General features: G+C 67.0%; 53 protein-coding genes (1 of these 53 running past the window's edge). 27 read left to right on the top strand and 26 right to left on the bottom strand.

Annotated features, from left to right (window positions below):
- The 3 genes in view from RTY46_RS11955 to RTY46_RS11945 are tightly spaced (at most 2 nt apart) and all read left to right on the top strand, a layout consistent with a single transcriptional unit that may run on beyond the window.
- Positions 1-143, top strand: the 3' portion of a protein-coding gene (locus tag RTY46_RS11955) for a carbohydrate ABC transporter permease (protein WP_108750092.1). It extends 694 nt beyond the left edge of the window; only the last 143 of its 837 coding nucleotides appear in the window; its start codon lies beyond the left edge, outside the window; it ends in the stop codon at positions 141-143.
- Positions 140-3,307, top strand: a complete 3,168-nt coding sequence (locus RTY46_RS11950; protein WP_312708589.1) for a discoidin domain-containing protein — start codon at positions 140-142, stop codon at positions 3,305-3,307. The genes RTY46_RS11955 and RTY46_RS11950 overlap by 4 nt, the downstream gene beginning before the upstream one ends.
- Positions 3,308-3,309: 2 nt before the next feature.
- Positions 3,310-4,194 carry an endonuclease/exonuclease/phosphatase family protein gene (locus RTY46_RS11945; protein WP_312708587.1) on the top strand — a complete coding sequence of 295 codons (885 nt, stop codon included), beginning with the start codon at positions 3,310-3,312 and terminating at the stop codon, positions 4,192-4,194.
- 315 nt (positions 4,195-4,509) lie between these two features.
- Here the strand turns inward: RTY46_RS11945 and RTY46_RS11940 are convergent, their stop codons facing one another.
- Positions 4,510-7,743 (bottom strand): Rne/Rng family ribonuclease, encoded by a 3,234-nt coding sequence (locus RTY46_RS11940; protein ID WP_312708586.1) that lies wholly within the window; start codon positions 7,741-7,743, stop codon positions 4,510-4,512.
- 407 nt (positions 7,744-8,150) lie between these two features.
- On the opposite strand from RTY46_RS11940, the gene RTY46_RS11935 reads away from it, so the two are divergent.
- Positions 8,151-9,125, top strand: a complete 975-nt coding sequence (locus RTY46_RS11935; protein WP_312708584.1) for an RluA family pseudouridine synthase — start codon at positions 8,151-8,153, stop codon at positions 9,123-9,125.
- A 128-nt stretch (positions 9,126-9,253) separates the two neighbouring features.
- Here RTY46_RS11935 and zupT read toward each other — a convergent pair whose 3' ends face one another.
- From zupT to RTY46_RS11920, 3 genes are all read right to left on the bottom strand, one after another.
- A complete protein-coding gene (zupT, locus tag RTY46_RS11930) occupies positions 9,254-10,063 on the bottom strand; it encodes a zinc transporter ZupT (RefSeq protein ID WP_312708583.1) in 810 nt (269 codons plus the stop codon).
- 99 nt (positions 10,064-10,162) lie between these two features.
- Positions 10,163-10,579, bottom strand: a complete 417-nt coding sequence (locus tag RTY46_RS11925; RefSeq protein ID WP_312708582.1) for an energy transducer TonB — start codon at positions 10,577-10,579, stop codon at positions 10,163-10,165.
- Complete coding sequence (locus RTY46_RS11920) at positions 10,579-10,926, bottom strand: 4a-hydroxytetrahydrobiopterin dehydratase (RefSeq protein ID WP_312708580.1); 348 nt, start codon at positions 10,924-10,926, stop codon at positions 10,579-10,581. Before RTY46_RS11920 ends, RTY46_RS11925 begins: the two co-directional genes overlap by 1 nt.
- Before the next feature lie 90 nt (positions 10,927-11,016).
- Between RTY46_RS11920 and RTY46_RS11915 the strand changes: the two genes are divergently transcribed.
- Positions 11,017-11,616: an NfuA family Fe-S biogenesis protein gene (locus tag RTY46_RS11915; protein WP_312708578.1), complete on the top strand. Its 600-nt coding sequence runs from the start codon at positions 11,017-11,019 to the stop codon at positions 11,614-11,616.
- A gap of 10 nt (positions 11,617-11,626) precedes the next feature.
- A complete protein-coding gene (locus tag RTY46_RS11910; RefSeq protein ID WP_312708577.1) occupies positions 11,627-13,390 on the top strand; it encodes a hypothetical protein in 1,764 nt (587 codons plus the stop codon).
- Positions 13,391-13,452: 62 nt separating this feature from the next.
- On the opposite strand, the gene RTY46_RS11905 is transcribed toward RTY46_RS11910, so the two are convergent.
- On the bottom strand, positions 13,453-13,866 hold the full coding sequence (locus RTY46_RS11905; protein ID WP_312708576.1) for a barstar family protein: 414 nt from the start codon (positions 13,864-13,866) through the stop codon (positions 13,453-13,455).
- Positions 13,863-14,321, bottom strand: a complete 459-nt coding sequence (locus RTY46_RS11900; RefSeq protein WP_312708575.1) for a ribonuclease domain-containing protein — start codon at positions 14,319-14,321, stop codon at positions 13,863-13,865. The genes RTY46_RS11905 and RTY46_RS11900 overlap by 4 nt, the downstream gene beginning before the upstream one ends.
- A 222-nt stretch (positions 14,322-14,543) precedes the next feature.
- Here RTY46_RS11900 and RTY46_RS11895 point away from each other — a divergent pair, with 222 nt between their 5' ends.
- The gene (locus tag RTY46_RS11895) at positions 14,544-15,155 is read left to right on the top strand and encodes a superoxide dismutase (RefSeq protein ID WP_108750080.1); all 612 of its coding nucleotides are present in this window, start codon (positions 14,544-14,546) and stop codon (positions 15,153-15,155) included.
- A gap of 141 nt (positions 15,156-15,296) precedes the next feature.
- Here the strand turns inward: RTY46_RS11895 and RTY46_RS11890 are convergent, their stop codons facing one another.
- Positions 15,297-16,145 carry an endonuclease/exonuclease/phosphatase family protein gene (locus RTY46_RS11890; protein WP_312708574.1) on the bottom strand — a complete coding sequence of 283 codons (849 nt, stop codon included), beginning with the start codon at positions 16,143-16,145 and terminating at the stop codon, positions 15,297-15,299.
- A 162-nt stretch (positions 16,146-16,307) separates the two neighbouring features.
- On the opposite strand from RTY46_RS11890, the gene RTY46_RS11885 reads away from it, so the two are divergent.
- Both RTY46_RS11885 and RTY46_RS11880 read left to right on the top strand, forming a co-directional pair.
- Positions 16,308-17,873 (top strand): oligopeptide:H+ symporter, encoded by a 1,566-nt coding sequence (locus RTY46_RS11885; protein ID WP_312708573.1) that lies wholly within the window; start codon positions 16,308-16,310, stop codon positions 17,871-17,873.
- 12 nt (positions 17,874-17,885) lie between these two features.
- Positions 17,886-18,509: a rhomboid family intramembrane serine protease gene (locus tag RTY46_RS11880; protein WP_312708572.1), complete on the top strand. Its 624-nt coding sequence runs from the start codon at positions 17,886-17,888 to the stop codon at positions 18,507-18,509.
- 48 nt (positions 18,510-18,557) lie between these two features.
- On the opposite strand, the gene RTY46_RS11875 is transcribed toward RTY46_RS11880, so the two are convergent.
- Entirely contained in the window at positions 18,558-18,719 is a 162-nt protein-coding gene (locus RTY46_RS11875; protein WP_312708570.1) for a hypothetical protein, read from the bottom strand.
- A gap of 209 nt (positions 18,720-18,928) precedes the next feature.
- Between RTY46_RS11875 and RTY46_RS11870 the strand changes: the two genes are divergently transcribed.
- From RTY46_RS11870 to cfa, 3 genes are read left to right on the top strand one after another with little or no spacing between them, the layout of a single operon-like run.
- Positions 18,929-19,231, top strand: a complete 303-nt coding sequence (locus RTY46_RS11870) for a GNAT family N-acetyltransferase (protein WP_312708568.1) — start codon at positions 18,929-18,931, stop codon at positions 19,229-19,231.
- Between the two features lie 36 nt (positions 19,232-19,267).
- Positions 19,268-20,155 carry a DUF4163 domain-containing protein gene (locus tag RTY46_RS11865; protein WP_312708567.1) on the top strand — a complete coding sequence of 296 codons (888 nt, stop codon included), beginning with the start codon at positions 19,268-19,270 and terminating at the stop codon, positions 20,153-20,155.
- Positions 20,156-20,174: 19 nt separating this feature from the next.
- On the top strand, positions 20,175-21,293 hold the full coding sequence (gene cfa / locus RTY46_RS11860) for a cyclopropane fatty acyl phospholipid synthase (RefSeq protein ID WP_312708566.1): 1,119 nt from the start codon (positions 20,175-20,177) through the stop codon (positions 21,291-21,293).
- A 111-nt stretch (positions 21,294-21,404) separates the two neighbouring features.
- Here cfa and RTY46_RS11855 read toward each other — a convergent pair whose 3' ends face one another.
- A complete protein-coding gene (locus tag RTY46_RS11855) occupies positions 21,405-23,573 on the bottom strand; it encodes a M3 family metallopeptidase (protein ID WP_312708564.1) in 2,169 nt (722 codons plus the stop codon).
- Positions 23,574-23,714: 141 nt separating this feature from the next.
- On the opposite strand from RTY46_RS11855, the gene RTY46_RS11850 reads away from it, so the two are divergent.
- The gene (locus RTY46_RS11850; protein ID WP_312708563.1) at positions 23,715-24,194 is read left to right on the top strand and encodes a glutathione peroxidase; all 480 of its coding nucleotides are present in this window, start codon (positions 23,715-23,717) and stop codon (positions 24,192-24,194) included.
- Between the two features lie 67 nt (positions 24,195-24,261).
- Here the strand turns inward: RTY46_RS11850 and RTY46_RS11845 are convergent, their stop codons facing one another.
- The 4 genes from RTY46_RS11845 to RTY46_RS11830 form a co-directional block, all read right to left on the bottom strand.
- Positions 24,262-25,041: a ferredoxin--NADP reductase gene (locus tag RTY46_RS11845; RefSeq protein ID WP_014037801.1), complete on the bottom strand. Its 780-nt coding sequence runs from the start codon at positions 25,039-25,041 to the stop codon at positions 24,262-24,264.
- 99 nt (positions 25,042-25,140) lie between these two features.
- A complete protein-coding gene (locus RTY46_RS11840) occupies positions 25,141-26,994 on the bottom strand; it encodes an ABC transporter ATP-binding protein (protein WP_312708562.1) in 1,854 nt (617 codons plus the stop codon).
- A 131-nt stretch (positions 26,995-27,125) separates the two neighbouring features.
- Entirely contained in the window at positions 27,126-27,575 is a 450-nt protein-coding gene (locus tag RTY46_RS11835; RefSeq protein ID WP_312708561.1) for a carboxymuconolactone decarboxylase family protein, read from the bottom strand.
- Between the two features lie 36 nt (positions 27,576-27,611).
- The gene (locus RTY46_RS11830) at positions 27,612-28,508 is read right to left on the bottom strand and encodes an RNA polymerase sigma-70 factor (RefSeq protein ID WP_312708559.1); all 897 of its coding nucleotides are present in this window, start codon (positions 28,506-28,508) and stop codon (positions 27,612-27,614) included.
- 158 nt (positions 28,509-28,666) lie between these two features.
- Here RTY46_RS11830 and RTY46_RS11825 point away from each other — a divergent pair, with 158 nt between their 5' ends.
- Together RTY46_RS11825 and RTY46_RS11820 are read left to right on the top strand one after the other, a co-directional pair.
- Complete coding sequence (locus RTY46_RS11825) at positions 28,667-30,184, top strand: fumarate hydratase (RefSeq protein WP_108753578.1); 1,518 nt, start codon at positions 28,667-28,669, stop codon at positions 30,182-30,184.
- A gap of 123 nt (positions 30,185-30,307) precedes the next feature.
- Positions 30,308-30,640, top strand: coding sequence for a hypothetical protein (locus RTY46_RS11820; RefSeq protein WP_312708558.1), 333 nt, complete (start codon positions 30,308-30,310; stop codon positions 30,638-30,640).
- 110 nt (positions 30,641-30,750) lie between these two features.
- Here RTY46_RS11820 and arsC read toward each other — a convergent pair whose 3' ends face one another.
- From arsC to RTY46_RS11805, 3 genes are all read right to left on the bottom strand, one after another.
- Positions 30,751-31,092, bottom strand: a complete 342-nt coding sequence (arsC, locus tag RTY46_RS11815) for an arsenate reductase (glutaredoxin) (protein ID WP_312708557.1) — start codon at positions 31,090-31,092, stop codon at positions 30,751-30,753.
- Entirely contained in the window at positions 31,092-32,246 is a 1,155-nt protein-coding gene (locus RTY46_RS11810; protein WP_312708556.1) for a phospholipase A, read from the bottom strand. The genes arsC and RTY46_RS11810 overlap by 1 nt, the downstream gene beginning before the upstream one ends.
- A gap of 121 nt (positions 32,247-32,367) precedes the next feature.
- On the bottom strand, positions 32,368-32,853 hold the full coding sequence (locus tag RTY46_RS11805; RefSeq protein ID WP_312708555.1) for a DUF456 domain-containing protein: 486 nt from the start codon (positions 32,851-32,853) through the stop codon (positions 32,368-32,370).
- Positions 32,854-33,090: 237 nt separating this feature from the next.
- On the opposite strand from RTY46_RS11805, the gene RTY46_RS11800 reads away from it, so the two are divergent.
- Positions 33,091-33,300, top strand: a complete 210-nt coding sequence (locus RTY46_RS11800; RefSeq protein WP_108765608.1) for a cold-shock protein — start codon at positions 33,091-33,093, stop codon at positions 33,298-33,300.
- 73 nt (positions 33,301-33,373) lie between these two features.
- Here the strand turns inward: RTY46_RS11800 and RTY46_RS11795 are convergent, their stop codons facing one another.
- On the bottom strand, positions 33,374-33,868 hold the full coding sequence (locus RTY46_RS11795) for a glycine zipper 2TM domain-containing protein (protein ID WP_108750065.1): 495 nt from the start codon (positions 33,866-33,868) through the stop codon (positions 33,374-33,376).
- Between the two features lie 128 nt (positions 33,869-33,996).
- Positions 33,997-34,431 (bottom strand): hypothetical protein, encoded by a 435-nt coding sequence (locus RTY46_RS11790; RefSeq protein WP_312708554.1) that lies wholly within the window; start codon positions 34,429-34,431, stop codon positions 33,997-33,999.
- 79 nt (positions 34,432-34,510) lie between these two features.
- On the opposite strand from RTY46_RS11790, the gene RTY46_RS11785 reads away from it, so the two are divergent.
- The gene (locus tag RTY46_RS11785) at positions 34,511-35,335 is read left to right on the top strand and encodes a tRNA threonylcarbamoyladenosine dehydratase (RefSeq protein ID WP_312708553.1); all 825 of its coding nucleotides are present in this window, start codon (positions 34,511-34,513) and stop codon (positions 35,333-35,335) included.
- Between the two features lie 24 nt (positions 35,336-35,359).
- Here RTY46_RS11785 and RTY46_RS11780 read toward each other — a convergent pair whose 3' ends face one another.
- Together RTY46_RS11780 and RTY46_RS11775 are read right to left on the bottom strand one after the other, a co-directional pair.
- A complete protein-coding gene (locus RTY46_RS11780) occupies positions 35,360-36,133 on the bottom strand; it encodes a TatD family hydrolase (RefSeq protein WP_312708552.1) in 774 nt (257 codons plus the stop codon).
- The gene (locus RTY46_RS11775; RefSeq protein ID WP_108750061.1) at positions 36,130-36,345 is read right to left on the bottom strand and encodes a DUF6116 family protein; all 216 of its coding nucleotides are present in this window, start codon (positions 36,343-36,345) and stop codon (positions 36,130-36,132) included. Before RTY46_RS11775 ends, RTY46_RS11780 begins: the two co-directional genes overlap by 4 nt.
- A gap of 163 nt (positions 36,346-36,508) precedes the next feature.
- Here RTY46_RS11775 and RTY46_RS11770 point away from each other — a divergent pair, with 163 nt between their 5' ends.
- From RTY46_RS11770 to RTY46_RS11730, 9 genes are all read left to right on the top strand, one after another.
- Positions 36,509-37,348, top strand: coding sequence for a glycine zipper 2TM domain-containing protein (locus RTY46_RS11770; RefSeq protein ID WP_312708550.1), 840 nt, complete (start codon positions 36,509-36,511; stop codon positions 37,346-37,348).
- A 120-nt stretch (positions 37,349-37,468) separates the two neighbouring features.
- On the top strand, positions 37,469-38,011 hold the full coding sequence (locus RTY46_RS11765) for a GNAT family N-acetyltransferase (RefSeq protein WP_312708549.1): 543 nt from the start codon (positions 37,469-37,471) through the stop codon (positions 38,009-38,011).
- 107 nt (positions 38,012-38,118) lie between these two features.
- A complete protein-coding gene (locus RTY46_RS11760) occupies positions 38,119-38,778 on the top strand; it encodes a glutathione S-transferase family protein (RefSeq protein WP_312708547.1) in 660 nt (219 codons plus the stop codon).
- A 74-nt stretch (positions 38,779-38,852) separates the two neighbouring features.
- Positions 38,853-41,132, top strand: a complete 2,280-nt coding sequence (locus RTY46_RS11755; protein ID WP_312708545.1) for a thiamine pyrophosphate-dependent enzyme — start codon at positions 38,853-38,855, stop codon at positions 41,130-41,132.
- Positions 41,133-41,135: 3 nt separating this feature from the next.
- On the top strand, positions 41,136-43,079 hold the full coding sequence (gene asnB / locus RTY46_RS11750) for an asparagine synthase (glutamine-hydrolyzing) (protein ID WP_312708543.1): 1,944 nt from the start codon (positions 41,136-41,138) through the stop codon (positions 43,077-43,079).
- Between the two features lie 64 nt (positions 43,080-43,143).
- A complete protein-coding gene (locus RTY46_RS11745) occupies positions 43,144-43,704 on the top strand; it encodes an NAD(P)H-dependent oxidoreductase (protein ID WP_312708542.1) in 561 nt (186 codons plus the stop codon).
- 229 nt (positions 43,705-43,933) lie between these two features.
- Positions 43,934-45,364, top strand: coding sequence for a replicative DNA helicase (locus RTY46_RS11740; protein ID WP_312708541.1), 1,431 nt, complete (start codon positions 43,934-43,936; stop codon positions 45,362-45,364).
- A gap of 154 nt (positions 45,365-45,518) precedes the next feature.
- Positions 45,519-45,731 carry a hypothetical protein gene (locus RTY46_RS11735; protein WP_312708539.1) on the top strand — a complete coding sequence of 71 codons (213 nt, stop codon included), beginning with the start codon at positions 45,519-45,521 and terminating at the stop codon, positions 45,729-45,731.
- Complete coding sequence (locus tag RTY46_RS11730; protein ID WP_312708538.1) at positions 45,728-46,003, top strand: hypothetical protein; 276 nt, start codon at positions 45,728-45,730, stop codon at positions 46,001-46,003. Before RTY46_RS11735 ends, RTY46_RS11730 begins: the two co-directional genes overlap by 4 nt.
- A gap of 23 nt (positions 46,004-46,026) precedes the next feature.
- Here RTY46_RS11730 and RTY46_RS11725 read toward each other — a convergent pair whose 3' ends face one another.
- Entirely contained in the window at positions 46,027-46,443 is a 417-nt protein-coding gene (locus RTY46_RS11725) for a hypothetical protein (RefSeq protein ID WP_312708537.1), read from the bottom strand.
- A gap of 377 nt (positions 46,444-46,820) precedes the next feature.
- Here RTY46_RS11725 and RTY46_RS11720 point away from each other — a divergent pair, with 377 nt between their 5' ends.
- Positions 46,821-47,204, top strand: a complete 384-nt coding sequence (locus RTY46_RS11720; protein ID WP_312708536.1) for a DUF1963 domain-containing protein — start codon at positions 46,821-46,823, stop codon at positions 47,202-47,204.
- Between the two features lie 100 nt (positions 47,205-47,304).
- On the opposite strand, the gene lpdA is transcribed toward RTY46_RS11720, so the two are convergent.
- The 5 genes from lpdA to RTY46_RS11695 form a co-directional block, all read right to left on the bottom strand.
- Positions 47,305-48,741, bottom strand: coding sequence for a dihydrolipoyl dehydrogenase (gene lpdA, locus RTY46_RS11715; RefSeq protein ID WP_108753561.1), 1,437 nt, complete (start codon positions 48,739-48,741; stop codon positions 47,305-47,307).
- Positions 48,742-48,804: 63 nt separating this feature from the next.
- Entirely contained in the window at positions 48,805-50,007 is a 1,203-nt protein-coding gene (gene sucB, locus RTY46_RS11710) for a dihydrolipoyllysine-residue succinyltransferase (protein WP_108750050.1), read from the bottom strand.
- A 41-nt stretch (positions 50,008-50,048) separates the two neighbouring features.
- Positions 50,049-52,880 (bottom strand): 2-oxoglutarate dehydrogenase E1 component, encoded by a 2,832-nt coding sequence (locus RTY46_RS11705; protein WP_312708535.1) that lies wholly within the window; start codon positions 52,878-52,880, stop codon positions 50,049-50,051.
- Positions 52,881-53,066: 186 nt separating this feature from the next.
- On the bottom strand, positions 53,067-53,963 hold the full coding sequence (locus tag RTY46_RS11700; RefSeq protein WP_312708534.1) for a GNAT family N-acetyltransferase: 897 nt from the start codon (positions 53,961-53,963) through the stop codon (positions 53,067-53,069).
- A 9-nt stretch (positions 53,964-53,972) separates the two neighbouring features.
- On the bottom strand, positions 53,973-55,373 hold the full coding sequence (locus RTY46_RS11695; protein WP_312708532.1) for a cupin domain-containing protein: 1,401 nt from the start codon (positions 55,371-55,373) through the stop codon (positions 53,973-53,975).
- Positions 55,374-55,634: the final 261 nt, after the last annotated feature.

Below are 55,634 nucleotides of genomic sequence, written 5' to 3'. Positions count from 1 at the left end.
CCACCCTCTCGCGCGAACACATCATGGACGTGGAAATGATGATGGCCGGCGCGGTGGTCACCGTGGTTCCGGTGCTGGCGCTGTTCCTGGTGCTGCAGCGGTACTACATCCAAGGTCTGTTGCTGGGGAGTGTGAAGGGATGAAGCGTGCGATCGCCGTTGGATTGGGCCTGCTGTGGTCTTCCCTGGCGATCGCCGCACCACCGGCGCTGCCCGCGCCGAAGGTGATTGATGACTTCGACGAGGTCGGCGCCTGGAAACTGGTGCTGTCCGACCAGGTCAGTGGTTCGCTGCGCCCGGTCACCGTGCCGGGCGGCGGCCGCGCGTTGTGCCTGGACTACGATTTCCACAAGGTGTCCGGCTATGTCGGCCTGCGTCGTGCGCTGAACATCGAGTACCCGGTCAACTACCGCTTCGGTTTCCAGCTGCGCGGCGATTCACCGGGCAACGATCTGCAGTTCAAGCTGATCGATGCCAGCGGTGACAACGTCTGGTGGGTCAACCGCCCCGGTTACAGCTTCCCCAAGGCGTGGACGCCGGTGGAATACCGCCGCCGGCAGATCGACAAGGCCTGGGGCCCGTCGGCCGAGAAGGAGATGGCCCGCAGTGCGGCGATCGAGTTCACCATCTACAGCAAGGTAGGCGGGCGTGGAACGGTGTGCTTTGACAAGCTCACCCTGCAGGGCCTGCCCGCGCCGGATACCTCGCCGCTGCAACCGGCTGTGATTGCCGATACCGCCCCTGCGCTGCAGGACCGCATGGTCGACGGCAAGAGCGACACCTTCTGGATCAGTGGCGGGGTCAAACAGCAGACCATCAGCCTGGACCTGCACGACACGCGCGAGATCGGCGGTGCCGTGATCGACTGGCTGCCCAGCCTGGAAGCGAACCGCTACACCGTTCGTACCTCGCAGGACGGCCGCGACTGGCGCACCGTGCGCGAAGTGACCAGCGGCGGCGGCGGCCGGGACTGGCTGGCGCTGCCCGACACCGACGCGCGCTACGTGCGCTTCGATCTGCAGGGCGGCCCGAACTGGCGCTACGGCATTCGTGACATCGCGCTGAAGCCGCTGGCCTTCGCGGCCACCCCCAACGCCTTCCTGTCGTCAGTCGCGGCAGATCTGCCGCGCGGTGCGCTGCCGCGTGCGTTCGTTGGCGAACAGCCCTACTGGACCCTGCTCGGTCTGGATGGTGGCCAGGAACAGGCGCTGATCAGCGAAGACGGTGCGCTGGAGCCGGCCAAGGGCAGCTTCAGCATCGAGCCGTTCGTCCGCCTGGATGGAAAGCTGCTGGACTGGTCCAACGTGGCCATCACCCAATCGCTGCAGGATCGCTACCTGCCCATCGCCAACGTCGATTGGGTGCATGAGAAGGCCGGGCTGTCGGTGACCGGTTTCGTGCAGGGCACGCCCGAGCGCGCGCAGCTGATTGGCCGCTACCGCTTGAGCAACCCGGACAAGGTGGCGCACGAATACACCCTGGCCCTGGCGATCCGGCCGTGGCAGGTGAACCCGCCCACGCAGTTCCTGAACACCACCGGCGGCTTCAGCCGCATCGAAAGCCTGGACGTGGGCGACCAGCTGGTCCGCATCAACGGCGAGCCGCGCGTGTATCCGCTGCAGGTGCCTGATGCGCGGTTTGCCAGCACGTTCGATGGCAAGCTGGATGCGATGCACCTGGCCTCGGGGAAGATACCGGCGACCACGGCCGTGAAGGACTCCACCGGCCTGGCCTCCGGCGCCCTGCTGTACACCATCAAGCTCGAGCCTGGGCAGAGCCGCGAGGTGGCCGTGGTGCTGCCGCAGACCGGCGGCTGGAAGCCGCAGGCGCTGGACGTGGCCAAGGCCCAGCAGCAGGTCGCGGCGATGTGGCGTGAGAAGCTGGGCGTGGTGTCGCTGCAGGTGCCGGCCGCCGGCCAGCCGCTGGTGGAAACCCTGCGCACCGCTGTCGCCCATATGCTGATTTCGCGGGTGGGGCCGCGCCTGCAGCCGGGCACGCGTTCGTATGCACGCAGCTGGATCCGCGACGGCGCAATGATTTCCGAAGGGCTGCTGCGCATGGGCCGCAGCGACGCGGTGCGTGACTACGTAAACTGGTATGCGCCCTTCCAGTTCGAGAACGGCAAGGTGCCGTGCTGCGTGGATGCGCGCGGCAGCGACCCGGTGCCGGAGAACGACAGTCACGGCGAGCTGATCTACAACATCGCCGAATACTGGCGCTACACCGGCGATGGCACCTTCCTGGAACTGATGTGGCCGCACGTTCAGGGCGCCTACCAGTACATGGAACAGCTGCGTGCCAGCGAACGCACCGAAGAGAACCGTGCGCGCAACCCCGCCTTCTACGGCATGATGCCAGCCTCGATCAGCCACGAGGGCTATTCGGCCAAGCCGATGCATTCGTACTGGGACAACTTCTGGGCGCTGCGTGGCTACAAGGACGCGGCGATCATCGCCGCCCAGCTGGGCAAGCTTGAGGCCATGCAGATCAGTGAATCGCGCGACCAGTTCCGTGATGACCTGCAGGCGTCGCTGCAATCGGCCATGCACCAGCATCGCATCAACTTCCTGCCGGGCTCGGCCGAGCTGGGCGATTTCGATGCCACCTCCACCACCATCGCCCTGGCGCCGGGCGGCGAGCAGGGGCGCTTGCCGCAGCAGGCGCTGGATGCCACGTTCGAGCGCTATTGGAGCGAGTTCGTGGCGCGCCGCGACGGCAAGCGCGAATGGAAGGATTACACCCCCTACGAGTGGCGCAACGTGGCCGCGTTCGTGCGCCTGGGCTGGCGTGACCGTGCCTGGCAGGCCACCCAGTTCTTCTTCAAGGACCGCGCGCCGCAGGCCTGGAACCAGTGGGCCGAGGTGGTCTCGCGCACGCCACGCAAACCGTTCTTCGTCGGCGATCTGCCGCATGCCTGGGTCGCTTCGGATTTCGTGCGCTCGGCGCTGGACATGTTCGCCTACAACCGCGATGTGGATGACGCGCTGGTACTGGCGGCGGGTGTGCCCACGGCCTGGCTGCAGGGCGAGGGCATTGCCGTGCAGGGCCTGCGTACGCCGCAGGGCCAGTTGAACTACCGCCTGCAGCGCAACGACAAGCAGCTGGTGCTGGAAGTGCAGCCGGGCCTGCTGCCGCCGGTGGGGGGCGTGGTGCTGCCGTGGCCCTACAGCGGCGAACCCGGCGCGGCCACGGTCAATGGCGAGCCGGCCGAATGGGTGGACAACGAGCTGCACGTGCACGCGCTGCCTGCGCGTGTGGAAATTGAAGTGCCAAGCGCGGTGCGCCGCGCCGAACGCAAGGGGCAGTAAACATGGCGTTGAAGCAGGGGAGGGCGCGCGTGGCGTTGCGCGCCCTGGGGCTGGCGATGGCACTGGCATTGCCCGCGTTGGCGGTGGCGCAGCAGGCAGGTGAGCCTGTCGTTGCGCAGGCATCGACCGCGCCCGGCATGGGCATGGTCACCTTCAACCTGCACCATGACCGCGAAGACTGGCCGACCCGGCGGCGCACGATCGTGGCCGAGCTCAAGCGCCTGCAGCCCGATGCCATTGCCCTGCAGGAAGTGATCCAGCGCCGCAACGTACGCAATCAGGCACAGTGGCTGGCCAGCCAGCTCGGTTACAAGTACGTCTTCGTATCCACCGATCCGGTGGGTGCGCCCAAGCGCTATGGCAACGCGCTGCTGACCCGGCGCCCGATCCTGGCCCACGGCGAGCACCTGCTGCAGCCGCTGGATGACTACCGCACCGTGGCCCACCTGCGCATCGACGTGGACGGGCAGCCGGTGAACGTCTATGCCACGCATCTGAACGAGCGCAGTGACGAGCGCGGCCAGGGCATCCGCCGCAGCCAGGTGGAAGACCTGCTGCGCTTCATCACAGAAACCTCGGCCGGTGCGCCGGTGGTGATCGCCGGTGACTTCAACGCGCTGGTGGATGCCGGCGACCTGAGCGAACTGCGCAGCCACTACGGTGACAGCTACGGCAGTGTGCACGTGAACACCGACCTGTCGGCGGTCAGTACCTTGAACCGGCACTATTACCAGGCGCCCTCGCGCATCGACCACATCTTCTTCCAGCAGGACCGGATGGTCGCGCGCGAAGCCAGGATCCTGTTCGACCAGCCCGACGACAGCGGTCGCTGGGCGTCGGACCATTACGGGGTGTGGACCCGCCTGCAGTTCGCCCCGGCCCGCTGACGCCGCGGGGCTTCATGCTCTGGTAGGTGCCGATCTTGGTTGGCACGGACGCATCCGCGTGCGGTGAATCAAAGTGCCAACCAAGGTTGGCACCTACGAAGCAAGTCCCTCTCAGCGCGAGTTGAATTCGTGGCAGTGCCACACCCGCTCTTGCTCTGGTAGGTGCCGACCTTGGTCGGCACGGACGCATCCGTGTGCGGTGAATCAAAGTGCCAACCAAGGTTGGCAGCGACCAAGGCCGTGTGGGCCGCAGAAACAAAAACGGCGGGGATCATCGATCCCCGCCGTTTCGTTTTCACGCGATCTGGAAAACGATCAGTTCGCCGGCGGCGTGCGCTTGGCGGCTTCTTCGTCTTCGTCCGACGCCTGTGCTTCTGCCGCCTGGCTGGCTGCATCGGCGTGGCCGTCGGCCACCGGGTCGATCGACGGCGTCACCACGGCTTCGGCCACCGGTGCGGCGGCTTCGACCGGAGCGGCTTCCACCGCGACCGGGGCGACCGGCTGTTCAACAACCGGCTGAACGTCCACGACCGGTGCAGCTTCAACGACCGGTGCAGCGATCGGGGCGGTTTCGACCACCGGAGCAGCGTCAACCACGACCGGCTTTGCTTCGACCACCGGCGCAGCGTCGCTCACGACCGGAGTGGCTTCAACCACCGGAGTGGCTTCCGCCGCCGGGGCTGCCGGCACGACCGGCTGCACCGGGGTGGCCGCATCGATGGCCTCCAGCATGCTGGTCTGCACCGGGGTCGGCTTCGGCTGTTCCGGCTGCGGGGCGGCTTCGCGGGCCACCGGTACGTCCACGGACTGCACTTCGGCAACGGCTTCCAGCACGACGCTGCTGACCGCCGCCACCGGCGCGGCAGCGGCAACAGCGGCCGGTGCGCGCGCGGGCTTGTCGGCCCCTACGTGGACCGGTTCAATTTCGTCGTCGAAATCGAACTCCGGCTGCGAACGTGCCGGCTGCTGCGCGGCGACCGGGGCGGGAGCGGTGCTCTCGCGGTTCGGTTCGGCCACGTCCTGCTCTTCGCTGTCATCACCGTCATCCTGGTCATCGCCCAGCACATCGGAACCGCTGGCGTTCTCGGCGCCACCGCGACGACGACGACGGCCGCCACGACGGCCGCGCCGGCGGCGGGTCGCCCCTTCGCCAGCCTGCTCGCCGTTGGCCGAATCTGCCACGGTGTCTTCATCGCCGGCCACCACGCCTTCGACCTCAGCGGTCGCGGGCGGGGTCGTATCAGCGGGGGCCTCGACCTGCGCTGCCGGAGCGGCAACCGGGGTGGCTACCGGTGCGGTGGCTTCCTGCGCGGTGACCACGTTGGCGGCCACGGCAGTGGCGGCGACCGCGGCGGCCGGTGCTGCTTCGATGGCCTCTTCGGCCACGCTGCGCTGCGGCTTGTCGGTCGGCTTTTCGCCATCCTGCGGACGCGGCTGGCGCGGCTGCTTCAGCTTCGGCTGCTGCTGACCCTGACCCTGACCCTGACCCTGGTTCTGGTTCGGGTTCTGGTTCTGGTTCTGGCCCTGCTGCTCGTTGCGCGGCTTGTTCTGCTGCGGCTGCTGGGCAGCGTCCTTCTGCTGCTTGCCCTGCTGCGGCTGCTGCTGCGCATTGCCGTTGTTGTTGCGGCCGTCCTTGCGCTGTTCGTTGCGGTCCTTGCGGTTGCCGCCGTCCTTCTGCGCGTTGCCGTTGCCACCATTACCGCGGTTTTCGTCGCGGCGGTCCTTGTTGCGGTCCTTGTTGCGATCCTTGTTACGGTCCTTGCGCTGGCCGCCGTCCTGCTGCGGTTGGCGTGCGACCGGGGCCGGCGCGGCGGCCGGGGCCGGTTCGCCGCCAAAGATGCGCTTCAGCCAGCCGACCACGCCGCCGCTGCTGGCAGCGGCCGGGGCAGCTGCAGCCACCGGGGCCGGGGCCGGGGCGGCCGCCGGTTCGGCTTCCGCACGCACCGGGGCCGGCGCGGTGTGCTTGACCTGGGTGACCGCCGGCGGCGGGATGTTCAGCTGGCCCTTGGTCAGGGCATGCACCGGCAGCTTGCGCGGGGTGCCGCGCTGGTAGCTGGGCTTGTTGCTCTCTTCACCCAGCTCGTTCTCGCGCAGGCGGGTCACGGTGTAGTGCGGGGTGTGCAGCTGCTCGTCGGCGACGATCACGATCGGCGCTTCGTGGCGGCGTTCGATCTCGCGCAGGGCGCTGCGCTTTTCGTTCAGCAGGTAATTGGCGATCTCCACCGGGGCCTGTACCAGCACCTGCCCGGTGTTTTCCTTCATCGCATGCTCTTCGGCCACGCGGATGATCGACAGCGACAGCGACTCGACGCTGCGCATGCGGCCATGGCCATCGCAGCGCGGGCAGACGATCTGGCTGGATTCGCCCAGGCTCGGGCGCAGGCGCTGGCGGCTCATCTCCAGCAGGCCGAAGCGCGAGATGCGGCCGACCTGCACGCGTGCGCGGTCGTACTTCAGCGCGTTGGCCAGGCGGTTCTCGACCTCGCGCTGGTGCTTGTTGGAGGCCATGTCGATGAAATCGATGACCACCAGGCCGCCCAGGTCGCGCAGGCGCAGCTGGCGGGCCACTTCCTCTGCCGCTTCCAGATTGGTCTGGAAGGCGGTGTCTTCGATATCGCTGCCCTTGGTGGCGCGCGAGGAGTTGACGTCCACGGCGGTCAGCGCTTCGGTCTGGTCGACCACGATCGAGCCACCCGACGGCAGGCGCACGTTGCGCTCGTAGGCACCTTCGATCTGCGATTCGATCTGGAAGCGGTTGAACAGCGGGATATCGTCCTTGTAATGCTTGAGCTTGCGCAGGGTCTGCGGCATCACCTGCTGCATGAACTCCTTGGCGTGCTCGTACATCTCCTCGGTGTCCACCAGGATCTCGCCGATGTCGGCGCGCAGGTAGTCACGCAGGGCGCGCACGATCAGGCGCGATTCCTGGTAGATCAGGAACGGCGCCGGCTTGCTCAGGGCAGCTTCGGCGATGGCGCGCCAGACGTTCAGCAGGTAATCCAGATCCCACTGCAGTTCTTCGGCATCGCGGCCGACGCCGGCGGTGCGGATGATCACGCCCATGTCGTCGGGGATGTTCAGCTTGTCCAGGGCGTCCTTCAGGGCGGCCCGGTCTTCGCCTTCGATGCGACGCGAGACACCGCCCGCGCTCGGCGAGTTCGGCATCAGCACCATGTAACGGCCGGCCAGGGAGATGAACGTGGTCAGGGCGGCGCCCTTGTTGCCACGCTCTTCCTTGTCCACCTGGACGACGATTTCCTGGCCTTCCTTCAGCAGCTCGCGGATGCCGGCCTTGTTGTGGTCGACGCCGGCCTGGAAGTAGTCGCGGGAAATTTCCTTCAGCGGCAGGAAGCCATGGCGGCCACCACCGTATTCCACGAAGGCCGCTTCCAGCGAGGGCTCGATGCGGAAGATCCGGCCCTTGTAGATGTTGGACTTCTTCTGTTCCTTCGACGGCTGCTCGATATCGATGTCATACAACGATTGGCCATCGACGATGGCAACACGCAGCTCTTCGGCCTGCGTGGCGTTGATCAGCATTCGCTTCATTGTTGCGTTCCTCGCAAGCGGCTACCGCGCGGAACGCCATGGGGTTTCGCCTCTGGACACGGTTCGCCGCCCATTCGCGCATGCGCGGGGAGGGCGGCTTCGGTTTCCAGCGCTACGACACCACGGCAGGCCGCGGGAGCGCTTCACTTTTCTGGTTTTGGGGTGTTGCAGGGCCGGAGGCAGCTGTCAGCCAGGCTGGAGCGCCACACGGGACATGTTCAGCTCGGTTGCGTGTCAGGCATCCGGCGATGGCCGGGAAGGCCGGTGAGCCGCTAACATGGCCGCCCCGCGGGCGGTGGTCGCGCACTGTGCCGGATTCGTCGGAAGCTGGGCTTCTGGCCCTGAGTAACTTCCAACAAAATCAATCCCTTATCTCGCCCCCCGAGTGTAACAGAATAAACAGCCCGATGACTGCCTCAGACCCCACCAAGCCCGCTGGCGACAAGCCTTCCGTGCGCATGATCACCGTTCCCGAGGACCGTGCAGGTCAGCGCCTGGACAACTTCCTGCTGGGCCAGCTCAAAGGGGCCCCGCGCAGCCTGGTCTACAAGCTGGTGCGCAGCGGCCAGGTGCGTGTGAACGGCGGCCGCGCGAAGGCCGAACGCAAGCTGGAGGCGGGCGACGAGGTGCGTGTGCCGCCGGTTCGTCTCACCGAGGAAGGAGACAGGGCCGGCCCGCCCGAGGCGTTCATGCGCCGGCTGGAGCAGGCGATCGTGTTCGAGGACGCGCGCCTGCTGGCCCTGAACAAACCCACCGGCGTGGCCAGCCACGGCGGCAGCGGCATCAGCTTCGGCGCCATCGAGACCCTGCGTGCGCTGCGCCCGGGGCAGACCCTGGAGTTGGTCCACCGGTTGGATCGCGACACCTCGGGCCTGCTGATCGTCGCCAAGAAGCGTTCGGCGCTGAGCGAGCTGCAGGCGCTGCTGCGTGAAGACCACGGTGCCGGCATCCGCAAGCGCTACCTGACCCTGCTGGCCGGCCGCATGCCCGACGGCGTGATGACGGTTGACGCGCCGCTGCACGTGGGCCTGCGCCAGGGCGGCGAGCGCCATGTGCAGGTGAACGCGATCGGCAAGGAATCGATCAGTCACTTCCGCGTGCTGGAGCGGCGCGGTGGGCATTCCTACTGCGAGGTGCGCATCGAGACCGGGCGTACCCACCAGATCCGTGTGCACGCCCAGCACCTGGGGCATCCGGTCGCCGGTGATGACAAGTACGGCGATCCTGCCGTCAACAAGCGGCTTCGCGAGCAGATCGGGCTGAAGCGCCTGTTCCTGCATGCCGCGTCGCTGGAGTTTTCGCTGGACGCGGGCAAGACTCCGTACGTGCTGAACGCGCCGCTGGCCGAGGAGCTGGTGGAAGCGCTGGATCGCCTGAAATAACCCGTGTAGCGTCGAGCCATGCTCGACGGCTGTTCGGCCGGGTCGCGGAAAGCCAGTCGAGCATGGCTCGACGCTACAAGGCCGGGGCGGTAGATCCACGCCATGCGTGGATGTGCGTTACAAGGTCATCACCACTTGAACAGCACCAGGCTGATCGCCAGGGTGCCCATGCCGGCCACCAGCCCGTATACGGTCTCGTGGCCCTTGGCGTAACGCTTGGCCGCCGGCAGCAGCTCGTCCAGCGCCAGGAACACCATCACACCGGCAATCAGGCCGAACACCCAGCCGAACGTGGCATGCGACAGCGAGCCCTTCAGCAGGAAATAGCCGATCACCGCGCCGACCGGTTCGGCCAGACCTGACAGCAGGCTCGCCGCGAAGGCGTGCAGCTTGTTCTGCGTGGCGAAATACACCGGCACCGCGATCGCAATGCCCTCGGGAATGTTGTGGATGGCAATGGCAAACGCCAGCGGCATGCCGACTGACGGGCTTTCCAGGGTAGCGAAGAAGGTGGCCAGGCCTTCCGGGAAGTTGTGCGCGGTGATGGCGATGGCCGTCAGCAGTCCCACCCGCTTGATGTAGGCCTTGTTGTTGTCGCGGAACGACGGGTCCTGCTTGTCCAGCGTCTCATGCGGGTTGGGAATCAAATGGTCGATGACCACGATTGCCAGCATGCCCAGCAGGAAGGCCACCGTGCCGTAGGTGAAGCCGCTGCGCTCACCGTAGGCCAGTGAGAACGAATCGATCGCCTTGTTCAGGATCTCCGACAGCGAGACATAGACCATTGCGCCGCCGGCGAAGGCCAGGCCAAACGCCAGCAGGCGCGGGCTCGGCCGCCGCGAGAACAGGACCAGCAGGCTGCCAATGGCGGTGGCCAAGCCAGCGGCGAGGGTGACCGCAAGCGCGATCCAGAAATTTTCCGGGGAGATCTGCAACATTTACCGACGCGTTCCTGGTCGTTCAGCAGCCGCCCGGAGAGGCCCTGGGCGGCGGGGAGGCGAGGCGGGCGTCGGCTGGCCTGGTTGCTGCGTGGGCCGTCAGCCGCCGCGGCGCATCCGCTCTTCAATGGCAAAGCACTGGTCCGGCTTCGGCTGCGGCGGGTTGAAGCTGACCGGCACCTGGATCGTGGCCGGTACCGCGGCACCATTGCGGGTGGCGGCCTTGAACTGCCAGCCCTGCACGGCGGTGCGGGCCAGCTCGTCCAGCTGCGGGTTGCCCGCGCCGGTCAGCAGGGTTACTTCGCTGGGCTTGCCGTCGGTGCCGATCACCACCTTGAAGGTGCTGGTGCCGCCCACGCCCAGGCAGGCCAGTTCCAGCGGGTACTGCGGCGGCGGGGTCTTCACCGCGGCCACTTCGGTGGGCGGGGTGGCCGGCGCTGCCGGGGGCTCTGCGCCGCCGCAGCCGGCCAGGCCGGTGGCAGCCAACAGGGAAAGGCTCAGCAGTCGCACGTTCATCACAGTTGCTCCGTCAGGGCCGAAGTCTTGGCCGCGCAGATGAAGTCGTTCTCGCTCAGACCGCCCACGTCGTGGGTCGAATAGCGCACGACCGCGCGGTCGTAGTGCACGCCCAGGTCCGGGTGGTGGTCCTCGTGGTGGGCGATCCAGGCCAGCGCGTTCACGAAGGCCATGGTTTCGTAATAGTTCTTGAAGCGGAAGGTGCGCACCAGCGCCTGGCCGGCCTCGGCCAGCTCCCAGCCCGGCAACTGCGGCAGCAGCTCGGCCAGGCGGGCCTCGCCCAGCTTGTGGTCGCTGCCCTTTCGCGGCACGCAGTGCGCCTGTGCCAGCGGAATCAGGTCGGACATGGGTTCCTCCACCTCGTGTTGACTGAACAATGCGCCGGACGGTGTATAAATCGAATGAGCGGCCGACGCTGACTTGGCTAGAATAGCCTGATGATCCAGATCTCCGACACTGCCCAGACCCATTTCCGCAAGCTGATCGAACGTGAGGGCGTGCCCGGCATGGGCGTGCGCCTGAGCGCGGTCGACCCTGGCACGCCGCGCGCCGATGCGCGCCTGGAGTTCGCCGAGCCGAGCGATCTGCTGGGCGACGAATGGGCCGTGGATTGCGACGGCTTCACCCTGTACGTCGACGCTACCAGCGTCGGCTGGCTCGATGGCGCGGAAATCGACATCGTGGCTGGCACCGCCGGCACCCAGCAGCTCACCATCAAGGCGCCGCGCATCAAGGGCGAAGCGCCCGGTGAAGCGGCCTCGCTGGTGGAGCGCGTGCATTGGGTGGTGGAAAACGAGGTGAACCCGCAGCTGGCGTCGCACGGTGGCAAGGTGGCCGTGCAGGAAGTCTCGGCCGACGGCGTGGTGCTGCTGCGCTTTGGCGGTGGCTGCCAGGGCTGCGGCATGGCCGATGTCACCCTGAAGCAGGGCATTGAAAAGACCCTGATGGGCCGGGTGCCGGGCGTGACGGCGGTGCGTGACGCCACCGACCACGACAGCGGCCACGCGCCGTACATTCCCCGCGGCAACGCCGCCTGACCGGCACCGCGTGCCTCTGCCCAGGGCTGAGCAACTTGTCGATGTGCTGCTGGCACGCCAGCAGCAGCGTCTCATTCTCGAAAAGCACACTCGCCTGCCGTATGGCTGGGCGATCTGGCTGCGCGCGCTGAAGCCACTGCCACGGCTGTTCCATGCCCGCGATGTGATTGCGGTGCTGCTGCCTCGCCCGTTGCCGGGGCGCCCGGGCCGGCTGCCGGCGCTGTCGCCCTGGAATGCCGCGCGCCGCTTGTTCTGGCAGGACTGGGAGCCGGCGCCGCGTGACCAGCGCTGGATGCGCTGGACCTCGGCCGTGCTCAGTGCCTTGCTGCACCTGCTGTTCTTCCTGCTGCTGCTGTGGGTGGCGGTGATCCGCACCACCGAGCCTGATGCAGACGGGGCCGAAGGCGAGCGGGTGCAGATTGAATTCATTGGTGCCGGCGCGCAGGAAGGCGGCGGTGAGCAGGCCGGTGCCGAAGCCGCGACCGCCGCAGCGTCCGCCGGTTCCAGTGCCGCCAGCGGTGAGCCCGGCGGTGCGGCGACCGCGCCGCAGCCGCAGCCGCAGCCCGTTGCAGCTGCGCCGGCGGCGGCGCCACCGGCCGAGGCCAGTGCACCGCCGGTGGCAGAGCCAACCCCCGTTGTGGAGACCGCGCCGCCTCCTATCCCGGTGCAGGCCACCGAGGTTGCCCAGGCAACCTCCGATTTCGTGGTGCCGCCGGTTGTGGTGCCGCGTACCGAGGTGAGTGTGGTGCCGCGCAGTGTCACTCCCAACGTGGCCGAACGCAGCGTGCCGCTGCTGCAGGCGCCGGCCACTCCGGCACCGATGGCTGCGCCGCAGGTGGTCGTGCAGACCCGTGCGCCGCGCGACATCCAGGTGCGCGAGCGCGAAGTGGCCGTGGTGGAGGCTCCCGTAGTGGCGCCCCAGCCGGTGCGCAGCGCGGAGGAGCCGATGTCGTTGCCGCAGCGCGAGGTGCTGGTGCGCGAACGCGAGGTGCAGGCCGTGGTGGATCCGCAGGTGCGCATGGCGACCGTGGACGGCCGCGAGCGGGCCGTGCGTGCGCCGCAGGGCCGGGACGTGCAGGTGCGTGAGCGTGCAGTGGCGGCTGTACCGTCTACTGCGTCTGCGACGGCCACTGCCAGTGCGTCTGCCCAATCCCAGGCCCCGGCGGCGGCGGTCGCGGCGGCACAGAGCACGGCCACTTCGGCTGCCCCTGCGGCAGCGAAACCGGCACAGGCCGGCGCGCGGCCGGCGCCGACGCCGGGCAACTGGGCCACCCCGGTGCGCGGCGACGATTGGGGTGCCTCCACGCGCAACCGTGACGGCGCCACGCAAGGCAGCAGCCAGGCCAGCCGCACGGGCCAGGGTGAGGGCTTGTTCAACGCCGACGGCAGCGTGCGCGTGCCGGGCCAGGACGGCGCCGGTGCTGGCGAGCGCGGCGCCCCGGGCGGCGCCAACGATGGCTGGAGCAAGGAGCGCATTGCCCAGTCCGGCACCTGGCTCAAGCGCCCGCCCTACGACTACACGCCCACCTCGTTCGACAAGTACTGGGTGCCGCAGGAATCGCTGCTGGCAGAGTGGGTGCGCAAGGGCATCAAGGCGATGGAGATTCCGTTGCCGGGAACCAGCACAAAGATTTCCTGCGTGATCTCGATCCTGCAGGCCGGTGGCGGCTGCGGTCTGAGCGACCCGAACATGCAGGACCAGCCGGCGATCGCGCGACCGCCGCCGGACATCCCGTTCAAGAAAGAGCTGCAGGAAGATAACGGCAGCCGGTAACGGGGCTGCCGCGCTGGTAGATCCACGCCATGCGTGGATGAACCGCCGACGCTGCCTGTTCCTCACTCGCTCTGCGACAGAAACACCCAGAACGGCACATCACGCCCGACCCAGTCGCTGCAGGCTTCATCCATCACGTCCAGCAGCGTGTCGAAGTCCTTGCCGGCTTCGGCACGCAGGGTATCCACGTCGGCCAGGAACAGTGCATAGCCCGGCGCCGGCAGCCACTGCAGATCGCGCAGATTGTCTGACAGGGCATCCCAGTTGCCACCGAAACCGGCGGGGAAGTCCAGCTGCGCCGACAGCCGAGCCAGCAGCGTGCGCTTGTCGGCCACACCCTGCAGGTCGATGCGGATCACCTTCAATTGCGCATCGCGCATGGCGGCTGACAGTGCGGCGATATCGCCGGTGTCGATGGCATAGACGCCAGCATTGTTGATGTCGTGCAGGCCGAGGCCGAAATCATCGTGGCTCATGGGCGGTCTCCGGAAGCGGGTACGGTGAAACTGCGGAACGATTCGTAGTGGTCATCGGTGTAGTACCAGGCCTGGGCCGGGTCGCCGCCGGTGACGATGCGGCGCGCGCCGCGGTTGCGGGCGCCCGGGGTGTCGACGGTGTATTCGCGGTAATAGCCGCGGTCACGCGGCGGCAGCCGCTGTTCGCGGTTGCCGAAGGTGCTGCCATCCTGGCGGTGCGGGAACGGGCCGCCGCGCTGGATGAGGGCGATGGTCTGCCGCGCCTCGGCGGGCAGGAACGCGGGCAGGGTGTCCTTGTTGCCGCTGCCAGGGGGGATGGCTGTGGCCGGTGCCGCCGCTTGACCGGCAACGCTTGGCGCGAACTGCGGCGGCGCCGGCCGCTGCAGGAAGTGGTTGGCCAGCAGGCCCAGCAACAGCAGGGCGATGGCGGTGATCAGCAGCCGGGGATTGCGCATGGGTGGGCGGGGCAGGGAAGGTGCATGCACTGTAGCGCCTGCGCGCTGCATCGCGCATGAGGGCAGCGGCAGCGTCACCGCTGCGTAACAATTGCCGAAGGGCTCACCCGCAGGACGCAATTTCCTTTACATCCCCCTTGGTAATCTGCGCGTCTGTCCCCATCATTCAACGCGCACTGCCCGGCGACACCGCCGGGTGCCCTCGCTATCAGGAGATGCATCATGGCCTACACCCTGCCCAAGCTGTCCTACGCCTACGACGCTCTGGAACCGCATATCGATGCGGCGACGATGGAAATCCATCACACCAAGCACCACCAGACCTACATCAACAACGTCAACGCGGCGCTGGAAGGCACTGAGTACGCCGACCTGCCTGTGGACGAACTGGTGAAGAAGCTGAAGTCGCTGCCGGAAAACCTGCAGGGCCCGGTGCGCAACAACGGTGGCGGCCATGCCAACCACTCGCTGTTCTGGACCGTGATGGCCCCCAACGCCGGTGGCAACCCGGTGGGCGACGTGGCCAAGGCCATCGACAAGGACCTGGGCGGCTTCGACAAGTTCAAGGATGCCTTCACCAAGGCCGCACTGACCCGCTTCGGCAGCGGCTGGGCCTGGCTGAGCGTCACCCCGGACAAGAAGGTCGTGGTTGAAAGCACCGGCAACCAGGACAGCCCGCTGATGGAAGGCAACACGCCGATCCTGGGCCTGGACGTGTGGGAACATGCGTACTACCTGAAGTACCAGAACCGCCGTCCGGAATACATCGGCGCGTTCTTCAACGTGATCGACTGGAACGAAGTCGAGCGTCGTTACCAGGAAGCGATCGCCTGATCGCGGCACTGGGATGAAACGAAGAGGCCGGGGCAAACCCCGGCCTTTTTGTTTGTGCGCGATGGCATCCGCCGGGCATGGCCCGGCGCTACCGGGAGTCGGCGCGGCGCGTCGGCATGCCCGGCCGGCAGGGCGAGGCGATCATTCGCTGGACGCGGGCATGCCCTGCAGGCGCAGCGTGGCCATCACCCCCAGCCGCACGCCGGGTGCATCCCCTGCGGCAGGCAGGTCGATGGCCTGCTGGCGGATACCGCCGAAATGCTTGACCTGGAACAGCACGTCCAGGCCGTGCCCGCTGGCACCGCCACCATTGGCGGCTGCCGTGTCCGGGCGTCCGCCGGGATTGCGCCGGGCCGGCTGGAACCCGGGGGTGCTGCGCACCAGTTCGGTGGTGGGCGCGGCGAAGTCGCCGGCAATCAGGCTGGGCAGGCCTTCGGCGGTGGCGCCGATCCAGGCCATCAGGTCGCTGGTCTGGTGCTGGCGCGCGCTGGCCTCGTCCGCCTCCGGGCGCAGGCGCGCCACATAGACGTTCAGCAGCGCCTCCCCCAGCCGCAGCCGCAGCATGCCCGCCGCACTGAAAGTGCCTGGCGGATGCAGCAGCGTGACCCCGTCTTCGCTTACCGGCAGTCGGGTCAGCATGGCGTTGCCGTGGCGAAGCGGCTGGCTCGGCGGGTCGGCGGTGACGAAGTCGCAGCTGTAACGCAGGCGGCTGGCCAGCCAGCACGCCGGGTTGCGGCCCTGTTCCTGCAGCACCTGCTGCACGGAAATGACATCGGGCTGCAGCTCGGTCAGCAGTTGCAGCACCTGTTCGCGCCGCTGCTTCCATTGCGCGTCATCGCGGCTGGGCAGTTCCAGCGCCGCGACGGTCAGCTGCCGCACGTCTCCGGCCGCGCCGGGCGCCGGCGGCAGCTGCGGGCGCGCCAAGGCAGGCAGGACCAGCAGCAGCGCAAGGCTGCCGAGCAGGAGGCGGGCGGGGGCGAGGGGACGCATAACGATAAGTTTACGCTTTTGCCGTGCAGGTGCCGTGACTTCCGGCAGGGTGCGGCGCGCCTGCCATGGAATGCGGGCGCTGTCATGCAGCCCTGCAGCGTGCTTCGCGGGCGCAGGTTCCGGTAACCTTCACCCTTTCGTTTTGCAGGAATGCCTTACAGGATGAGCCACGACGCAGTCGCCCCCATCGCCGGCCAGGGAAAGATGCCGCGCCAGATTCCGTACATCATCGGCAATGAGGCCTGCGAACGGTTCAGTTTCTACGGGATGCGCAACATCCTGGTGCAGTTCCTGATCACCTCGCTGCTGCTGCAGGAAATCACTGCAGAAGGCCGTGCCGGTGAAGCCAAGGACATCATGCACAGCTTCATGATCGGCGTGTACTTCTTCCCGCTGCTCGGTGGCTGGCTGGCTGACAGGTTCTTCGGCAAGTACCACACCATTCTGTGGTTCAGCCTGGTCTACTGCGCCGGCCACCTGTGCCTGGCGCTGTTCGAGAACAGCCGCGAAGGCTTCTTCCTGGGCCTGGGCCTGATCGCGCTGGGCGCTGGTGGCATCAAGCCGCTGGTGGCCTCGTTCATGGGCGACCAGTTCGACCAGAGCAACAAGCACCTGGCCAAGATCGTCTTCGACGCCTTCTACTGGATCATCAACTTCGGCTCGCTGTTCGCCTCGCTGCTGATTCCGCTGGTGCTGAAGAACTGGGGCCCGCAGTGGGCGTTCGGTATTCCCGGCATCCTGATGTTCATCGCCACCTTCGTGTTCTGGCTGGGCCGCAAGCGCTACGTGCTGGTGCCGCTGCCGCCGAAGGATCCGCATTCGTTCGCCAACGTGGTGCGCACCGCGCTGACCGCGCGCGTGGCCGGCCAGGGCCGTCCGGGCCTGGTGATGGCCATTGCCGGTCTGGTGCTGGCCGCCGCCTCGTTCGGCCTGGTCGGTTCGCTGGGCATCGTGATCTGCCTGTGCCTGGCGCTGGTGGCCATCCTGGCCGGCATCGGCGGCGGCACCTGGCTGCAGCTGGACCGCGCCCGCGCCCAGCATCCGGCCGAAGCCGTGGAAGGCGTGCGCGCCGTGCTGCGCGTGCTGGTCATCTTCGCCCTGACCACGCCATTCTTCTCGCTGTTCGACCAGAAGGCCTCCACCTGGGTGCTGCAGGGCCAGCAGATGCAGATGCCCAGCTGGTTCACCGCTTCGCAGATGCAGGCACTGAACCCGCTGCTGGTGATGATCCTGATCCCGTTCAACAACCTGGTGCTGTACCCGGCGCTGCGCCGTTTCGGTTTCGAGCCGACTGCGCTGCGCCGCATGACCGCCGGCATCGCCTTCAGCGGCCTGGCGTGGATCGTGGTGGGTGGCATCCAGGTGGTGATGGACGGCGGCAACGCCATGTCGATCTTCTGGCAGATGCTGCCGTATGCACTGCTGACCTTCGGTGAGGTGCTGGTCTCGGCCACCGGCCTGGAGTTCGCCTACAGCCAGGCACCGCAGGCCATGAAGGGTGTGGTGATGAGCTTCTGGAACCTGACAACCACCATCGGCAACCTGTGGGTGCTGCTGTCCAACGCGGCGGTGCGCAACCACACGGTGACCGAGAAGATCGCCGGCACGGGGCTGAGCGAGGCGGCGTTCCTGATGTTCTTCTTCGCCGGCTTCGCCTTCATTGCGGCGTTCGCCTTCGGTTGGTATGCGCGACGCTATCGTATGGTCGACAACTACCGCAGCGCCTGAGCCTGACCTGACATGACCCCCGTCAATCTGCTGTTGATCGCCCTCACCGCCGTGCTGTCCTGGATGGCGTTCAACAACCGCAAGCTGGCTGACCGCCTGATCCTGTGGCCGCCGGCGGTGGACCGCCACCGCCAGTACGACCGCCTGGTCACCTATGGCTTCATCCATGCCGACTGGCCGCACCTGATCTTCAACATGTTCACCCTGTTCTTCTTCGGGGGATACATCGAGAGCGTGATGGTGCAGCTGACCGGCAGCTTCCTGACCTATCCGGCGTTCTATCTTGGGGCATTGCTGGTGTCGATCCTGCCCAGCTACCTGAAGAACCAGAAGAATCCCAACTACCTCAGCCTGGGCGCCTCAGGCGCGGTATCGGCGGTGCTGTTCGCCTACATCCTGTTGAACCCGTGGAAGATCATCCTGGTGTTCTTCATTCCGGCACCGGCGATCGTGTATGCCGCGTTCTACGTCGGCTACAGCATCTGGATGGACAAGCGCGGCGGCGACCGCATCAACCACAGCGCGCATCTGGCGGGCGCGGCGTTCGGCATCATCTTCATGCTGGCCATGCAGCCGGCCATCTTCAACCACTTCCTGCGGGAACTGTCCAACCCCACCTTCAGCCTGGGCGGCTGAAGCGTGCCGGGGTCGGATCCGATGGATCCAACCCCGGTTCACCCGGTTTCAGGGCTGGGTAGCCTGGCCGTAGGTGTCCAACAGCCGTGCGTACACTTCCTCGCCGATGCGCTGGAAGTCCTGCTCTTCGGTCTGCCCTTCCACAGCCAGCTGCAGGAGGCCTTCCAGCAGGGCGCGGTCGGTATCGGTCGGGGTCGGGTTGGGGTGCATGACAGGCCTCCACGGCAAAGTACGGGGACATCGTTCGCAAGGGCCATGCCAGCGTGGCCGCACCCCTGCGAAAGGGGTAGCGGCCGTCCGCGCTCCAGCTTGAGGGCGGAAACTGACGTTCCCGGGCATTCCTTGTCCCTGTTCAGGCTTCACGCGATCATGGCGCCCGGCTGAGCACCATCCACGCAGTCGCCGCAGGAGACAGTCCCATGGCTTCGGTCACACCCCCTGGTCTGGCCTATGAGGTCGCGCATGACCAGGCCAACCATCGCTTCACCGCCCGCGTGCGCGGGCATGTGGCGGTGCTGGACTACCAGCTCAAGCGCAGGCGCATGGTGATCACCCACACCGAAGTACCCGAGCCGATCGCCGGCCGCGGTGTTGCCGGTGAGTTGACGCGGGTAGCGCTACGCTTTGCCCGTGAGCACAAGTACAAGGTGGTACCGGCCTGCGCCTATGCCGAGGCATTCCTGCAGCGGCACGAGGAGTTCCACGACCTGCTGGTGGGCTGAGGCTGGCGGGCCACGCTTCAGCCACGGCGGGCGATGATGTACAAACATGAACAGGGGATCCAGATGAAGAACGGAAACAACCGGCCGTTGCACGCAAGCGTGCTGGCCGGGGCGATGGGCATGCTGCTGCTGGCCGGCTGCCAGCGCGGCGACGATGCGGCACCGGCCACCGACAGCGCGCCCAGCGCCGACGCCACCGCGCCGGCCACGGCAGAAGCGCCCGCCGCCGAAGCACCGCTGGACCTGCGCGATGTGATCGAGAACAACGAGCGCGAGGTGGTGGGCATCAGCTACCCGGCCGGCATCGACCACTACCCGGGCCTGGCCCGTGCGCTGCAGGACTATGCGACGTCGGCACGCAGCGATCTGCAGCAGGCGCTGGACGGGTTGGGCAATGACAAGCCCACCATGCCCTACGAACTGTCGCTGAGCTTTGAGAAGGTGCTGGAAACCCCGCAGCTGGTGGTGGTCAGTGCCGATGGCAGCCGCTACACCGGGGGTGCCCACGGCGAACCACTGGTGGCGCGTTTTGTGTGGCTGCCCCAGCAACAGCAGATGCTGAGTGCGGACAAACTGGTGGCCGACAGCAAGGGCTGGAAGGCGGTCAGTGATTTCGTGGCCGACCAGTTGCGCGAACGCGTGGCCACCCGGCTGAGTGGCGAAGACATGGCGCCGGCCGAACTGCAGGAATCGCTGCGCAATGCCTCGCGCATGATTGCCGAAGGTACGGGGCCGCAGGCCGACAATTTCAGCCAGTTCCAACCGTTGACCGATGACAAGGGCCAGATCACCGCCCTGCGCTTCGTGTTCCCGCCGTACCAGGTGGGGCCCTATTCGGACGGCACGCAGACCGCCGATGTGCCGGCGGCCGTGCTGTTGCCGCACGTGGCCAAGGATTACGTGGAGCTGTTCGCCCGCGGTTGACCGCCCAGCAGGAGGTGTCGTGGATACAGGGTTGCAGGAGCGGGTCGCCGGCCTGCTCCACGAAGCCGGGGTCCGCATCGGCGGCACCCAGCCACAGGACATCCAGGTGCATGACCCGCGCTTCTTCGCGCGGGTCATGGGCCAAGGCTCGCTCGGCCTGGGTGAAAGCTACATGGATGGCTGGTGGGACGCCAACGTGCTGGATGAATTCCTGGTGCAGCTGATGCAGGCGCACCTGGATGAGCGCGTGCACGGCTGGCGCGAAGTGGCTGATGCCTTGAAGGCGCGCCTGTTCAACCTGCAGGCCGGGCAGGGCAGCTACGAGGTGGGCCGGCGCCATTACGACCTGGGCAACGATCTCTACCAGGCCATGCTGGGCCAGTATATGGTCTACAGCTGTGGCTATTGGCGCAACGCGGTGGACCTGGATGCGGCGCAGGAGGCCAAGCTGGACCTGGTCTGCCGCAAGCTGGGCCTGCGCCCGGGCCAGCGGGTGCTGGACATCGGCTGTGGCTGGGGCGAAGCACTGAAGTTTGCCGCTGAACGTTACGGCGTCAGCGGCGTGGGCGTGACCATTTCCCAGGAGCAGGCCGCGTTTGCCCGCGAGCGCTGTGCCGGGCTGCCGATCGAGATCCGTCTGCAGGATTACCGCGAACTGCATGAGCCGTTCGATGCGATCTTTTCGATCGGCATGTTCGAGCACGTGGGCGACAAGAACTACGGCAGTTTCTTCGAGGTGGCCCGGCGCTGCCTGTCGCCCCGCGGATTGCTGCTGCTGCACACCATCGGCAGCAACATCTCCCGCCATCGCACCGACCCGTGGATCGCCCGCTACATCTTCCCCAACTCCATGCTGCCCTCTGCGGCGCAGATCAGTCGCGCCTTCGAAGGGAGGTTCGTGCTGGAGGACTGGCACAACTTCGGCACCGACTACGATTTGACCCTGCAGGCGTGGCGACGCAATGTTGAAGCGGCCTGGCCGGCGCTGGATGCGCAACGCTACGACGAGCGCTTCCGCCGCATGTGGCGGTTCTACCTGGCCGGGTCGATGGCCACCTTCCGCTGCCGGCATGCGCAGCTGTGGCAGCTGGTGCTGTCGCCCAGCGGCGTGCCGGGCGGGTATGTGGCGCCGCGTTGAAGGCTGGCATGGGGTCAGAGCCCTTTCCTGCGGAAAGGGATCTGGCCCCGGCCAACAAAAAAACCGCCCGGTCTCCCGGGCGGTTTCTGTTTCACGTCACCGCACTGGCGATCAGTTGCTGGCGCCGGTCAGGCCACGCTTTTCCAGCAGCGGTTCGATCTGCGGCTCGTGGCCGGCGAAATCGCGGAACAGCTGCATGGCATCCACGCTGCCGCCCTTGGACAGCAGCGTGGCACGGAAGTGGTCGCCGTTCTTGCGGCTCAGGCCGCCGTTGTCGCGGAACCACTTCTGGGTGTTGGCGTCCAGCACTTCCGACCAGATGTAGGCGTAGTAGCCGGCCGAGTAGCCGCCCATGATGTGGCTGAAGTACGGGGTCTTGTAGCGCGGCGGCACCGGCGCGTAGTAGATGCCGTCCTTTTCCAGGGCCGCACGTTCGAAGGCCATCACGTCCTTGGCCGCCGGCACCTGGTCAGCGCCGATCTGGTGCCAGCGCTGGTCCAGCATGGCCGCGCCCAGGTATTCGGTGGTGGCAAAGCCCTGGTTGAACTTGGCGGCGGCCAGCACCTTGTCCAGCAGCGCCTGCGGCATGGCCGAGCCATTCTGGTAGTGCTTGGCGTAGTTCTTCAGGATGGCCGGGTTGTCCGACCACATCTCGTTCACCTGCGAGGGGAATTCGACGAAGTCACGCGGCACCGCGGTGCCCGAGAAGTACGGGTACTTCACGTTGGAGAACATGCCGTGCAGGGCATGGCCGAACTCGTGGAAGGTGGTGGTCACTTCGTCCCAGGTCAGCAGCGTCGGCTGGCCGGCCGGCGGCTTGGGAATGTTCAGGTGGTTGGCCACCACCGGCTTGAAGCCGGTCAGCTTGGACTGCGACACGTAGGAGTTCATCCACGCACCGCCACGCTTGGACGCGCGCGCATACGGGTCGAAGATGAAGATCGCCAGCTGGCTGCCATCGGCATCGAACACGTCGTAGACGGTCACGTCATCGTGGTAGACCGGCAGGTCGGTGCGCTGCTTGAAGGTCAGGCCGAATTCCTGGTTGGCGGCGAAGAACACGCCGTTTTCCAGCACGTTCTTCATTTCGAAGTACGGCTTCAGCTGCGACTCGTCGAAGTTGTACTTGGCCTGGCGCACCTTCTCGCTGTAGAAGGCCCAGTCCCACGGCTCCAGGGCGAAGGTCGGCTTGCCGGCGGCCTTCTGTTCCTTGTCGATCATGGCCTGCAGGTCGGCGGCTTCGCGCTTGGCGTTGGCCACGGCGGCCGGGGCCAGCTTGCCCAGCATGGCGTTGACCGCTTCGGGGGTCTTGGCGGTCTGGTTGGTCAGGTTGTAGGCGGCGAAGTTGGCAAAGCCCATCAGCTTGGCCTTGTCGGCACGCAGCTGCATGATGCGCGAGACCAGCGCGGTGTTGTCGAACTCACCGCCACGGCTGCCACGGCTGACCGACGCTTCGTAGATCTTCTGGCGCAGGGCGCGGTTGGCCAGGTTGGTCAGCGGCGGCTGGCCGGTGGTGTTGAGCAGGGTGATCACGTACTTGCCGTCCAGGCCACGGGCCTTGGCGGCTTCAGCGGCGGCGGCGATCTGTTCCTGCGACAGCCCGTCCAGTTCCTTCACGTCGTTGACGGTGATCGCCGACGCGTTCACTTCCGACTGCACGTTCTGGCTGAACCTGGTGCCCAGGTTGGCCAGCTCGGCGTTCATCTTCTTCAGCGTGGCCTTGTCGGCCTCGGACAGCTTGGCGCCAGCGCGCACGTAATTGTCGTAGTACTTCTCGACCAGGCGCACGCCTTCGGTATCCAGGCCCAGCTGGGTGCGGGTGTCATACAGCGCCTGGATGCGGGCGAACAGCTTGCCGTTCAGCGCGATGGCATCGCTGTGTGCGGCGAACTTCGCCGAGTAGTCGGCCTGCAGCTTCTTGCGCGCATCGTTGGTGTCGGCGCCGACCAGGCTGAAGAACACGGTGGTCGCACGGTCCAGCACGTCGCCGCTCTTTTCCAGGGCAATGATGGTGTTGTCGAAGGTCGGCTTGGCCTTGTTGTTGGCGATGGCCTCCACTTCCTTCAGCTGCTGCGCCATGCCGGCGTCGAAGGCGGGAGCGAAGTCGCTGTCCTTGATCTTGTCGAACTGCGGGAAGTGCAGCGGCAGCGGGCTGTCGGCGAAGAACGGGTTGGCCTGCTGGGCGTTGGCGGCAGCCGCCGGGGTGGCAGCGCTGGCCGAATAGGCGGGCAGGGCAAGGCCGAGGGTCATGGCCACGGCAAGGGCAAGGCGGGTGGTCAAGGCGGAACTCCGGTAAGACAGACAAGGGCCCGAGCGTAACCTGCACAACGGGCCGGGCACTTGTGTCGAAAGGCATGGACGCCACCCGCGCGGGGTGGGTCACTGCGATTACCATGGGGTTTTCCCGCCCGGAACGCTGCCATGGCCACCGCCTTCGATTTCACCTTCGTCGACCTGGACGGCCAGCCGCAGGCCCTGGCCCAGTACGCTGGTCGCCCGCTGCTGCTGGTGAACGTGGCCAGCCGCTGCGGCTTCACCCCGCAGTACACCGGGCTGGAACAGCTGTGGCGGGACTACCGCGAACGCGGCCTGGTGGTGATCGGCTTCCCGTGCAACCAGTTCGGCGCGCAGGAGCCGGGCGATGCCGCGCAGATCCGCCAGTTCTGTTCGCTCGATTACCCGGTCAGCTTCCCGCTGTCGCAGAAGATCGAGGTCAATGGCGATGGCGCCGACCCGCTGTGGGCGTGGCTGTCGCAGCAGAAGCGCGGGTTGCTGGGCAGCGCCCGCATCAAGTGGAATTTCAGCAAGTTCCTGGTCGATCGCCAGGGCAGCGTGGTGGACCGCTTTGCGCCCACCACCAAGCCCGAGCAGCTGCGCGGGGCGATCGACGCCTTGCTGTAACTGGTAGCGCCGGGCCATGCCCGGCGACCGTCATCGGCCGGGCAGGGCCCGGCGCTACCCCGGCGCCTTATTTTTCGACGAAGGCGCGTTCAAACACGTAGTGGCCCGGCTGGCCAATGCGCGGAGAGACCTGGAAGCCGCGTGCATCCAGCACCGCGCGCAGATCGGCCAGCATCTGCGGGCTGCCGCAGATCATCGCGCGGTCGTTTTCCGGGCTCAGTTCCGGCAGGCCCAGGGTGCGCTGCATCTCGCCGCTTTCCATCAGCGAGGTCAGGCGGCCCTGGTTGGCGAACGGTTCGCGGGTCACGGCCGGGTAGTACAGCAGCTTGTCGCCGATCATTTCGCCCAGGAACTCGTGCTCACGCAGTTCCTTCTCAAAGTAATCGCGGTAGGCCAAGTCCTTTTCATAGCGCACGCCGTGGCAGAGGATCACCTTCTCGAACCGCTCGTAGGTTTCCGGGTCCTTGATGACCGACAGCCACGGCGCCATGCCGGTGCCGGTGCCCAGCAGGTACAGGTTCTTGCCCGGGTGCAGGTCGCTGATCAGCAGGGTGCCGGTGGGCTTCTTGCCGACCAGTACCTTGTCGCCCGGCTTGATGTGCTGCAGGCGCGAGGTCAGCGGGCCGTCCTGCACCTTGATGCTGAAGAACTCCAGATGTTCTTCCCAGTTGGCGCTGGCGATGGAATAGGCGCGCAGCAGCGGCCGCGCCTCGGTTTCCAGGCCGATCATCACGAACTGGCCGTTCTCGAAACGGAAACCGCTGTCGCGGGTCAGGGTGAAGCTGAAGTAGGCATCGGTCCAGTGGCGGACCTCAAGCACCGTTTCGGCGCCGAAAGCAGAAGACATGGGGGTAGTCGGGGCATGGTTTCGTCCCCTCCATTCTACCCCAAATGAGAGAAGTTCTCATTGCCCGGAACGAGAGGCGTTCTCAGCGGCGCCCGTGCTTCAGCGATAGCCCGCTGCCTGCAGTTCGAACAGCTCTGAATAGCGCCCGCCCTGGGCCATCAGTTCGGCGTGGGTGCCGCTGGCCTCCAGCCGCCCTTCGGCCAGCACCAGGATGCGATCGGCCATGCGCACCGAGGAAAAACGGTGTGAGATGAGCACGGCGGTGCGCTGCTCGGCCAGCTCGCGAAAGCGCTGGAACACTTCGAATTCGGCGCGGGCATCCAGTGCCGCGGTGGGCTCGTCCAGGATCATCACCTGCGCATCGCGCATCCACGCGCGGGCGATGGCGATCTTCTGCCACTGCCCGCCGGACAGGTCCACGCCCTGTTTGAAGCGCCGCCCGATCAGCTGCGAGTAGCCGCCGGGCAGGGCCTCGATCACTTCCTCGGCCATGCCCCGCCGTGCCGCATCGGCAATGCGCGCCTGGTCGGCCATCGCCTCCACCTGGCCCACGCCGATGTTCTCGCCGGCGGTGAGGTTGTAGCGCACGAAATCCTGGAAGATCACCCCAAGGTTCGCGCGCAGGTCGTCCAGGTCGTAGTCGCGCAGGTCACGGCCGTCCAGCAGGATACGGCCTTCATCCGGCTCGTACAGCCGCGCAAGCAGTTTCACCAGCGTGGTCTTGCCGGCGCCGTTCTCGCCCACCAGGGCCAGCACTTCGCCCGCATGCAGCTGGAAATCCAGATGACGCACCGCCCATTGCTCGGCATCGGGATAGCGGAAGCCCACGTTCTCGAACACGAAGCCCTGCGTGATCGGGCGCGGCACTGGCAACGCGTCGGCGCGCGAATGGATTTCCGGCTGGATCTGGAAGAACGAATACAGATCATCCAGGTACAGCGCCTGGCTGGCGACCTGCGAAAAGCCGATCAGCAGGCCTTCCAGCAGCTGGCGCAGGCGCAGGAAACTGCCGGCCAGGAAGGTCAGGTCACCAATGCTGAAATCGCCGCGCACCGTGCGCCAGGCGATGTACGCATAGGCGGTGTAGTAGCCCAGCGTGCCCAGCGCCGCCAGCAGCGTGCCCCAGAACGCGCGGCGCCGCGCCAGCGAGCGGTTGGCCAGGAACAGTGCCGCCGACAGCCGCCGGTAGCGCTCCACCAGGAAGCGGTGCAGGTTGAAGATCTTCACTTCCTTGGCCGTTTCCACGCTGGCGCCCAGCTGGCGCAGGTAGTCCAGCTGGCGGCGCTCGGGCGTCCACAGGAAGTTGAGGCTGTAGCCGGCCGCATTGAAGTGCGATTCGCCGATGAAGGCCGGCACCAGCGCCAGCGCCAGCAGCACGATCAGCCACGGCGCGTAGACCAGCAGACCCACGGCCAGGCTGACCACGGTGATCGCATCCTGCACCTGGCCGAACAACTGGCTCATCAGGTTCATGCGCCCCATGGTCTGACGACGGGCGCGGTCCAGCTTGTCCTGCAGGTCGGGGTCTTCGAAGTCCTCCAGGTCCAGCGTGGCGGCATGCTCCATCAGCCGCACGCTGGTGGCGTTGGCGAACAGTTCCGACAGAAGTGCATCGGCATAGCTCACCAATCGCCCGAGCAGATCCGAGGCGATGGCCAGGCCGAACTCCAGCGCCAGCAGCCCCAGCAGTGGATTCAGCAGCCCGCTGGACAGCGCTTCGCCCAGCGGCGGGAAGCCGGCACCGTGCTGGCTCAGGTGCAGGGCCGTGTCGATGATCAGCTTGCCCACGTACAGCATCGCCACCGGCAGCAGGGCGCGGATGATGCGCAGACCGAGGCTGGCCAGGGTCAATGCCGGGCTGGTCTGCCACACCTGGCGCAGGAACGGCGGCAGGTTGCGCATCGCCTTGAAGCGCTGGCGCAGGCTGGGTTTCTTCTCGGGGGCAGGAGGCATGCCGCCATTGTGCGCGCGCACGGCGTGCAGATGGGGTCAGATCCCTTTGCAGCGCAAAGGGATCTGACCCCGCCACCGCGCCTCGGGGTCAGAGCCCTTCGCCATGCGAAGGGATCCGACCCCGCTCTCCGTTACGGCAGCGGCGGCAGCAGGCCGGCGCCCAGCCGGTTCCAGGCATTGATCACCGCAATGCCCATGCTCAGGTCACTGATGCCCTTCTCATCGAAGTGCGGTGCCAGTGCATCGAATGACGCCTGCGAGGGCGCGCCCTCGGTCAGCCGGGTCAGCGCCTCGGCCCAGCCCAGCGCCGCGCGTTCGCGCGCGTCGAAGAAGCGGCTTTCATGCCAGGCGGGCAGGGTGTCCAGCTTGCGCGGCTCGATGCCGCTCTTGCGCAGCGCGGTGCCGTGCATGTCCATGCAGTAGCCACAGCCGTTGAGCTGGGATACGCGCAGGAAAAGCACTTCCATCAACGTCGGGTCGATCGAGCTGTCATGCACCGCCTTGCTGGTGGCCAGCAGGCCCTTGAAGGCCTCGGCGGCCAGGCGGGTGTAGGGAACGCGGGGAGAGGTGTGGTCGGACATGTTCGGCTCCACGGCGGCCACGATGGCCGCCTTTCACTACCAGGACGCCGCCGCGCCCCCCGCTGTGACAACCGGCGATAGTTTTTCCGGATTCAGCACGCTGTAGACCTGCGCGATGCGCCCGTCCACCACCTCCACCGTGGTGACCGAATGCAGCCGCGGGCCGTCGAAGCGCAGGATCGCCGGTTCGCCGTTCACATAGCCCAGCTGCGCAGTGTGGCCCAGGCCGCGCTGGGCAATGGCCCAGAACAGGCGGCCGATGCGCTCGGCGCCCAGCAGCGGCCGGATCGCGGCGGTCACCACGCCGCCGCCGTCGGACACCAGCCGCGCATTGGCATGCAGCAGCGCCTGCACGGCCTGGCTGTCGCCCTGCTGGGTGGCGTGCATGAAGCGCGCCAGCAGCTCCCGGTGCTGCTGCGCATCGGCGTTGAAGCGAGTGCGCCCGGCCTGCAGCCGTTGCCGCGCCCGATGCACCAGCTGGCGGCAGTTGGCCTGGCTCTGGCCGATCAGCCCGGCGATCTCGGCATAGTCGTGCTCGAACACTTCCTTCAGCAGGAAGGCCGCGCGTTCCTCCGGCCCCAGCTGTTCCAGCAGGGTCAGGAAGGCCACCGAGACATCGTCGGCCAGTGCACGCCGCTGCGCCGGGCCGGGGGCCGGGTCGGGCTCCAGGCTGATCGCAAGCGGTTCGGCCAGCCACGGGCCCACGTAGTGCGCGCGCTCGCGCCGGGCGGCGCGCAGGCGGTCCAGGCCCAGCCGGGTGGTGGCGGTCACCAGCCAGGCCTCGGGATCGCGCACGCTGGCCGGGTCGGCGCCCGACCAGCGCAGCCAGGCGTCCTGCACCACGTCTTCGGCATCGGCACGGCTGCCCAGCAGGCGGTAGGCCAGCGCCATCAGGCGTGGGCGGTGGGTCTGGAAGGTCGATTCAGCGTTCATGTTGGCAAGGACGCCAGAGAGGGCAGGGGCGTGACAGAGGGGCGGGGTCAGCGCCCTTTCCTGCGGAAAGGGATCTGACCCCTGCGAATCTACGCGCAGTCGGCGGAGGGGGTAAAATGGGCGGATTACCCCGCCAGCCTTGAGCAAGCGAGCAAGCCGTGACATCGATCAAGCAGGAAGACCTCATCCAGTCCATCGCCGACGCGCTGCAGTACATCTCGTACTACCATCCGGTCGACTACATCAAGAACCTCGCCGCTGCCTACGAGCGCGAAGAGTCGCCGGCCGCGAAGGAAGCGATGGCCCAGATCCTGATCAATTCGCGGATGTGCGCCGAAGGCCACCGTCCGATCTGCCAGGACACCGGCATCGTCACCGTGTTCCTGGAAATCGGCATGGACGTGCGTTGGGACGACGCGACCATGGGCGTGGAAGACATGGCCAATGAAGGCGTGCGCCGCGCCTACCTGCACCCGGACAACAAGCTGCGCGCCTCGGTGCTGGCCGATCCGGCCGGCAAGCGCATCAACACCAAGGACAACACCCCGGGCGTGGTCAACGTCAAGGTGGTGCCGGGCAACACGGTCGATGTCATCGTCGCCGCCAAGGGCGGTGGTTCGGAAGCCAAGACCAAGTTCGCCATGCTCAACCCGTCCGACTCCATCGTCGACTGGGTGCTGAAGACCGTGCCGACCATGGGCGCTGGCTGGTGCCCGCCGGGCATGCTCGGCATCGGCATCGGTGGCACCGCTGAAAAGGCGATGCTGCTGGCAAAGGAAGCGCTGATGGAGCCGATCGACATCACCGAGCTGCAGGCCCGTGGTGCGTCCAACCGCATCGAAGAGCTGCGCCTGGAACTGTATGAAAAGGTCAACGCGCTGGGCATCGGCGCGCAGGGCCTGGGCGGCCTGACCACCGTGCTGGACATCAAGATCAACGATTACCCGACCCACGCGGCCAACCTGCCGGTGGCGATGATCCCGAACTGCGCCGCCACCCGCCATGCGCACTTCACCCTGGATGGCAGCGGCCCGGTGATGCTGGATCCGCCGTCGCTGGAAGACTGGCCGAAGCTGACCTACGACGCGTCCAAGGGCACCCGCGTGGACCTGGACACGATCACCCCGGAAGACGTGGCCAACTGGAAGCCGGGCCAGACCCTGCTGCTCAACGGCAAGCTGCTGACCGGCCGCGACGCCGCGCACAAGCGCATGGTCGACATGCTCAACAAGGGCGAGGAACTGCCGGTCGATCTGAAGGGCCGTTTCATCTACTACGTCGGCCCGGTCGATCCGGTGCGCGACGAAGTGGTGGGCCCGGCCGGCCCGACCACCGCCACGCGCATGGACAAGTTCACCGAGCAGGTGCTGGCACAGACCGGCCTGCTGGGCATGGTCGGCAAGGCCGAGCGCGGCCCGGCCGCCATCGAGGCGATCAAGAAGCACAAGTCGGCCTACCTGATGGCGGTCGGCGGTTCGGCCTACCTGGTGTCCAAGGCGATCAAGGCGGCCAAGGTGGTCGGCTTCGCCGATCTGGGCATGGAAGCGATCTACGAATTCACCGTGCAGGACATGCCGGTGACCGTGGCGGTCGATTCCACCGGCGAATCGGTGCACAAGACCGGCCCGCGCGAATGGCAGGCACGCATCGGCAAGATTCCGGTGGTGGTGGAGTAATCCGCAACGGAACCACGGAGAACGGCGCCTCAGGGCGCCGTTTTTCGCTTGACGCCACGCAAAGGTCGGCATTGCTAGGGTGGGGGGAGGTGTTTTTCCGGTGTATTGAACAGGGAACGTCCAATGTCCTTCATCCGTTGCATTGCCTTGCTTTGTGTTCTTTCGCTCGCCGCCTGCAGCAGTGGCGGTGATCTGTACGACGGTGCGCCCGGCAACAATGCCAGCGCACAGTGCGTGGTCGCGTGCCAGCAGTATCAGCGTGCGTGCCTGGCGCGTTCGGATTCCGACCGCCGCTCGACCTGCGATGCGCAGGCAGCCAGCAAGTGCGATCACATTGCCGATGACGAACTGCGGCGCTCCTGCCTGTCGCAGGCGCAGGCGTGCATGGACCAGTCGCCGTTGATCAGCTGCAGCCAGAACGCCGACAGCTGCATGGCATCGTGCGGCGGCGGTTGAGCCAAGCTTCAACACCCGGCGGCCCCTGGGTCAGATCCCCGAAGGGGCTCTGACCCCCGTCCAGAGACAGGGCCAGCCGAGCATGGCTCGGCTCTACCGGGGCGGGTTGCTTACAACAGCTCCAGCACGGTTTCCGGCGGCCGGCAAAGGCGCGTGCCCTTGGCCGTGCGCACCACGGGCCGATTGATCAGGCGCGGGTGTTCGGCCATGGCGGCCAACAGCGCGGCGTCGTCCGCGCCGGCCAGGCCCAGTTCGGCGAACTGCGCCTCCTTGCTGCGCACCAGGTCACCAGCGGTCAGGCCGGATTCGGCCAGCACCGCACGCAGCGTTGCGATGTCAGGCGGGGTGCCGAGGTAATCGACCACCACCGGTTCGATGCCGGCCTCGCGGATCAAGGCCAGGGCCCCGCGCGAATTGCTGCACGCGGCGTTGTGCCAGATCGTCACCGCCATCAGAACCACTCCAGCAGCGACACGCCCACGCCCACGTAGGTGGCCTTGTGGTTGTAGTCGATCAGGCTTTCACCGTAGCCGTCGAAGATCTGCACGTGGCCGCGCAGCAGGTTGCTGATCGGGAAGCCGTAATCAAGCTGCAGCGCACCGTGCGAGCGGTCGCCGGTACGCAGCGAATGGCGCGCCATCAGCGAGACTTCGTGACCGTTGCGGTTCCAGATGAGGGTGGCATCGCCACGGCCCATGTAGTCTTCGATGTCCGGGTTGTTGTCGTCGCTGCGCGATTCCGGAATGCGGTACCAGGGCCGCAGCACCAGCGCCCAGTTCTCGCGGTCCAGGCCGACGTTGAGCATCACCCGGTTCCAGCTGCGCGACAGCGGGTCGGCGCGGCCATTGGACTGGTGGTTCAGGCTGATGCCGGTCATGCGCCCGCGCCAGCCGCCGATCGAGTAGCCGTTGCGGAACACCATCATCACTTCCGGCTCGTAATTCGTTTCGCGGAAGGGACGCGAGTTCTCAGCGTTGTAGGCCTGCCAGCGCGAACTCTGGGTATAGCCGGCCCAGATATCGCCGTTGTCGCCGAACAGGTTCTCGGCGATCTTGGTCTTGAAGCTGATCTGGAACTTCAGCTCGGTACTGTCCAGCACCTGCGGCGTGGTCACGCTGTTGACCGGGTTCGGCGACTGCGGCATCTGGTTCTTGTCGCTGGTCCAGAACGCGGGCAGCAGGTACACCGGTTTGTAGGCGCGCAGCTGGAACGGGCCCAGCTTGGAGTCTTCGGCCAGTTCCCAGCGGCTGTCCAGCAGCGAGCCGCGGCCGGCGTTGGCCAGGGCGCTGTCATCCGGGGCGGGACGCAAGAGGTCACCCACGCGTGCGCGCAGATTCTCTTCGCCCTGGCTCAGGCGTGCGGCGCGGCGTTGTTCGCGCAGGGCCTGTGCGGCCTGCTGGGCGGCCGCATCCGCAGCGGCGGTAGCCTCGGCACTGCGGCCGAACAGCCGGTCATAGCAGGCCAGGCGGGCGGCATCGGTGTCGATGGCGGCGCAGCCGGCCGGTGTGGTGGTGGCGGTCGGCACGATCTCCTGCGCGGCAACGGGTGCGGTGGCCAGGGCCAGCGCGAATGGCGCCAAGCGGGGAAGCAGAGCGGGGAGGGTCATTGCAGCAGGCCCTTGAGCATGAATACGGTGGATGCACAGTGTGGCGGCTGCCCGCAGCTGCGGCCAGCCCCTTCGATTCATACCCGGCACCGGCGTGCGTGGGGCGTGAAGGCGAGGGCCGCTACAGGAACCAGGCGAACGCGAACAGCCCCAGCATGGCAATCACCAGCGCCAGCTTCAGGGCCAGGCCCAGCAGGATGCCCAGCCACGTGGCCAGGCCCACCTTGGTGGAGCGGCCCAGTTCACGGCTGTGCCAGTACTCGCCCAGCAGGGCGCCGACCAGGGGACCGGCGAACAAGCCGATGGGCATGAAGAACAGCCCTACGATGCTGCCCACGAAGGTGCCCCACAACGCCTTGCGGCTGGCGCCCACCCGTTGCGCACCGACCACGGTGGCCAGCACGTCGACCAGCAGCGACAGCAAGGTCAGCACGGCCAGGATGACCAGCGTCGGCCAGCCCACATGGGCGAAGCCGTCAGCCCAGGCCGCCAGCAACAGGCCCAGGAAGACCAGCGGTACACCGGGCAGGGCCGGCAGCACGATGCCGGCCAGTCCAATCAGGACAGAAATGACCGCTAGCAGATACAAGATGAATGAGAGGTCCATGCTGCTCCGTATGGTGGGCTTTTTGGGGTTGACAGTTAAGGATTTTGCCAGTTGCTTTTTCGTTTTGGTCGGGTTAAGTTGCAGTCGCTGAGCTTGGCAAGGTCACCGTGGATCGTGGCCTGATGAAGCAAGATCTTTCCGATCCGCTGCATCGTTGCACCTCGCTTCCCCCTTGCTTGTCAGCCGCCCAACCAGGCGTATCCAACAACAAGAGAGAGTCACCAGGGAGTGAGTGAGATGTCTGATCGCGAGACCGGTACCGTAAAGTGGTTCAACGATGCGAAGGGCTTCGGCTTCATCAGTCGTGAAAACGGCGAAGATGTGTTCGTGCACTTCCGTGCCATCCAGACCCAGGGCTTCAAGAGCCTGAAGGAAGGCCAGAAGGTCACCTTCACCGTCGTGCAGGGCCAGAAGGGCCTGCAGGCCGATGCCGTGCAGCCGGTCTGACCGGAACGCATCGCGTTGAACGAAAAAGGCCCGCGCAAGCGGGCCTTTTTCCTTGCCAGGGGCCCGGCGCAGGTCAGCGCAGGATCACCCGGCCGTTGACCACGCGCACGTAGGTGTTTTCGCGGATACCGGCCAGGTCGCGCTGGTTGACCACGACGGTGCGGCCATCATCCATGCGCACGGTGATGTCGTAGGTATCGCTGGTCACGTTCTTCTGGATCTGGTTGCCGGCCAGTGCACCACCGACCGCGCCCGCGGCGGCGGCGATGTTCTTGTTGCCGCGGCTGCCGCCGGTGTGGTCGGAAATCTCATGGCCGGCCACGGCGCCGACCAGGCCACCCAGGATGGCGCCGGTGGCGGCCGGGGCGGTGCGGCCGGAGGCGACCGTGTTGATGCGGGTGACGATGCCGCAGTCCGCGCAGCGGCCCTGGTTGTAGCCGGAGTTGTTGCCGTAGCCGCCGTTGTTGTAGCCATTGTTGTAACCGCCGCCGCCGTAGCCGGGCGAGGTGGCGCAGCCTGCCAGCGCAAGGGTGGCAATGGTGGCGGCAGCGATGAGCTGGATCTTCATGGGGCGTCTCCTGGCCGTGAAGGCGGATGCGGGTGGTACTGCGTCATGCAGCAGGGTGGCTGGAATCGTCCGCTTTCACACGTGAACGAGGTGCCAACCACGACGGTCCATTCCGGCTGGAAGATGAATCAGCGGAAATCCTGATGGCACGCGCGGCAGTCGTCCTGCACGGCCTGCGCCAGCTGACCCAGAGCGGCGCAATCATCGGGCGGCGCTGCCAGCGCCTCGTTGAGCCTGCCGCGGTACGCACTGGCATGGGCCTGGAAGCGGCGGTCGTGCTGCAGTTGCGGGAAGGCCAGGTCCAGATCGTTGGACAACAGGCGCAAGGCCTGCAGGCGCGGCACGCTGTCACCCAGGCTGCAGCGGTTCTGCTGCTGGGCCTGCTGCAGCAGGTGCGACTGCCGCTGCATGACCTGCATCAGGCTGACGGGGAATGGATCCTGGCGCGCCTGCAGGGCGCGGCCCACCATCACGGTTGCCAGCAGGCCGATCAGCAGGCCCAGCGCCAGTACGAACAGGTAGCGATAGGCCGTGGTCTGGCCGGGGGACGGGCTGGCACTCATGCGGGCACTCCGGGCATGCAACGGTGGGTTCGGTTCCGGCGCGCTGCGGCGAGCGGTGCCTGCACGTTAAAATAGCCGGATGAACGAACAGGTCAAAGAACGCTTCGCCGGCATTGAGCGGCTGTATGGCGTGGGTGCGCTCGAGCGCCTGCAGGGCAGCCGCGTGGCGGTGGTGGGCATGGGCGGGGTCGGCTCCTGGGTGGTCGAAGCGCTGGCGCGTTCGGCAGTGGGGCACCTGACCCTGATCGATGCCGACGATATCTGCGTGTCCAACACCAACCGCCAGTTGCCGGCCATGGAAGGCAACTACGGGCGCAACAAATCGGTGGCGATGGCCGAGCGCTGCCGCGCCATCAATCCGCAGATCGACGTGGATGCGGTGGAGGCGTTCCTGACCACTGGCAACATGGCCGAACTGCTGGACCGCGGCTTCGATCTGGTCATCGACGCCTGCGACAGCTTCCGGGTGAAGGTGGAAACCATTGCCTGGTGCCGCCGCCGCAAGCTGCCGCTGCTGACCGTGGGCGCGGCCGGCGGCCGCACCGACCCCACCTTGGTGCGCATCCGCGATGTCTCGCGCACCGAGCATGACGCCATGCTGGCGCTGATCCGCAAGAAGCTGCGCAGCGAGTTCAACTTCCCCAAGAACGCCAAGCGCTACTTCGGCGTGCCGGCGGTGTATTCGCTGGAAAACGTGAAGTACCCGCAGGCCGATGGCAGCGTCTGCGGCCTGCGCCCGAACCTGGGCGCCGATGCGGCGTTGAAACTGGATTGTGGTGCCGGCCTGGGCGCAGCCACCCACATCACCGGTGCCTTCGCGTTCGCTGCTGTGGGCAAGGCGCTGGAAATGCTGCTGGAACCGAAGAAGGCGAAGGTCGAAGCAGGCGCCGCGCAGGACCGGTAGCGCCGGGCCATGCCCGGCGACGGGTCACACCTCGGGCAGGTTGAACAACCGCCGGGCGTTGTCGGCGGTCGCCCAGGCCACCGCGTCCACCTCCAGCCCGCGCAGCGCGGCCACGTGGCGGGCAATGATCGCCAACCGCGCCGGCTCATTGCGCTGACCGCGGATGCCGGCGTCGGGCTGGTCGGGTGCATCGGTTTCCAACAGCAGCTGTTCCAAAGGCATGTCGCGCACCAGCCGGTGCAGGCGCTGCGCGCGCTCATGGGTCAGCGGCCCGCCAAGCCCCAGCAGAAAGCCCTGCTTATGCAGCTGCACGGCCTGTTCCGGGCTGCCGGAGAAGCTGTGCACCACCCCGCGCAGACCGCCGATGCGGCGGATCGCCGCGATCACCGCATCCACTGCCTTGCGCGCGTGCACGATCACCGGCAGGTCGAACTCCCGCGCCAGCTGCAACTGGCCGACGAAATAGTCCTGCTGGGCCTGCACATCCAGATCGCCCACGAAGTAATCCAGGCCGCATTCGCCGATCGCACACGGGCGCTCGCGCTCGATCCAGTCGCGCAGCTGCTGCAGGTGCGCGGGGCGATGCGTGGCCAGGAACATCGGGTGGAGGCCGTACGCCGGGTACAGCCCTGGCGCCTGCTGGCAGACCTGGCGCAGCTTCGGCCAGCTGGCCGCAGTAACCGCCGGCACGACCTGGGCCTGCACGCCGGCCGCCTGCGCGCGCGCGATCACCGCATCGCGGTCGGGGTCGAATTCGCTGGCATCCAGGTGGCAATGGCTGTCGATCAGCACGCTCAACCCTGCTGCAACGGCGGTGGCACGGCCGCGCCGCGCTGCTTCCAGTTGGCCAGCAGCAGCGTGCCCAGGCCCAGCAGCAGCTCATCCACGAACGGAATCGGGTCGGGGATGAAGAAGGTGATGGCAAACAGGCCGGCAGTCAGCTTGAACAGGGTGGGGTAGCGCAGCCGGCGTGCCCATTGCAGAACCGGCAGCAGCATCGGGTTGGCCATGACTGGAATCCAGATGGGGAATGTGCAAACGCTACCACGGGCGCAGCATTTCCAGAGGCTGAATGGGTTACGGCAGTGAGCAGGAAATGTGGAGATTCCGTTCAGGCTTGCCGTGCTGCAATCTGTACCAAGAACGTTGCGGATCGTCCGCAGGGAGCAGGTCATGAAAAGCACAACTACAACGGTCCTGGTCGCAGCAGGCGCACTGCTGGTCGGTGGTATCGCCACCGCCGCCTTCATGAAGAGCGGCTCATCGGCCGACGTGGCCGGTTCGGCCCAGCCGTCGGCGGAATCCCGCCTGGCCGATGGCAGCGTGGCCGATGACGGTGCGCGCACCGATACGCTCGACCCGAGCGCGCCGCGTGGCCTGGAGTACGCCGATGTGCTGAAGGTCGATCCGATCACCGAAAAGCAGAAGGCCTACGCCACGGTCATCGGCACCGATGCGGTGCGCGAGACCTCCACCACCCAGACCCCGCACGAAGTCTGCCAGGACGTCGTGGTGCAGGAGCGCCTGCCCGAGCGTGATGGCAACGTCGGTGGCACCGTGGTCGGCGCAGTGGTCGGCGGCCTGCTGGGCAACCAGGTGGGCGGTGGCAACGGCAAGAAGGCCGCTACGGCCGCCGGTGCCGTGGCCGGTGGCTTCATCGGCAACCAGGTGGACAAGCGCCACGTGGGCGGCCGCGTGGTGAACCGCACCGAGCGCCAGTGCCACACCGAAACGGCCACCTCTGAATCCAGCCGGGTGACCGGTTACAACGTGACTTACCGCAATGAAGACGGCACCACCGGCACCATGCGCATGGCCAGCAAGCCGGGCAACCGCATTGCCATGGGCACCAACGACGTGGTGAAGGGTTACAACGTGACCTACCGCTACGACGGTGCCGAAAAGACCGTGCGCATGGACAACAAGCCGGCCAGCGATCGCCTGCCGGTGGTCGATGGCCAGCTGGTCACACAGACCGCCGCAGCGGGCGATACGGCCGCCAACCGCCAGTAACGCACGCAGCGCAGCGGGTATCGGACAGGCCGGCATCTGCCGGCCTGTTTCGTTTCCGACGCTGGACTCCGGGCTGGTATCGACGATGATGTCCGGCCATGGTCTGGCAGAGGAACCGGCATGAGCATCTTCGATCTGCGCATCGAAACCGAGCGGCTGATCCTGCGTCCGCCGCAGGCGCAGGATCTGGAACCCTACCTGGCGTTCTGTGCCGATGAAGAAACGATGCGCAGCCTGGGCGGGGTGCAGCCACCGTCGGTGGCCTGGCGCAGCTTCTGCAGCCTGGCCGGCGCCTGGCAGTTGTTCGGGTACTCGATGTTCAGCGTGATCGAAAAAGCCAGCGGGGAGTGGGTCGGCCGCATGGGCCCCTGGCAGCCGCTGGGCTGGCCCGGCCCGGAGGTGGGCTGGAGCATCCGCCGCGCCAGTTGGGGTCAGGGTTATGCGCCGGAAGCGGCGGTGGCAGCCATCGACTGGGCCTTCGCCACGCAGGACTGGCAGGAGGTGATCCATACCATTGCCCAGGACAACGAAAAATCCAGGGCCGTGGCGCGCAAGCTGGGCAGCCAGCTGCTGCGCATGGGCCAGTTGCCGCCGCCGTACCAGGGCCCGCCACTGCAGATCTGGGGGCAGTCTCGTGCGCAGTGGGAGCAGCGCCCCCGCTGATGGTGTGACGGCCTGCGCGGCGATGCTGCATCCGCGCTTGGCAGCGCTGGCGGCAGTTGCCAGACTGCACCCAGCCGGCCGTCGGCCGGGATTCGCTGGAGCAGGCAATGGTGGAAGAACGCGTTCCGTTGACGGTGCATGGCATGTCGGTTTCCGGCAACTGCCACAAGGTTCGGTTGCTGCTGGAGCAGCTGGGCAGCCGCTACCGCTGGGTGGAAGTGGACAGCGCCCATGGCCAGACCCACACGCCGGAGTTCCTGGCGCTCAACCCCAATGCCAAAGTGCCGTTGATCGTGCGCGATGACGGCCGCGTGCTGACCGAATCCAATGCGATCCTGTTCTGGCTGGCCGAAGGCACGCCTTACCTGCCGGCAGATGGCTGGGAGCGCGCGCAGGCGCTGAGATGGATGTTCTTCGAGCAGTACACCCATGAGCCCTGCATCGCGGTGGCGCGCTTCATCCGCGGCTGGACCGCGGAAGATTCGCCGCGCCGTGCCGAGCTGCCGCGCCTGCACGAACGCGCGCAGCATGCGCTGGCGGTGATGGAGCAGCATCTGCGGCAGGCCCCGTGGTTCACCGGCAGCCATTACGGCATTGCCGATATTGCGCTGTTTGCCTACACCCATGTGGCCGAAGACGGTGGCATCCGCCTGCAGCCGTTCCCGGAAGTGCGTGGCTGGCTGCAGCGGGTGCGCGAGCAACCGCGCTTCGTGCCCATGCCGGCGGTCACCGCCGAGGTACAGGCACGCCTGGACGCACACGCGTAAGCAGGGTCGCGTGCCCGGCACGGTAGCGCCGGGCCATGCCCGGCGGAATGCAGCAACGACACGGAGGGTGTTCGATGTTCGCAGTCGTTCCAGATCCGATTCCCGCACGCATGCGCGCGCTCAACCGCGCCGAGGTGTGCGACGTCAATTTCCTTGAAGCCGTGCGTGGCTGGCGCGGCGTTGCGCGGCCGCGCCCGGCGCCGGATGCGCCGATCCTGCCTGGCAGCGGCCTGGGCGCCGCTGCGTTCGGCGAGCTGTTCGATTCACAGCTGGCCAGCCGCCAACTGGACCTGATGGCGCGCGTGCTGCGCGTGCAGAACAAGGTCTTCTACACCATCGGTTCGTCCGGGCATGAGGGCAATGCGCTGCTGGCGCGGGCCTGCCGGCACACCGATCCGGCCTTCCTGCATTACCGGTCCGGGGCGTTCATGGTCGAGCGTTCGCGGCACGTGCCCGGCCTGGATCCCTTGCGTGACGCGGCGCTGTCCTTCGCCGCCAGCGCCGAAGACCCGGCCAGCGGCGGGCGGCACAAGGTCTGGGGCAGTCGGCCGCTGTGGGTACTGCCGCAGACCTCCACCATCGCCTCGCACCTGCCGAAGGCGGTCGGCACGGCGCTGGCCATCGAAAGCGGCAAGCGGCTGGGCCAGCCCCTGCCCATTCCCGCCGACAGTCTGGTGCTGTGTTCCTTCGGTGATGCCTCGGCCAACCACGCCACCGCGCAGACCGCGTTCAACACCGCCATGTGGGCGGCCTACCAGAAACTGCCGGTACCGGTGCTGTTCGTCTGCGAGGACAACGGCCTGGGCATTTCGGTGAAGACGCCGGAAGGCTGGATCGCCGAACGGTTCAGCCGCCAGCCCGGGCTGGACTACTTTTTTGCCGATGGCCTGGACCTGGCCGCTGGCCACAGCCAGGTGCAGGCGGCGGTGGAGCACTGCCGGCGCACGCGGCGGCCGACCTTCCTGCACCTGCGCACGACGCGGCTGATGGGCCACGCCGGCACCGATTTCGAAGTGGAATGGCGTGCGCTGGCCGACCTGTGTGCGGCCGAAGCGCAGGACCCGCTGCTGCGCTCGGCGCAGATTGCGCTGGAATCGGGCTGGATGAGCGCCGCGCAGATCGAGCAGGCCTACGAAGACCTGCGCGCGCGCTGCCTGGCAGCGGCCCAGCAGGCCGATACGCGGCCCAAGCTGCAATCGCTGGATGAGGTGCTGGCCCCGCTGGCGCCGTATTCGCCGGCGGCGGTGAAGGCCGAGGCCGAGCGGGTGCTGGCGCCGGAGCTGCGCGAGTCGATGTACGGCGGCGCACAGCACCTGCCCGAGCTGCAGCCGCCACGGCACTTGGCGGTGCAGATCAACCAGGCGCTGCAGGAGCTGCTGGGCAAGTACCCACAGGCGCTGCTGTTCGGCGAGGACGTGGCGCAGAAGGGCGGTGTCTACACGGTCACCCGCGATCTGCTGCGCCGCTTCGGGCCGCGCCGGGTGTTCAACACGCTGCTGGATGAAACCATGATCCTGGGCATGGCCCAGGGGCTGGCCAACCTGGGCCTGCTGCCGATCCCGGAAATCCAGTACCTGGCCTACCTGCACAACGCCATCGACCAGCTGCGCGGTGAAGCCTGTTCGCTGCAGTTCTTCTCCAACGACCAGTTCCGCAACCCGATGCTGGTGCGGGTGGCCGGACTGGGCTACCAGAAGGGCTTTGGCGGCCACTTCCACAACGACAACTCCATTACCGCCCTGCGTGACATCCCCGGGCTGGTGGTCGGCTGCCCCTCGCGTGGCGACGATGCGGCGATGATGCTGCGCACGCTGGCCGCGCTGGCGCGGGTGGATGGACGGGTCACCGTGTTCCTGGAGCCGATCGCGCTGTACATGACCAAGGACCTGCACGCCCCCGGTGATGGCCAGTGGCTGTTCGACTACCCGCCACCGGGCCAGGCGCTGGTGCCCGGCGAAGGCCGCGTCTACGCGCCGGAGGCGCAGGACCTGCTGGTGATCACCTACGGCAATGGCGTACCGATGGCCCTGCGCGCAGCGCGCAGCATCGAGCAGCAGCTGGGCTGGCAGGTGCGGGTGGTCGATCTGCGCTGGCTGGTGCCGCTGCCGGCGGCATTCATTGCCGCCCAGGCCGCCGATGCGCGACGGGTGCTGGTGCTGGACGAGGGCCGTCACAGTGGCGGGGTGGGCGAGGGGGTGGTGACCGCGCTGGTCGAGGCCGGCCTGGGGCACCTGCCGCTGCGCCGGGTCTGCGGTGCCGATACCTACACCCCGCTGGCGGGGGCAGCAATGTTCGGGCTTCCAAGCGACAATGCAGTGGTTGGCGCCGCCCTGGACCTGGCGCAGGAACCCTGATGCATGTGTGGATTGGCGGGATTGTTGTTGCCGGCGGCGCAGGCCCCGGCCGAGCAGCTGCAGGCGCAGGCGCTGGCCATGGGCCAGGCGCTGCACCACCGTGGGCCCGATGACGGTGGCACCTGGGTGGATGCGGCGGCCGGTATTGCCCTGGCCCACCGGCGGCTGAGCATCCTGGACCTGTCGCCGCTGGGGCACCAGCCGATGGCGTCCAGCGATGGCCGCTATGTGATGGCCTACAACGGCGAGGTCTACAACTTCGCCACGCTGCGTGCCGAGCTGGAACCGCTGGGGCACACCTTCCGCGGACATTCCGATACCGAGGTGCTGCTGGCGGCAGTGCTGCAGTGGGGCGTGGAAGACACCCTGCAGCGCGCCAACGGCATGTTCGCCATCGCCCTGTGGGACCGCCAGCAGCAGTGCCTGTGGCTGGCCCGCGACCGGGTGGGCAAGAAGCCGCTGTACTACGGCTGGGCCGGTAACACGCTGGTGTTCGGCTCGGAACTGAAGGCGCTGTGGCAGCACCCGGAATTCGACAACGACATCGACCGTGACGCGCTGACCCTGCTGTTGCGCCTGGACTATATTCCGGCCCCGCACAGCATCCACCAGCGCTGCTTCAAGTTGATGCCCGGGCGCGTGCTGCGGCTGGATGCCGAGACCGTGGCCGCTGGCGCAGGCGCACATCGCCCCGAACAGGCGCAGCGGCCGTACTGGGATGCGCGTGCGCGCATGCAGTCGGCGCTGGCCGCGCCGTTCCAGGGCAGCATCGACGAGGCCGAAGAACAGCTCGATGGTCTGCTGCGTGACGCGGTGTCGCTGCGCATGGTGGCCGACGTGCCGGTGGGCGTGTTCCTGTCAGGCGGCACCGACTCCTCGCTGGTGGCCGCGCTGATGCAGGCGCAGAGCGCCACGCCGGTGCACAGCTTCAGCATCGGCTTCACCGGTTCGCACCACGACGAGGCGCCGCTGGCGCGGGAACTGGCCACCCACCTGGGCTGCGACCACACCGAACTGTACGTGAGCGGCGCCGATGCGCTGGCGGTGGTGCCGCAGTTGCCGGCCATGTTCGATGAACCCTTCGCCGATGCCTCGCAGGTGCCGACCGCACTGGTTGCGCGGCTGGCACGGCAGGGCGTGACCGTGGCGCTGTCCGGCGACGGTGGCGACGAACTGTTCTTTGGCTACATGCGCTACGTGCGCGCGCTGCGCAACTGGCAGATGCTGGGGCGCGTGCCCGCGCCGCTGCGGCGCTGGATGGGCGCGCGTGCGCACCAGCAGGGCGAGGCCTCGCGCACCGGCGGGCTGGCCGCGCTGCTGGCCGAAACCGGCGCGCGCGGCATCGGCGATGTGTACCGCAACCGCATTTCGCGCTGGCGCGATCCGGCAGCGGCGGTGATCGGCGCACGCGAGGCCGGCAGCTTCTACGACCTGGCCGACCCGCTGCACGGTGCCGGCACCCCGGCCGACGCGATGATGCTGGCCGACTTCGTGACTTACCTGCCTGACGATCTGCTGTGCAAGGTGGACCGCACCTCGATGGCGGTCAGCCTGGAGGCGCGGGCACCGCTGCTGGATTGGCGGGTGGCCGAGTTCGCCTGGTCGCTGCCTTTGTCCTTCAAGCGCAGCCAGGACACCAGCAAGGTGCTGCTCAAGCGCGTGCTGGGCCGCTACGTGCCGCAGGGCATGGTGCACCGGCCCAAGCGCGGCTTTGGCGCGCCGGTGAGCGACTGGCTGAAGGGCGATCTGCGGCCCTGGGCCGACGATCTGCTGCAGCCGGCGCGGCTGGAACGCGAGGGCGTGCTGTCGGCGGCGGCGGTGCAGCCGCTGTGGCAGCAGTTCCTGGGCGGCCAGCGCAAGTGGCATACCCACCTGTGGAACGTGCTGATGTTCCAGGCCTGGCAGGACCACTGGCGGCAGGTGCGGGCGGGCGTGGCACGCGGCTGATCTTCACCGGGGCGCATCGGGCCGGCCGCTAGGCTGGCCCTTTCCCCGCCAGGAGTGTGCCGCCATGCCTGTACCCACCATCGCCGTGTTCGTCGGCAGCCTTCGCAAGGATTCCTGCAACCGCAAGCTCGCCCGCGCGCTGCAGAAACTGGCCGGCGATCGCGCGCGCTTCCAGTACGTGCAGATCGACGATCTGCCGCTGTACAACCAGGACTTCGATGGCAGCTACCCGGCGCAGGGCACGCGGCTGAAGGAGCAGGTGCGTGCGGCCGATGCCGTGCTGTTCGTCACCCCCGAATACAACCGCTCGGTGCCGGGCGTGCTGAAGAACGCCATTGATCTCGGCTCACGGCCGTATGGCGACAGTGCGTTCGCTGGCAAGCCGGCGGCGGTGATCGGCGCCTCCATCGGCGCCATCGGCACCGCGTTGGCGCAACAGCACCTGCGCAACATCCTGGCCTATCTGGACATGCAGGTGCTCGGCCAGCCCGAGGCCTTCATCCATTTCAAGGAGGGGCTGATCGATGCGGAAGGTGCAATTCACAACGAGGGCACGCAGACGTTCCTGCAGGGCTATGTGGACCGGTTCCTGCAATTGATTGCGGTGCACGCCAAGGGCGGTTGACGCCCCGATCGGGGTCAGAGCCCTCTGCTGTGCAGAGGGATCCGACCCCTTGCGGCGGGCTCTGACCCCCGACCCCATGCGATAATGACCCGCTCAGCCTGGGCAGCCGCGTTGCACCACGGCAGATACCCCCTGTTCGTCCACGGCTTATCCACAGATTTGTCCATGGTCGCCTGTGTCGGCCCATGCCTACACTGGCCCGGCCCACTTTCGCAGGAAACACCGCAGCATGTCCGCCCGTTCCGGCTTCCGTTCCAACCGCAAAGAGCGCGGCGATGGCTTTGATCGCGATCGCGACGATTCGCGCATCGACCAGCTGCGCGTGCCGCCGCATTCGGTGGAAGCCGAGCAGGCGGTGCTGGGCGGCCTGATGCTGGCGCCGGAAGCCTATGACCGGGTCAACGACCAGCTGAACGAAACCGACTTCTATCGCCGCGATCACCAGATGATCTACCGGGCGATCCGCGAGCTGTCCGAGCGCGAGCGTCCGTTCGATGCGGTCACCCTGGGCGAGTGGTTCGAGTCGCAGGGCAGGATGGAGCTGGTCGGCGATGGTGCCTACCTGATCGAACTGGCCAGCACCACGCCGTCGGCGGCCAACATCGTGGCCTACGCCGAGATCGTGCGCGACAAGGCGGTGCTGCGGCAGCTGATCCAGGTCGGTACCGATATCGTCAACGACGGTTTCCAGCCGGAAGGTCGCGACAGCAGTGAGCTGCTGGCGTCGGCGGAAAAAAGCGTGTTCGCCATTGCCGAACAGGGCGCGCGCGGCCGCACCGATTTCGTGGCGATGCCCGGCGCACTGAAAGACGCGTTCGAAGAGCTGCGCAACCGCTTCGAGAACGGCGGCAACATCACCGGCCTGCCGACCGGCTACACCGACTTTGATGCGATGACCGCCGGCCTGCAGCCGACCGACCTGATCATCCTGGCCGCGCGCCCGGCGATGGGCAAGACCACCTTCGCGCTGAACATCGCCGAGTATGCGGCGATTAAGTCGAAGAAGGGCGTGGCGGTGTTCTCGATGGAAATGTCCGCATCGCAGCTGGCAATGCGCCTGATTTCCTCCAATGGCCGCATCAACGCCTCGCGCCTGCGTACCGGCCAGCTGGAAGACGAGGACTGGAGCCGGGTTACCAGCGCGATCAAGATGCTGAAGGAAACCAAGATCTTCATCGACGATACGCCCGGCGTGTCGCCGGAGATCCTGCGCTCCAAGTGCCGCCGCCTGAAGCGCGAGCACGACCTGGGCCTGATCGTGATCGACTACCTGCAGCTGATGAGCGTGCCGGGCAACAGCGAAAACCGCGCGACCGAAATTTCGGAAATCTCGCGTTCGCTGAAGGGCCTGGCCAAGGAACTGAACGTGCCGGTGATCGCGTTGTCCCAGCTCAATCGCTCGCTGGAAACGCGTACCGACAAGCGCCCGGTGATGGCCGACCTGCGCGAATCGGGCGCAATCGAACAGGACGCGGACATGATCGTGTTCATCTACCGCGACGATTACTACAACAAGGAAAATTCGCCGGACAAGGGCCTGGCCGAGATCATCATCGGCAAGCACCGTGGTGGCCCCACCGGTTCGTGCAAGCTGAAGTTCTTCGGCGAATACACCCGCTTCGACAACCTGTCCCACGATTCGGTCGGTTCGTTCGAATAGCGCCTGCGGGCGTTGCGGTAGCGCCGGGCCACGCCCGGCGGATTTTCCCGGTTTCGTCAGCCCCAGCCCGGTTTCGTCGCAAACCCTTTGCGGCTGGGCGGGCAGGGCGCCAAGGTGATCCCAGGCGGCACGGTGCCGCCGTGGGAGACCTGTCATGAAGACGCTGTTCGCGCTGGGCGTGTGGTGCCTGCTGTTCGTGCTGTGCTGGCCGCTGGCGATCCTGGCCCTGCTGCTGTGGCCGCTGGTCTGGCTGCTGAGCCTGCCGTTCCGCCTGGTCGGCATCACCTTCTCGGCCGTGTTTGCCTTCCTGCGCGCGCTGTTCATGCTGCCGGCGCGGCTGCTGGGCGGCCGGGCGGCGGCGGCATGAGGGCGCTGCTGATGCTCGGCCTCGCCTTGCTGGCAGGCCCGGCCCTGGCCGAACCGCCGCCGCCGCCGCCGACGCCCACCTTGGCGTGGCTGGAGCGGCAGCAGTCGGCCGCTGCGGACGAAGCGAATGCCGCGGGGGCCACGTCCAGCAAGGCGCGCGAGCCCAAGGCGTCCTGCCGGGTGGTCAAGCAATGGAAGGTGGGGGGCACGGTGGTCAAGCACCGCGTCTGTGACGAGGCGCCCAAGCCGGCCTCGCCTGCAAGGCAGGGGTAACGCCGGGCGGGCGACGGGCTACGTCATCGCGGGGGCGCTGCAGGCACGACCTGCTGCTGGCCATCGCGGTACATCATCATGATCTTTTCGCCGCGGTAGGGCAGCACGGCTTCGGGCCGCCAAGGGTCGCTCTCGGGCGAGGTGCCCTTGGCCATCGCCTTGCATGCGCTGTCCCTGATGCCACAGCGGCGGATGGCGACCTGCAGGGTGCCGTCGGCAGACCTGAAATCAACGCCGGGCGAGTAGAACAGGGTTTCGCCCGGCATGCTGTAGCGGATCCTGATCTGATTGGATCCCACCGGGCTCACCTCGACGGGCTGCACCGACGCCCTGCTGTAGTCGCCTTCGAGGGTTTCGGCAGTGCAGGATGGCAGTGCCGCCAGCACGGCCAGCAGCGCTGCTGTGGTGCGGGCACTGCGGCCGAGGGGCATCCATTGCATGGCATCGTCGTCCGTGAGTGTGCGCCACGATCATCTGGCCGCGGCCGGCAGGCGTCAAGGCGCAGGCGCCGCAGTGGTGAAGGCTGGTCTCCCGCTCTAGACGGGGCGCCCCAACAACATGGACGTTGTACATGGAAACCGCCGCCCCCTGGTTCAACGAACTGTGTACGCAGCACGGCCTGGCGGCCGAGGCCGATGCACTGTCCGCGCTGCTGCGGCCCAGCCTGGGGTTCGCGCCCGTTTGACGCCGACACCCTGGTAGCGCGTCGGCCGCCGCCCGATGAGGCACTCGCGCTGGTGCCGTCGGCGTTGGCCTTTGAGCCCGGCCTGCGCCTGCCGCACCGGGAATCGGCCGAGGGCGCCGCCATGGCGCGTGGATGGCACAACACGGCCTGACCTGGGATGAAGACCGCGAAGACGCCTATTTCGAGCTGACCGATGCTGTGGCGGCCCACCATGCGGGCGCGGGCCAACCGCTGCATGCGCTGGGCGGTCCTGCGCACAACGTGCAGGGCGACATGCAGATGGAAGCGCAGCTTGTCACCCATGGCCTGTCGTGCGGTGACGGCACGGCATACAAGGATCCGTCCAGGCCGGCGTTGGAGCGCCAACGCGAGCAGTGGCAGCTGCTGCTGCAGCTGGACTCGGCCGATGATGATGCAATGTGGGGCGACTCGGGGATGCTGTATTTCTGGATCCGCCGCCAGGACCTGGCCGCACGCGATCTGTCGCAGACCTGGATGGCGCTGCAGAGTTGTTGAGCTGGCTGTGTCGCGCGCACAAAAAACCCCGCCGAAGCGGGGTTTTTTGTGCGCAGTTCAGTGCCGACCAACGGTCGGCACCCACGCCGAAGACGAACGATCAGTTTGCCTTGTGAATGGCCCGCTTGCTGACCGCCATGGCCGCGTCGTGGATCACCTCCGACAGCGACGGGTGGGCGTGGCAGATGCGGGCCAGGTCATCGGCCGAGCCGCTGAACTCCATGGTAAGCACACCTTCGTGCACCAGCTCGGAGACGTTGGCGCCGACCAGATGCATGCCAAGGATGCGGTCGGTCTCGGCGTGGGCCAGGATCTTCACGAAGCCTGCCGGCTCGATCATCGCCACGGCACGGCCGTTGGCGGCGAACGGGAAGCTGCCGGCCTTGTACGGAATGCCTTCGGCTTTCAGCTGGGCTTCGGTCTTGCCGACCCATGCCAGTTCCGGCTCGGTGTAGATGACCCACGGGATGGTGTCGAAGTTGACGTGGCCCGGCAGGCCGGCGATCAGCTCAGCCACCGCGATGCCTTCTTCGAAGCCCTTGTGCGCCAGCATCGGGCCGCGCACGCAGTCGCCGACCGCCCACACGCCGTCAACGCCGGTGTGGCAGTGCGCGTCGACTTCGATCTGGCCGCGATCGTTGATCTTCACACCGGTGCCTTCGGCCAGCAGGCCCTTGGTGGCGGCGCGACGGCCGACGGCCACCAGCAGCTTGTCCACGGTCAGGGTCTTTTCGCCTTCGCTGTCGGTGTAGGTGACAACGACTTCCTTCTTCTTGCCCTTGCCGGTGATCTCGGTCTTGGAGACCTTGGCACCGAGGCGGATGTCCAGCCCCTGCTTCTTGAATTCCTTGGCAGCGGTCTTGGCCACTTCGGCGTCGGCCACGGCCAGGAACTCCGGCAGTGCTTCCAGGATGGTGACTTCAGCGCCCAGGCGCTTCCACACGCTGCCCAGCTCCAGGCCGATCACGCCGGCGCCGATCACGGCCAAGCGGTTCGGCACTTCGGTGAAGTCCAGGCCGCCGACGTTGTCGACGATGGTCTCGCCGTCGAACTTGGCGAACGGCAGTTCGATCGAATCCGAACCGGCGGCGATGATCACGTTGGTGCCCTTCAGCTCGACGATGGAACCGTCATGCTGGGTGACCTTGACCACGTTGCCCGGCTGCAGTTCGCCGAAGCCGTAATAGGCGGCGACCTTGTTGGCCTTGAACAGCATGCCGATGCCGCCGGTGAACTGCTTGACGATCTTGTCCTTGCGGCCAACCATCGCTTCGACGTCGATCTTGGCGTCCTTGAAGCTGATGCCGTGGTCGCCAAAGATGTGGCCCATGTTCCAGAACTGGCGCGAGGAATCCAGCAGCGCCTTGGACGGGATGCAGCCCACGCGCAGGCAGGTGCCGCCCAGGGCCGGCTTGCCGTCCTTGCCCAGCGCTGCGTCGATGCAGGCGGTCTTCAGGCCCAGCTGTGCGGCGCGGATGGCCGCGTGGTAACCGGCCGGGCCGGCACCGATGACGACGACGTCGAATTGTTCAGCCATTGAATTATTCCTTGTTGCTATACCAGAACCCCTCCGCGCAGGCGCGGAGGGGCGGGAGGTCTCTTACAGGCCGAACAGCATGCGGCCCGGGTTTTCCAGCTGGTTCTTGATGTCCACCAGGAACTGCACCGAGTCCTTGCCATCGATGATGCGGTGGTCGTAGGACAGCGCCAGGTACATCATCGGCGCGATCACGACCTGGCCGTTCTGGGCGATCGGACGCTCCTTGATGGCGTGCATGCCCAGGATGGCGCTCTGCGGCGGGTTGATGATCGGGGTCGACAGCAGCGAACCGAAGGTGCCGCCGTTGGTGACGGTGAAGGTGCCGCCCTGCAGTTCGTCCAGGCCCAGCTTGCCGTCACGCGCCTTCTTGGCGTAGTCGGCAATGGTCTTTTCGATGTCGGCGAAGGACATGCGCTCGACGTTGCGCAGCACCGGGGTCACCAGGCCCTTCTCGGTCGACACGGCGATCGAGATGTCCGAGTAGCCGTGGTAGATGATGTCGTCGCCGTCGATGGAGGCGTTGACCAGCGGGAAGCGCTGCAGGGCGTTGGCCGCGGCCTTCACGAAGAAGCTCATGAAGCCCAGCTTGATGCCGTGGGCCTTGACGAACTCGTCCTGCAGTTCCTTGCGCGCAGCCGACACCTTGGACAGGTCGACTTCGTTGAAGGTGGTCAGCATGGCGGTGGAGTTCTTCGACTCCATCAGGCGTTCGGCGATGCGCTTGCGGATGCGGGTCATCGGCACGCGTTCTTCCGGACGTGCGCCACCGGCCTTGCCGGCGCCGCCGTTGCGGGCGAAGTTGACGATGTCTTCCTTGGTGACCGCGCCGCGACGGCCGGTGCCGTCCACGTCGGCCGGGTTCACGCCTTCGGTGATGGCGGTGAAGCGGGCGCCCGGGGGCAGGCTGTCGGCCGCCGACTTGGCAGCCGGGGCCGGTGCAGCAGCGGCGGCCGGAGCGGCAGCAGCCGGGGCAGCGGCTGCAGCCGGAGCGGCTTCAGCGGCCGGGGCCGGGGCAGCGGCCACGGCGCCTTCTTCGATGATCGCCACGACCTGGCTGGAGGTGACGGTGTCGCCTTCCTTGAACTTGATTTCCTTGATCACGCCATCGACCGGCGACGGCACTTCCAGGACGACCTTGTCGGTTTCCAGGTCAAGCAGGTTTTCGTCGCGCTTGACGGCGTCGCCCACCTTCTTGTGCCAGGTGGCGATGGTGCCGTCGGCGACGGATTCGGGCAGTACCGGGGCTTTGACTTCGGTGGCCATTGCGGGAGCTTCCTGGTTTGTCTTCTAAATAGGGGGAGGAGTTATTCAGCGACCTGGTCGTTGAACGGGTTGACCAGTGCGTCGGCGACCAGCTGCTGCTGTTCGCGGACGTGGTCAGCCATGTGGCCGGCAGCCGGCGAAGCCGAACGCGCGCGACCGGCGTAGTGCAGGTTCTGGCCATCGGCCAGGCAGAACTGCAGGTGGTGGCGGATCTGGTACCACGCACCCTGGTTCTGCGGTTCTTCCTGCGTCCACACCACGTCGGTGGCGTTGCCGTACTTCTGCAGCTCGGCGGCCAGCAGCGCGCGCGGGAACGGATACAGCTGTTCCACGCGGATGATGGCCACGTCGTCCTGGCCACGCTTGGTCTGGTCTTCCAGCAGGTCGTAGTAGACCTTGCCCGAGCACAGCACCACGCGCTTGACCTTCTTGGCATCGGCATTGGCATCGCCGATCAGGTGCTGGAACTCGCCATTGGCCAGTTCGTCCAGGGTCGACACGGCCAGCTTGTGGCGCAGGAGCGACTTGGGCGACATCACCACCAGCGGCTTGCGGGTGGTCAGGTGCAGCTGGCGGCGCAGCATGTGGAAGGCCTGGGCCGGGGTGGACGGCACCACGACCAGCATGTTTTCCAGCGCGCACAGCTGCAGGAAGCGCTCCAGGCGCGCCGAGCTGTGTTCCGGGCCCTGACCTTCATAGCCGTGCGGCAGCAGCAGGGTCAGGCCGGAAATGCGGCCCCACTTGGCTTCACCGGCGGCGATGAACTGGTCGATGACCACCTGCGCGCCGTTGGCGAAGTCACCGAACTGGCCTTCCCAGATGCACAGGGTGTTCGGGTCGGTGGTGGAGAAGCCGTACTCGTAGGCCATCACCGCTTCTTCGCTCAGCAGCGAATCGATGACGGTGGCCTTTTCCGGCGAATCCACCAGCTGCCGCAACGGCATGTAGTAGTTGTCGGTCTTCTGATCGTGCAGGATCGCATGGCGGTGGGTGAACGTACCGCGGCCCACGTCCTGGCCGACCAGGCGCAGGGCTTTGCCTTCGTCGAGCAGGGTGGCGTAGGCCAGGTTCTCGGCAAAGCCCCAGTCGCCCGGGATCTCGCCGGCGGCCATCTTGCGACGGTCGTCGTAGACCTTGGCCACGCGCGAGTGCAGCTGCACGTCTTCGGGGATGGTGTTGATCAGCTTGGCCAGCTCGACCAGCCTGTTCTTCTCGACCTTGGTCGAGATCGGATCGGACAGCTTGCCTTCCAGCAGCTTCGGCCAATCAACGAACAGCGGGCTGGTCGGCGGGGTCTTCTCGACCTTGGCCAGCTCGGTGGTGACTTCACCGGCGTCCAGCTTGTCGCGGTATGCATCGACCATCGCCTTGCCGGCGCCGGCGGCGATCACGCCTGCCTTTTCCAGCTGCTCGGCGTACATCTCGCGGGTGGTCGGGTGCTTGCGGATCACCTGGTACATCAGCGGCTGGGTGATCGCCGGTTCGTCGGCCTCGTTGTGGCCCCAACGGCGGTAGCACATCAGGTCGATGACCACGTCCTTGGCGAACTTCTGGCGGAACTCGAAGGCCAGCTGTGCAGCGAACACCACCGCTTCCGGGTCATCGCCGTTCACGTGCAGCACCGGAGCGGCGATCATCTTCGCCACGTCGGTGGCATAGCGCGTGGAGCGCGTGTCCTGCGGGTTGGAGGTGGTGAAACCGACCTGGTTGTTGACCACGATGTGCACGGTGCCGCCAACGGCGAAGCCGCGGGCCTGCGACATCTGGAACAGTTCCATGACCACGCCCTGGCCGGAGAAGGCCGCGTCGCCGTGGATCAGGATCGGCATGACCTGCTTGCGCGCGGTGTCCTTGCGGCGCTCCTGGCGCGAACGCACGGAACCGGCCACGACCGGGTCAGCGATTTCCAGGTGCGACGGGTTGAACGCCAGCGCCAGGTGCACCGGGCCGCCTTCGGTGGCCACGTCGGCCGAGAAGCCCATGTGGTACTTCACGTCACCGGCCGAGGCGTGCTCGTCGTGCTCGAACTTGCCTTCGAATTCGTCGAACAGCTTGCGTGGGTTCTTGCCCAGGGTGTTGACCAGCACGTTCAGGCGGCCACGGTGGGCCATGCCGACCACCACGTCCTTGACGCCATCCTTGCCGGCGCTGCGGATGATGGTGTCCATCATCGGGATCAGCGAGTCGCCGCCTTCCAGCGAGAAGCGCTTCTGGCCGACGTACTTGGTGTGCAGGTAGCGTTCCAGGCCTTCGGCAGCGGTCAGGCGCTCCAGGGTGCGGCGCTGGGTGTCAGCGTCCAGCTGGTAGTTGCCACCGGCCAGTTCCAGCTTCTTGTAGATCCACTGGCGCTGCTCGACCTCGGAGATGTGCATGAACTCCGCACCGATCGAGCCGGTGTAGGTCGCCTTCAGGCGTGCCAGCAGGTCGCGCAGCTTCATGCGCGGCTGGCCGCCCACGCCGCCGGTGCTGAACTCGCTGTTCAGATCGCCATCGGACAGGCTGTGGAAGGGCAGGCCCAGGTCCGGAGTGTTGACCGGCTTGGTCAGGCCCAGCGGGTCCAGGCGGGCATCGAGATGGCCGCGCGAACGGTAGGCGGTGATCAGACGACCGACATTGCGCTCACGCTCGTCGCCCGCACCGCTGCCGGTGCCGGCTTTCAGCGCATCCTTGGCCGCGTCCGCAATGTGGGAGATGACGGCCGAGTGCGGAATGTCGCCTGCTTCGCGGCCCTTGAAGCCGTCGAAGTAGGTCTTCCATTTGGGATCGACACTATCCGGGGAGACCAGGTACTGCTCGTACAGGTCCTCGACATAGGAGGCGTTGCCGCCGGCGAGTTGCGAAGATTGCGCAAACTGCTTCAGTTGATTGTCCACGATGGAGGGTGTTGATTCGCTTTGTGGGGTATGGCTTCAGAAGGACCCTGCAGGAAAATGAATAGCCCTGCACGGGCGCGTTCAAACAGCCAAATTGTACCCCCATCCGCACGGGATGGGGCAGCAACGGCGGCATTGCGCGCGCCGCGGTGTCGGTGCCAGACAGGTTTGTCCGCGCGGGCCGTGTCAGATGCCCAGGGCGCGCAGTTCGCTGCATTCGCGCGAACGGTCCCAGACGCGCTGCAATTGCTGCTCAAACGGCTGTGAACGTGCAGGCAGGGCGATCGCTGCCTCGCCGTCGAGGCGGTGGCCGATAAGACGAAAGTAGAAGTCGCCCGCATCGTTGACCAGGCAGGCCGAGGCCAGCGCGCGGTCGACCGGATCGCTCACTTCGCGGAACTGGATCACGCTGGGCAGGCGCTGATACAGCGCCAGCAGCGGTGCCCCGGCACTGGCAATCGCGGCAGCGTCGTGCACGATCACCCGCAGCTGCTTGTCGTGGCGGGCCGTGGCGAAGCGGCGCAGGGCCGCCTGCACCGGCGGCGCATCCAACAGACCCGGGTCCAGCTGGCGGCTGTGCAGCCAGAGCTGGCGGCGGGCGCGGTGGATGATGGCGGTGGTGATGGCCACCGCCTCGGCGCGGCTGTCGATGGCGGTGGCCACGCCCAGCCGGCGGCGCATCTGCTGGTGGCCGATGCCGGCCTCTTCGAACACCTCGCCCTCGGGCAGGAAGCCCAGGCGTGCATAGAAGTCACGCGCCGGCAGCTGCGCGTGCAGGTGCAGATCGGCCAGGCCGAGGCCGCGCCCGGCCTGCACCAGCGCCTCCAGCAGGGCCTCGCCGACGCCCTGGTTGCGGTGGCTGGCCAGCACGGCCATGCGGCCGATACGGCCGTCCGGGGCCAGGCGCCCGGTGCCGACCGGCTGGCCATCGGCGTCCAAGGCCAGCACATGGGCGCTGACCGGGTCCAGCGCGTCGCGCTCCAGATCCGCCGCGATGCCCTGTTCCTGCACGAACACCCGCTGCCGCACGTCGTGGATGGCAACGTGGGCATCGGCGTGGCTGACCTGCTGGACCCGGATCATGGCCATGGCTCAGGCGCGACCATCGTCGCTGTCGTCTTCGTCGTGGTCATCGAAGTTGACAATGACTTCGATCCCGTCGTCGCGCACGGTCACGGTGTGGACATCATCGGACACCACCTCGTCGTCCAGTTCGGCCACCTGGTCGTGGCCTTCCACCACTTCGCCCAGCACGTCGTCCTCGTCCTCATCGGCGTAGACCTCATTCGGGTCGATCAGCTGGAACACACCGCCGACCAGCAGCTGCTGCAGTACGGCGCGGCCCTTGTCGGACAGGCCGCGATAGGCGGCCGCGTCGAGCTGCTCGGCGCCGGCCAGGCGCTGCGCATCCTTCACCGGCAGGGCGAAATCCTGGCCACTGACATACAGGCTGGCACCGCGCTTGGCCCGGCGCCAGGCCAGCCGCGCCCACGGGTGGCGCTGCAGCAGCAGGCCCGAGGCCAGGGCCTGCACCACTTCTTCCGGTGCCGGCGCGGCCTGGTGGGCCATCACTTCGCCCGCCGCGCGGTAGGTGGTGATGAAACGGCCGAACCAGTCACCCAGCTTGTCCGGGTCGTTCATGCGGATGGCGTTGAGCGCGGTGATGACCCGTGCCATCGCCACCGTGTCGATCTCGTTGGGATCGGCCGGCACCTTCAGGTCGGGGTCCTGGTAGCGGATGTTCTCGTCGGCATCGGCGATCAGGGTGTCCAGGTAATCGCTGATCAGCTCGGCCGAAGACGGCGCGCGCATGCCGAAGGAGAAGGTCAGGCAGGGGTCTTCGGCCACGCCGTGGTGCGGCACGTTCGGCGGCAGGTACAGCATGTCGCCCGGTGCCAGCACCCAGTCGTGGGTGGGCTTGAACACCTGCAGCAGCTTCAGTTCCACATCGGGGCGGAAGCCCAGCGGCGGGCGCTTGCCCTTGATCGATTCGCTGGCATCGATCTGCCAGCGGCGGTGGCCATGGGCCTGCAGCAGGAACACGTCGTACTGGTCGACATGGGCGCCGACCGAGCCGCCGGTGGCGGCGAAGCTGATCATCACATCGTCCATGCGCCAGCGCGGCAGGAAGCTGAAGTGCTCGATCACCGCGCGCACGTCCTTGTCCCACTTGTCCACGTCCTGTACCAACAGGGTCCAGTCGTGGTCGGGCAGGGCGGGGAACACGTCTTCCCGGAACGGGCCGCTGCGCACACGCCAGCTGTCCTGGGCCTTGTCATGCTGGATCAGACGCGCCAGCACGCCTTCTTCGCAGGCCAGCCCGGCCAGGTCTTCCGGCTGCACCGGGGTCTGGAAGTCGGCGAAGGCGTTGCGGATCAGCAGCGGGCGCTTCTGCCAGAAATCGCGCAGGAAGGTGGCCGGGGCCATGCCCAGCGGCTTGCCTGGGCGGGCGGTGACTTCAATGAGCGGAGCGGAGGACTTGTGGGCGGCCATGGGGGATTCCTTGCAGCGGAAAGCGGGAGGGGCGGCGTGGCGGGCCGCCAAGGCCTCCATTGTCCGCCGTTCGCTGGCATTGCGCACGTGCGGTGGTTTGTCGCGGGGTGTCCGGCCAACGGCGGAGCCCCTCGTGGCGGAGTCTGGGTAGAGTCGACTGTCAGTCGACTGCCTTCATGGGCTTGGCCGGGCGGGTGGGCTGCGCGGGGGACGCCGTTAACCCGTCCATGGGGGCTTGGCCGCGGCATCCATGCCGCGGAC

This window comes from Stenotrophomonas sp., assembly GCF_032056425.1.
GTDB lineage: Bacteria > Pseudomonadota > Gammaproteobacteria > Xanthomonadales > Xanthomonadaceae > Stenotrophomonas.
Note: the sequence above shows the minus strand (reverse complement) of the source record. Positions and strands in the feature narration are given on the sequence as shown.

Bases quoted from the DNA above. Each gene is read 5' to 3' on its own strand.
- RTY46_RS11915 (WP_312708578.1), top strand. From the start codon at position 11,017: ATGATCCAGATCTCCGACACTGCCCAGACCCATTTCCGCAAGCTGATC.
- RTY46_RS11805 (WP_312708555.1), bottom strand. From the start codon at position 32,853: ATGGACCTCTCATTCATCTTGTATCTGCTAGCGGTCATTTCTGTCCTG.
- RTY46_RS11725 (WP_312708537.1), bottom strand. From the start codon at position 46,443: ATGCAATGGATGCCCCTCGGCCGCAGTGCCCGCACCACAGCAGCGCTG.
- RTY46_RS11890 (WP_312708574.1), bottom strand. From the start codon at position 16,145: ATGCGTCCCCTCGCCCCCGCCCGCCTCCTGCTCGGCAGCCTTGCGCTG.
- RTY46_RS11765 (WP_312708549.1), top strand. From the start codon at position 37,469: ATGAGCATCTTCGATCTGCGCATCGAAACCGAGCGGCTGATCCTGCGT.
- RTY46_RS11735 (WP_312708539.1), top strand. From the start codon at position 45,519: ATGAAGACGCTGTTCGCGCTGGGCGTGTGGTGCCTGCTGTTCGTGCTG.
- RTY46_RS11870 (WP_312708568.1), top strand. From the start codon at position 18,929: ATGGCTTCGGTCACACCCCCTGGTCTGGCCTATGAGGTCGCGCATGAC.
- RTY46_RS11795 (WP_108750065.1), bottom strand. From the start codon at position 33,868: ATGAAGATCCAGCTCATCGCTGCCGCCACCATTGCCACCCTTGCGCTG.
- RTY46_RS11700 (WP_312708534.1), bottom strand. From the start codon at position 53,963: ATGATCCGGGTCCAGCAGGTCAGCCACGCCGATGCCCACGTTGCCATC.
- RTY46_RS11950 (WP_312708589.1), top strand. From the start codon at position 140: ATGAAGCGTGCGATCGCCGTTGGATTGGGCCTGCTGTGGTCTTCCCTG.
- lpdA (WP_108753561.1), bottom strand. From the start codon at position 48,741: ATGGCTGAACAATTCGACGTCGTCGTCATCGGTGCCGGCCCGGCCGGT.
- RTY46_RS11695 (WP_312708532.1), bottom strand. From the start codon at position 55,373: ATGGCCGCCCACAAGTCCTCCGCTCCGCTCATTGAAGTCACCGCCCGC.
- RTY46_RS11845 (WP_014037801.1), bottom strand. From the start codon at position 25,041: ATGTCTTCTGCTTTCGGCGCCGAAACGGTGCTTGAGGTCCGCCACTGG.
- RTY46_RS11790 (WP_312708554.1), bottom strand. From the start codon at position 34,431: ATGAGTGCCAGCCCGTCCCCCGGCCAGACCACGGCCTATCGCTACCTG.
- RTY46_RS11945 (WP_312708587.1), top strand. From the start codon at position 3,310: ATGGCGTTGAAGCAGGGGAGGGCGCGCGTGGCGTTGCGCGCCCTGGGG.
- RTY46_RS11830 (WP_312708559.1), bottom strand. From the start codon at position 28,508: ATGAACGCTGAATCGACCTTCCAGACCCACCGCCCACGCCTGATGGCG.
- RTY46_RS11835 (WP_312708561.1), bottom strand. From the start codon at position 27,575: ATGTCCGACCACACCTCTCCCCGCGTTCCCTACACCCGCCTGGCCGCC.
- RTY46_RS11935 (WP_312708584.1), top strand. From the start codon at position 8,151: ATGACTGCCTCAGACCCCACCAAGCCCGCTGGCGACAAGCCTTCCGTG.
- RTY46_RS11850 (WP_312708563.1), top strand. From the start codon at position 23,715: ATGGCCACCGCCTTCGATTTCACCTTCGTCGACCTGGACGGCCAGCCG.
- arsC (WP_312708557.1), bottom strand. From the start codon at position 31,092: ATGGCGGTGACGATCTGGCACAACGCCGCGTGCAGCAATTCGCGCGGG.
- RTY46_RS11755 (WP_312708545.1), top strand. From the start codon at position 38,853: ATGTTCGCAGTCGTTCCAGATCCGATTCCCGCACGCATGCGCGCGCTC.
- RTY46_RS11920 (WP_312708580.1), bottom strand. From the start codon at position 10,926: ATGTCCGACCTGATTCCGCTGGCACAGGCGCACTGCGTGCCGCGAAAG.
- RTY46_RS11730 (WP_312708538.1), top strand. From the start codon at position 45,728: ATGAGGGCGCTGCTGATGCTCGGCCTCGCCTTGCTGGCAGGCCCGGCC.
- RTY46_RS11925 (WP_312708582.1), bottom strand. From the start codon at position 10,579: ATGAACGTGCGACTGCTGAGCCTTTCCCTGTTGGCTGCCACCGGCCTG.
- RTY46_RS11760 (WP_312708547.1), top strand. From the start codon at position 38,119: ATGGTGGAAGAACGCGTTCCGTTGACGGTGCATGGCATGTCGGTTTCC.
- RTY46_RS11810 (WP_312708556.1), bottom strand. From the start codon at position 32,246: ATGACCCTCCCCGCTCTGCTTCCCCGCTTGGCGCCATTCGCGCTGGCC.
- RTY46_RS11885 (WP_312708573.1), top strand. From the start codon at position 16,308: ATGAGCCACGACGCAGTCGCCCCCATCGCCGGCCAGGGAAAGATGCCG.
- RTY46_RS11875 (WP_312708570.1), bottom strand. From the start codon at position 18,719: ATGCACCCCAACCCGACCCCGACCGATACCGACCGCGCCCTGCTGGAA.
- RTY46_RS11775 (WP_108750061.1), bottom strand. From the start codon at position 36,345: ATGGCCAACCCGATGCTGCTGCCGGTTCTGCAATGGGCACGCCGGCTG.
- RTY46_RS11880 (WP_312708572.1), top strand. From the start codon at position 17,886: ATGACCCCCGTCAATCTGCTGTTGATCGCCCTCACCGCCGTGCTGTCC.
- RTY46_RS11785 (WP_312708553.1), top strand. From the start codon at position 34,511: ATGAACGAACAGGTCAAAGAACGCTTCGCCGGCATTGAGCGGCTGTAT.
- RTY46_RS11905 (WP_312708576.1), bottom strand. From the start codon at position 13,866: ATGAGCCACGATGATTTCGGCCTCGGCCTGCACGACATCAACAATGCT.
- RTY46_RS11740 (WP_312708541.1), top strand. From the start codon at position 43,934: ATGTCCGCCCGTTCCGGCTTCCGTTCCAACCGCAAAGAGCGCGGCGAT.
- RTY46_RS11770 (WP_312708550.1), top strand. From the start codon at position 36,509: ATGAAAAGCACAACTACAACGGTCCTGGTCGCAGCAGGCGCACTGCTG.
- RTY46_RS11745 (WP_312708542.1), top strand. From the start codon at position 43,144: ATGCCTGTACCCACCATCGCCGTGTTCGTCGGCAGCCTTCGCAAGGAT.
- RTY46_RS11940 (WP_312708586.1), bottom strand. From the start codon at position 7,743: ATGAAGCGAATGCTGATCAACGCCACGCAGGCCGAAGAGCTGCGTGTT.
- RTY46_RS11865 (WP_312708567.1), top strand. From the start codon at position 19,268: ATGTACAAACATGAACAGGGGATCCAGATGAAGAACGGAAACAACCGG.
- RTY46_RS11800 (WP_108765608.1), top strand. From the start codon at position 33,091: ATGTCTGATCGCGAGACCGGTACCGTAAAGTGGTTCAACGATGCGAAG.
- RTY46_RS11720 (WP_312708536.1), top strand. From the start codon at position 46,821: ATGGCACAACACGGCCTGACCTGGGATGAAGACCGCGAAGACGCCTAT.
- sucB (WP_108750050.1), bottom strand. From the start codon at position 50,007: ATGGCCACCGAAGTCAAAGCCCCGGTACTGCCCGAATCCGTCGCCGAC.
- asnB (WP_312708543.1), top strand. From the start codon at position 41,136: ATGTGTGGATTGGCGGGATTGTTGTTGCCGGCGGCGCAGGCCCCGGCC.
- RTY46_RS11900 (WP_312708575.1), bottom strand. From the start codon at position 14,321: ATGCGCAATCCCCGGCTGCTGATCACCGCCATCGCCCTGCTGTTGCTG.
- RTY46_RS11820 (WP_312708558.1), top strand. From the start codon at position 30,308: ATGTCCTTCATCCGTTGCATTGCCTTGCTTTGTGTTCTTTCGCTCGCC.
- zupT (WP_312708583.1), bottom strand. From the start codon at position 10,063: ATGTTGCAGATCTCCCCGGAAAATTTCTGGATCGCGCTTGCGGTCACC.
- RTY46_RS11895 (WP_108750080.1), top strand. From the start codon at position 14,544: ATGGCCTACACCCTGCCCAAGCTGTCCTACGCCTACGACGCTCTGGAA.
- RTY46_RS11840 (WP_312708562.1), bottom strand. From the start codon at position 26,994: ATGCCTCCTGCCCCCGAGAAGAAACCCAGCCTGCGCCAGCGCTTCAAG.